58 protein-coding genes (1 of these 58 running past the window's edge) are annotated in these 54,524 nt (G+C 67.7%); 30 read left to right on the top strand and 28 right to left on the bottom strand.

Features of this window, described 5'->3' with window-relative positions; translation table 11 throughout:
* A protein-coding gene (locus ACZ5TV_RS15530; RefSeq protein ID WP_379780264.1) for a PAS domain S-box protein crosses the window boundary here: on the top strand, window positions 1-1,885 show its 3' portion. The gene continues 608 nt to the left of window position 1, outside the view; 1,885 of the gene's 2,493 nt are visible here — the last part of the coding sequence; its start codon lies off the left edge, out of view; its stop codon occupies window positions 1,883-1,885.
* Between the two features lie 41 nt (window positions 1,886-1,926).
* Here ACZ5TV_RS15530 and ACZ5TV_RS15525 read toward each other — a convergent pair whose 3' ends face one another.
* Both ACZ5TV_RS15525 and ACZ5TV_RS15520 read right to left on the bottom strand, forming a co-directional pair.
* Window positions 1,927-2,325, bottom strand: a complete 399-nt coding sequence (locus ACZ5TV_RS15525) for an OsmC family protein (RefSeq protein ID WP_379780266.1) — start codon at window positions 2,323-2,325, stop codon at window positions 1,927-1,929.
* A 114-nt stretch (window positions 2,326-2,439) separates the two neighbouring features.
* Window positions 2,440-3,165 carry a metal-dependent hydrolase gene (locus tag ACZ5TV_RS15520; RefSeq protein ID WP_379780268.1) on the bottom strand — a complete coding sequence of 242 codons (726 nt, stop codon included), beginning with the start codon at window positions 3,163-3,165 and terminating at the stop codon, window positions 2,440-2,442.
* 198 nt (window positions 3,166-3,363) lie between these two features.
* On the opposite strand from ACZ5TV_RS15520, the gene ACZ5TV_RS15515 reads away from it, so the two are divergent.
* The 6 genes from ACZ5TV_RS15515 (at window position 3,364) to ACZ5TV_RS15490 (ending at window position 9,608) form a co-directional block, all read left to right on the top strand.
* Window positions 3,364-4,500 (top strand): PAS domain-containing sensor histidine kinase, encoded by a 1,137-nt coding sequence (locus ACZ5TV_RS15515; RefSeq protein WP_379780270.1) that lies wholly within the window; start codon window positions 3,364-3,366, stop codon window positions 4,498-4,500.
* Between the two features lie 140 nt (window positions 4,501-4,640).
* On the top strand, window positions 4,641-5,384 hold the full coding sequence (locus tag ACZ5TV_RS15510) for a fumarylacetoacetate hydrolase family protein (RefSeq protein WP_379780272.1): 744 nt from the start codon (window positions 4,641-4,643) through the stop codon (window positions 5,382-5,384).
* 343 nt (window positions 5,385-5,727) lie between these two features.
* Entirely contained in the window at window positions 5,728-7,257 is a 1,530-nt protein-coding gene (locus tag ACZ5TV_RS15505) for an HflX-like GTP-binding protein (RefSeq protein ID WP_464383968.1), read from the top strand.
* Between the two features lie 68 nt (window positions 7,258-7,325).
* A complete protein-coding gene (hisC, locus tag ACZ5TV_RS15500; protein WP_379783182.1) occupies window positions 7,326-8,426 on the top strand; it encodes a histidinol-phosphate transaminase in 1,101 nt (366 codons plus the stop codon).
* Window positions 8,423-8,947 carry an adenylate kinase family protein gene (locus ACZ5TV_RS15495; RefSeq protein WP_379783180.1) on the top strand — a complete coding sequence of 175 codons (525 nt, stop codon included), beginning with the start codon at window positions 8,423-8,425 and terminating at the stop codon, window positions 8,945-8,947. The genes hisC and ACZ5TV_RS15495 overlap by 4 nt, the downstream gene beginning before the upstream one ends.
* 58 nt (window positions 8,948-9,005) lie before the next feature.
* Entirely contained in the window at window positions 9,006-9,608 is a 603-nt protein-coding gene (locus ACZ5TV_RS15490) for a CDP-alcohol phosphatidyltransferase family protein (RefSeq protein ID WP_464383967.1), read from the top strand.
* A 60-nt stretch (window positions 9,609-9,668) separates the two neighbouring features.
* On the opposite strand, the gene ACZ5TV_RS15485 is transcribed toward ACZ5TV_RS15490, so the two are convergent.
* The 5 genes from ACZ5TV_RS15485 to ACZ5TV_RS15465 form a co-directional block, all read right to left on the bottom strand.
* The gene (locus ACZ5TV_RS15485) at window positions 9,669-10,721 is read right to left on the bottom strand and encodes an ABC transporter permease (RefSeq protein WP_379781607.1); all 1,053 of its coding nucleotides are present in this window, start codon (window positions 10,719-10,721) and stop codon (window positions 9,669-9,671) included.
* A complete protein-coding gene (locus ACZ5TV_RS15480) occupies window positions 10,714-12,156 on the bottom strand; it encodes an ABC transporter permease (RefSeq protein WP_464383966.1) in 1,443 nt (480 codons plus the stop codon). Before ACZ5TV_RS15480 ends, ACZ5TV_RS15485 begins: the two co-directional genes overlap by 8 nt.
* Entirely contained in the window at window positions 12,153-13,715 is a 1,563-nt protein-coding gene (locus ACZ5TV_RS15475) for an ABC transporter ATP-binding protein (protein WP_379781603.1), read from the bottom strand. Before ACZ5TV_RS15475 ends, ACZ5TV_RS15480 begins: the two co-directional genes overlap by 4 nt.
* A gap of 136 nt (window positions 13,716-13,851) precedes the next feature.
* Complete coding sequence (locus ACZ5TV_RS15470; protein WP_379781601.1) at window positions 13,852-14,985, bottom strand: BMP family lipoprotein; 1,134 nt, start codon at window positions 14,983-14,985, stop codon at window positions 13,852-13,854.
* Window positions 14,986-15,056: 71 nt separating this feature from the next.
* On the bottom strand, window positions 15,057-16,580 hold the full coding sequence (locus ACZ5TV_RS15465) for a phosphohexomutase domain-containing protein (RefSeq protein WP_464383965.1): 1,524 nt from the start codon (window positions 16,578-16,580) through the stop codon (window positions 15,057-15,059).
* Between the two features lie 88 nt (window positions 16,581-16,668).
* Between ACZ5TV_RS15465 and ACZ5TV_RS15460 the strand changes: the two genes are divergently transcribed.
* The gene (locus tag ACZ5TV_RS15460) at window positions 16,669-16,947 is read left to right on the top strand and encodes an acylphosphatase (protein ID WP_379780565.1); all 279 of its coding nucleotides are present in this window, start codon (window positions 16,669-16,671) and stop codon (window positions 16,945-16,947) included.
* 21 nt (window positions 16,948-16,968) lie between these two features.
* Here ACZ5TV_RS15460 and ACZ5TV_RS15455 read toward each other — a convergent pair whose 3' ends face one another.
* Window positions 16,969-17,430, bottom strand: coding sequence for a hypothetical protein (locus ACZ5TV_RS15455; protein ID WP_379780563.1), 462 nt, complete (start codon window positions 17,428-17,430; stop codon window positions 16,969-16,971).
* Window positions 17,431-17,470: 40 nt separating this feature from the next.
* Window positions 17,471-17,869 (bottom strand): winged helix-turn-helix transcriptional regulator, encoded by a 399-nt coding sequence (locus ACZ5TV_RS15450; RefSeq protein WP_379780561.1) that lies wholly within the window; start codon window positions 17,867-17,869, stop codon window positions 17,471-17,473.
* Window positions 17,870-17,938: 69 nt separating this feature from the next.
* On the opposite strand from ACZ5TV_RS15450, the gene ACZ5TV_RS15445 reads away from it, so the two are divergent.
* Window positions 17,939-18,388, top strand: coding sequence for a DoxX family protein (locus ACZ5TV_RS15445; RefSeq protein WP_379780559.1), 450 nt, complete (start codon window positions 17,939-17,941; stop codon window positions 18,386-18,388).
* 50 nt (window positions 18,389-18,438) lie between these two features.
* On the opposite strand, the gene ACZ5TV_RS15440 is transcribed toward ACZ5TV_RS15445, so the two are convergent.
* Genes ACZ5TV_RS15440 through ACZ5TV_RS15425 form a run of 4 tightly spaced genes read right to left on the bottom strand, consistent with a single transcriptional unit; the run spans window position 18,439 to window position 20,339 of the window.
* A complete protein-coding gene (locus ACZ5TV_RS15440) occupies window positions 18,439-18,600 on the bottom strand; it encodes a 30S ribosomal protein S14 (protein WP_379780557.1) in 162 nt (53 codons plus the stop codon).
* Window positions 18,597-18,851, bottom strand: coding sequence for a hypothetical protein (locus ACZ5TV_RS15435; protein ID WP_379780555.1), 255 nt, complete (start codon window positions 18,849-18,851; stop codon window positions 18,597-18,599). Before ACZ5TV_RS15435 ends, ACZ5TV_RS15440 begins: the two co-directional genes overlap by 4 nt.
* Window positions 18,848-19,042 carry a DUF7511 domain-containing protein gene (locus tag ACZ5TV_RS15430; RefSeq protein WP_379780553.1) on the bottom strand — a complete coding sequence of 65 codons (195 nt, stop codon included), beginning with the start codon at window positions 19,040-19,042 and terminating at the stop codon, window positions 18,848-18,850. The genes ACZ5TV_RS15435 and ACZ5TV_RS15430 overlap by 4 nt, the downstream gene beginning before the upstream one ends.
* Before the next feature lie 10 nt (window positions 19,043-19,052).
* The gene (locus tag ACZ5TV_RS15425; protein ID WP_379780551.1) at window positions 19,053-20,339 is read right to left on the bottom strand and encodes a CobW family GTP-binding protein; all 1,287 of its coding nucleotides are present in this window, start codon (window positions 20,337-20,339) and stop codon (window positions 19,053-19,055) included.
* 84 nt (window positions 20,340-20,423) lie between these two features.
* On the opposite strand from ACZ5TV_RS15425, the gene ACZ5TV_RS15420 reads away from it, so the two are divergent.
* Together ACZ5TV_RS15420 and ACZ5TV_RS15415 are read left to right on the top strand one after the other, a co-directional pair.
* The gene (locus tag ACZ5TV_RS15420; protein WP_379780549.1) at window positions 20,424-21,695 is read left to right on the top strand and encodes an FAD/NAD(P)-binding protein; all 1,272 of its coding nucleotides are present in this window, start codon (window positions 20,424-20,426) and stop codon (window positions 21,693-21,695) included.
* Between the two features lie 85 nt (window positions 21,696-21,780).
* Window positions 21,781-22,263: a VOC family protein gene (locus ACZ5TV_RS15415; RefSeq protein ID WP_379780547.1), complete on the top strand. Its 483-nt coding sequence runs from the start codon at window positions 21,781-21,783 to the stop codon at window positions 22,261-22,263.
* A 53-nt stretch (window positions 22,264-22,316) separates the two neighbouring features.
* On the opposite strand, the gene ACZ5TV_RS15410 is transcribed toward ACZ5TV_RS15415, so the two are convergent.
* Window positions 22,317-22,748 (bottom strand): SRPBCC family protein, encoded by a 432-nt coding sequence (locus tag ACZ5TV_RS15410; protein ID WP_379780545.1) that lies wholly within the window; start codon window positions 22,746-22,748, stop codon window positions 22,317-22,319.
* 121 nt (window positions 22,749-22,869) lie between these two features.
* Here ACZ5TV_RS15410 and ACZ5TV_RS15405 point away from each other — a divergent pair, with 121 nt between their 5' ends.
* The 9 genes from ACZ5TV_RS15405 to ACZ5TV_RS15365 all read left to right on the top strand — a co-directional run bounded on the left by ACZ5TV_RS15405 (window position 22,870) and on the right by ACZ5TV_RS15365 (window position 31,083).
* Window positions 22,870-22,992 (top strand): hypothetical protein, encoded by a 123-nt coding sequence (locus tag ACZ5TV_RS15405; RefSeq protein ID WP_379780543.1) that lies wholly within the window; start codon window positions 22,870-22,872, stop codon window positions 22,990-22,992.
* Window positions 22,993-23,273: 281 nt separating this feature from the next.
* Entirely contained in the window at window positions 23,274-23,789 is a 516-nt protein-coding gene (locus ACZ5TV_RS15400; RefSeq protein ID WP_379780541.1) for a CNNM domain-containing protein, read from the top strand.
* A 188-nt stretch (window positions 23,790-23,977) separates the two neighbouring features.
* Window positions 23,978-24,415, top strand: coding sequence for a hypothetical protein (locus ACZ5TV_RS15395; protein ID WP_379780539.1), 438 nt, complete (start codon window positions 23,978-23,980; stop codon window positions 24,413-24,415).
* Between the two features lie 317 nt (window positions 24,416-24,732).
* A complete protein-coding gene (locus ACZ5TV_RS15390; protein ID WP_379780537.1) occupies window positions 24,733-25,815 on the top strand; it encodes a succinylglutamate desuccinylase/aspartoacylase family protein in 1,083 nt (360 codons plus the stop codon).
* A gap of 102 nt (window positions 25,816-25,917) precedes the next feature.
* On the top strand, window positions 25,918-26,988 hold the full coding sequence (locus tag ACZ5TV_RS15385; RefSeq protein ID WP_379780535.1) for an ABC transporter ATP-binding protein: 1,071 nt from the start codon (window positions 25,918-25,920) through the stop codon (window positions 26,986-26,988).
* A complete protein-coding gene (locus ACZ5TV_RS15380; protein WP_464383964.1) occupies window positions 26,985-28,934 on the top strand; it encodes an ABC transporter permease family protein in 1,950 nt (649 codons plus the stop codon). The genes ACZ5TV_RS15385 and ACZ5TV_RS15380 overlap by 4 nt, the downstream gene beginning before the upstream one ends.
* Window positions 28,927-29,973 (top strand): ABC transporter permease, encoded by a 1,047-nt coding sequence (locus ACZ5TV_RS15375; RefSeq protein ID WP_464383963.1) that lies wholly within the window; start codon window positions 28,927-28,929, stop codon window positions 29,971-29,973. The genes ACZ5TV_RS15380 and ACZ5TV_RS15375 overlap by 8 nt, the downstream gene beginning before the upstream one ends.
* Window positions 29,974-30,057: 84 nt before the next feature.
* Window positions 30,058-30,465, top strand: coding sequence for a hypothetical protein (locus tag ACZ5TV_RS15370; protein WP_379783172.1), 408 nt, complete (start codon window positions 30,058-30,060; stop codon window positions 30,463-30,465).
* Window positions 30,466-30,960: 495 nt separating this feature from the next.
* Window positions 30,961-31,083: a hypothetical protein gene (locus ACZ5TV_RS15365; protein ID WP_379783174.1), complete on the top strand. Its 123-nt coding sequence runs from the start codon at window positions 30,961-30,963 to the stop codon at window positions 31,081-31,083.
* Between the two features lie 33 nt (window positions 31,084-31,116).
* Here ACZ5TV_RS15365 and ACZ5TV_RS15360 read toward each other — a convergent pair whose 3' ends face one another.
* Window positions 31,117-31,905 (bottom strand): DUF2797 domain-containing protein, encoded by a 789-nt coding sequence (locus ACZ5TV_RS15360; protein WP_379783176.1) that lies wholly within the window; start codon window positions 31,903-31,905, stop codon window positions 31,117-31,119.
* A gap of 117 nt (window positions 31,906-32,022) precedes the next feature.
* Here ACZ5TV_RS15360 and ACZ5TV_RS15355 point away from each other — a divergent pair, with 117 nt between their 5' ends.
* Complete coding sequence (locus tag ACZ5TV_RS15355; protein ID WP_379783178.1) at window positions 32,023-32,388, top strand: BsuPI-related putative proteinase inhibitor; 366 nt, start codon at window positions 32,023-32,025, stop codon at window positions 32,386-32,388.
* 6 nt (window positions 32,389-32,394) lie between these two features.
* On the opposite strand, the gene ACZ5TV_RS15350 is transcribed toward ACZ5TV_RS15355, so the two are convergent.
* Window positions 32,395-32,805, bottom strand: a complete 411-nt coding sequence (locus ACZ5TV_RS15350) for a hypothetical protein (RefSeq protein ID WP_464383962.1) — start codon at window positions 32,803-32,805, stop codon at window positions 32,395-32,397.
* Window positions 32,802-34,769: a 2-succinyl-5-enolpyruvyl-6-hydroxy-3-cyclohexene-1-carboxylic-acid synthase gene (gene menD, locus ACZ5TV_RS15345; protein WP_464383961.1), complete on the bottom strand. Its 1,968-nt coding sequence runs from the start codon at window positions 34,767-34,769 to the stop codon at window positions 32,802-32,804. Before menD ends, ACZ5TV_RS15350 begins: the two co-directional genes overlap by 4 nt.
* A gap of 106 nt (window positions 34,770-34,875) precedes the next feature.
* Here menD and ACZ5TV_RS15340 point away from each other — a divergent pair, with 106 nt between their 5' ends.
* A complete protein-coding gene (locus ACZ5TV_RS15340) occupies window positions 34,876-35,526 on the top strand; it encodes a nucleotide exchange factor GrpE (protein WP_379782827.1) in 651 nt (216 codons plus the stop codon).
* A 47-nt stretch (window positions 35,527-35,573) separates the two neighbouring features.
* Here the strand turns inward: ACZ5TV_RS15340 and surE are convergent, their stop codons facing one another.
* Window positions 35,574-36,410: a 5'/3'-nucleotidase SurE gene (gene surE / locus ACZ5TV_RS15335; protein WP_379782825.1), complete on the bottom strand. Its 837-nt coding sequence runs from the start codon at window positions 36,408-36,410 to the stop codon at window positions 35,574-35,576.
* A gap of 87 nt (window positions 36,411-36,497) precedes the next feature.
* Here surE and ACZ5TV_RS15330 point away from each other — a divergent pair, with 87 nt between their 5' ends.
* Window positions 36,498-36,848: a DUF5798 family protein gene (locus ACZ5TV_RS15330; protein WP_379782823.1), complete on the top strand. Its 351-nt coding sequence runs from the start codon at window positions 36,498-36,500 to the stop codon at window positions 36,846-36,848.
* A gap of 9 nt (window positions 36,849-36,857) precedes the next feature.
* Here ACZ5TV_RS15330 and ACZ5TV_RS15325 read toward each other — a convergent pair whose 3' ends face one another.
* Window positions 36,858-37,385, bottom strand: coding sequence for an acyltransferase (locus tag ACZ5TV_RS15325; protein WP_379782831.1), 528 nt, complete (start codon window positions 37,383-37,385; stop codon window positions 36,858-36,860).
* A 384-nt stretch (window positions 37,386-37,769) separates the two neighbouring features.
* On the bottom strand, window positions 37,770-39,053 hold the full coding sequence (gene purD, locus ACZ5TV_RS15320) for a phosphoribosylamine--glycine ligase (RefSeq protein WP_464383960.1): 1,284 nt from the start codon (window positions 39,051-39,053) through the stop codon (window positions 37,770-37,772).
* Between the two features lie 132 nt (window positions 39,054-39,185).
* Here purD and ACZ5TV_RS15315 point away from each other — a divergent pair, with 132 nt between their 5' ends.
* A complete protein-coding gene (locus ACZ5TV_RS15315; protein WP_464383959.1) occupies window positions 39,186-41,372 on the top strand; it encodes a thioredoxin domain-containing protein in 2,187 nt (728 codons plus the stop codon).
* 84 nt (window positions 41,373-41,456) lie between these two features.
* Complete coding sequence (locus ACZ5TV_RS15310) at window positions 41,457-42,539, top strand: geranylgeranyl reductase family protein (RefSeq protein ID WP_379781212.1); 1,083 nt, start codon at window positions 41,457-41,459, stop codon at window positions 42,537-42,539.
* 45 nt (window positions 42,540-42,584) lie between these two features.
* On the opposite strand, the gene ACZ5TV_RS15305 is transcribed toward ACZ5TV_RS15310, so the two are convergent.
* The gene (locus tag ACZ5TV_RS15305) at window positions 42,585-43,037 is read right to left on the bottom strand and encodes a TRAM domain-containing protein (protein ID WP_379781210.1); all 453 of its coding nucleotides are present in this window, start codon (window positions 43,035-43,037) and stop codon (window positions 42,585-42,587) included.
* A 178-nt stretch (window positions 43,038-43,215) separates the two neighbouring features.
* Here ACZ5TV_RS15305 and ACZ5TV_RS15300 point away from each other — a divergent pair, with 178 nt between their 5' ends.
* Both ACZ5TV_RS15300 and ACZ5TV_RS15295 read left to right on the top strand, forming a co-directional pair.
* Complete coding sequence (locus tag ACZ5TV_RS15300) at window positions 43,216-44,448, top strand: mandelate racemase/muconate lactonizing enzyme family protein (protein WP_379781208.1); 1,233 nt, start codon at window positions 43,216-43,218, stop codon at window positions 44,446-44,448.
* Between the two features lie 164 nt (window positions 44,449-44,612).
* Window positions 44,613-46,715, top strand: coding sequence for a peroxidase family protein (locus ACZ5TV_RS15295; RefSeq protein ID WP_379781206.1), 2,103 nt, complete (start codon window positions 44,613-44,615; stop codon window positions 46,713-46,715).
* Window positions 46,716-46,717: 2 nt separating this feature from the next.
* On the opposite strand, the gene ACZ5TV_RS15290 is transcribed toward ACZ5TV_RS15295, so the two are convergent.
* Complete coding sequence (locus ACZ5TV_RS15290) at window positions 46,718-47,503, bottom strand: PHP domain-containing protein (RefSeq protein WP_379781204.1); 786 nt, start codon at window positions 47,501-47,503, stop codon at window positions 46,718-46,720.
* Window positions 47,504-47,602: 99 nt separating this feature from the next.
* Here ACZ5TV_RS15290 and ACZ5TV_RS15285 point away from each other — a divergent pair, with 99 nt between their 5' ends.
* Entirely contained in the window at window positions 47,603-48,598 is a 996-nt protein-coding gene (locus ACZ5TV_RS15285; RefSeq protein ID WP_379781202.1) for an acetamidase/formamidase family protein, read from the top strand.
* A gap of 39 nt (window positions 48,599-48,637) precedes the next feature.
* On the opposite strand, the gene ACZ5TV_RS15280 is transcribed toward ACZ5TV_RS15285, so the two are convergent.
* From ACZ5TV_RS15280 to ACZ5TV_RS15270, 3 genes are read right to left on the bottom strand one after another with little or no spacing between them, the layout of a single operon-like run.
* On the bottom strand, window positions 48,638-49,213 hold the full coding sequence (locus tag ACZ5TV_RS15280) for an MOSC domain-containing protein (protein ID WP_464383958.1): 576 nt from the start codon (window positions 49,211-49,213) through the stop codon (window positions 48,638-48,640).
* A gap of 38 nt (window positions 49,214-49,251) precedes the next feature.
* Window positions 49,252-49,635, bottom strand: coding sequence for a hypothetical protein (locus tag ACZ5TV_RS15275; protein WP_379778390.1), 384 nt, complete (start codon window positions 49,633-49,635; stop codon window positions 49,252-49,254).
* 58 nt (window positions 49,636-49,693) lie between these two features.
* A complete protein-coding gene (locus tag ACZ5TV_RS15270) occupies window positions 49,694-50,617 on the bottom strand; it encodes a PLP-dependent cysteine synthase family protein (RefSeq protein WP_379778391.1) in 924 nt (307 codons plus the stop codon).
* Between the two features lie 195 nt (window positions 50,618-50,812).
* On the opposite strand from ACZ5TV_RS15270, the gene ACZ5TV_RS15265 reads away from it, so the two are divergent.
* Entirely contained in the window at window positions 50,813-51,196 is a 384-nt protein-coding gene (locus ACZ5TV_RS15265) for a thioredoxin (protein WP_379778392.1), read from the top strand.
* 322 nt (window positions 51,197-51,518) lie between these two features.
* Here the strand turns inward: ACZ5TV_RS15265 and fer are convergent, their stop codons facing one another.
* Window positions 51,519-52,319 (bottom strand): ferredoxin Fer, encoded by an 801-nt coding sequence (fer, locus tag ACZ5TV_RS15260; protein ID WP_379778393.1) that lies wholly within the window; start codon window positions 52,317-52,319, stop codon window positions 51,519-51,521.
* A gap of 139 nt (window positions 52,320-52,458) precedes the next feature.
* Between fer and ACZ5TV_RS15255 the strand changes: the two genes are divergently transcribed.
* Window positions 52,459-53,829 (top strand): geranylgeranyl reductase family protein, encoded by a 1,371-nt coding sequence (locus ACZ5TV_RS15255; RefSeq protein WP_379778394.1) that lies wholly within the window; start codon window positions 52,459-52,461, stop codon window positions 53,827-53,829.
* Between the two features lie 22 nt (window positions 53,830-53,851).
* On the opposite strand, the gene ACZ5TV_RS15250 is transcribed toward ACZ5TV_RS15255, so the two are convergent.
* Window positions 53,852-54,160: a DUF8036 family membrane protein gene (locus ACZ5TV_RS15250; protein WP_379778396.1), complete on the bottom strand. Its 309-nt coding sequence runs from the start codon at window positions 54,158-54,160 to the stop codon at window positions 53,852-53,854.
* Between the two features lie 31 nt (window positions 54,161-54,191).
* Complete coding sequence (locus ACZ5TV_RS15245; RefSeq protein ID WP_379778397.1) at window positions 54,192-54,470, bottom strand: winged helix-turn-helix domain-containing protein; 279 nt, start codon at window positions 54,468-54,470, stop codon at window positions 54,192-54,194.
* Window positions 54,471-54,524: the final 54 nt, after the last annotated feature.

Here is a 54,524-nt window from a genome sequence, read left to right as displayed (position 1 = left end):
ACCGCGGGAGTTCGAGTTCCGGTACGCCCCGTTGGAGACGGATTTCGAGGTCCACGCGTACCCCTCCGAGACGGATCTCTCCGTCTACTTCAGGGACGTAACCGAACGCAAGGAGCGCGAACGCGAGCTCGAGGAGGCCTCGGAGCGGCTCGCGCTCGCGCTCGACGGCGCGGACGTCGGCGTGTGGGACTGGGACCTCCGCACCGACGAAGTGACGTTCGACGAGGGGTGGACCGCGATGCTCGGCTACGAGCTCGCGGAGATCGACGCCGACCTCGACGCGTGGGAGGAACGCGTCCACCCCGACGACATCGATGCGGTCTGGGACGTCCTGGAGCCACACCTCGCCGGCGAGACCGACGCCTACGAGTGTGACCACCGGATGCGGACGAAATCCGGCGACTGGAAGTGGATACGCGACCGCGGGCGCGTGGTCGAGCGCGACGAGAACGGTGCCCCACGTCGGGCCGTCGGGATCCACATCGACGTGACCGACCGAACGGAACGGGAGCGCGACCTCGAACGGTACCGTCGGATGGTGGACGCGATGCCGGAGTCGGTTTGTCTGTACGACGCCGAGGGACGGTTCGTGTTCGTCAACGACTACCTCACCGAGGGGTACGGCAGCTCGGGAGACGAACTCGTGGGATCCGAGAGCGTCCTCGTGGACCGGATCCGCGAGGAGAGCGAGGGGGACCCGTTCGCGGCGCTCGTTTCCGGCGACCGCGACGTGCTCGCGGACACGATACGGATGGACCTCCCGAACCGAACGGACGCGATCGTCGATTACCGCCTGACTCCCCTGTTCGTCGACGGAGAGTTCGACGCGGTCCTCTGTATCGCCCGGGACGTAACCGAGGCGCGGCGACGCGAACGGCGGCTCGAACGCACGTCCGCCAGGCTGGAGGCGCTGTTCGAGCGGTCGCCGGACATGATGGAGATCCACGACCTCGACGGGACCATCGTCGAGGCGAACCGCTCGATGTGCAACGAGCTCGGCTACGAGCCGGAGGCACTGGTCGGCACGTCGGTGTCGGCGATCGACGTCGAGATGGACGCCGCGGACGCCTCGAAACGCTGGGAGGGCTTGGGGGTCGACGAGACCGCCCGGATCGAGACGAGCTATCGGCGCGCGGACGGTTCGACGCTCCCTGTCGAGGTCCACGTTCGTCGGATCGACGTCCATGGCGAGGACCGGTTCCTCGCAAGCAGCCGTGATATCACCGAGCGTCGAGCGTACCAGCGTCGGATCGAACGCGAGAACGAGCGGCTCGACGAGTTCGCGAAAGTCGTGAGCCACGACCTCAGAAACCCGCTCAACGTCCTGTCCGGGTTCACCCGGCTCGCCCGCGATACCGGGGACCTCTCGCACCTCGATCGGTGTGAACGCGCGCTCGACGACATGGAACACTTGATAGACGACGTCCTCACCCTTGCGAGACAGGGCCGCACCGTCGGGGAGTCGAAACAGGTCGGATTGGCTGACGTCGCATGCGAGGCCCGCGAAAACGTCGACGCGCCGGAGCTGTCGCTGGACGTCGAGACGTCGGCCGCGATCCGGGCCGACCCCGGGCGACTCAAGCAGCTGTTCGAGAACCTGTTTCGGAACGCGTTCGAGCACGGCGACCCGCCGGTGATCGTGACGGTCGACGATCTCGATGGCGGGTTCTACGTCGTCGACGACGGTCCGGGGATCCCGCCCGACGAGCGCGAGCGCGTCTTCGAGAGCGGGTACACCACGTCGGGATCGGGGACCGGGTTCGGCCTCGCCATCGTCGAGGGCGTCGCGGAGGCACACGGTTGGGACGTCGCCGTGGACGCCGGCGAGGAGGGTGGTGCTCGCTTCACCTTTACCGGCGTGGAGTCCCGCGTCGACGACCGGTAGCCGGCTCGCACTCGGCGACCGGAGGGTGAGGTCGGCCGGGCTCAGAACGCGCCGGGGTGGACGTTCACGTCGGCCTGCAACTCGTCTTTCAGTGCGGCGTGGACGTGACAGATACCTTCCGCGCGCTCGACGATCTCCGCGACTTGGTCGTCGTCGAGTTCGGCCTCTACGTGGAGGTCGAAGCTGATCGCGGCGAGGTCGTCGTCGTCGTCGAGCTCGGCGCTCGCGTCGATCTGGAGTTTGCCGAGCTCCTCCTCGCCGCGCTGGCTGCCGCCGACGCGGAACGCGGGGATGAAACAGGAGGCGTACGTCGCGACGAGCGCGGCGTTCGGGTTCGGTCCCGTCTCGTCGGTCGCGTCGATCTGGAGGTCGAACTCGCCGACCTGACTCGTACACGCGTACCCGTCCTCGGAAACCGTTGTGGTCTCGATGTCGGACATGACGTCCTGAGGATCGTCGCCTGCGGGCCTAAAGGTTGCTATACCCTGACGTATCGGGGGTATCGGCCGTCTCTAAAAAATCGAGTTCCGAGATACGTCTCGATTCCGGCCCGTTCAGGGCTCGACGACGTACGTCTCGTCGCCGTCGAGCACGACCGGCTCCGCGTTTGCCCCGGCGGCTTTTACCTCGTTGACGAACTCCCGCGTGTCGATCTCGATCGGCGGGAACGTGTCGTAGTGCATCGGGAACACGACGTCGGCACCGACCCAGTCGGCGGCGATGCCCGCGCCGGCGGGTCCCATCGTGAAGTGGTCGCCGGTGGGGAGCGCGGCCGCGTCCGGTTCGAGGTACGGTGCGATCACGTCGACCATCTCGGACATCAGTCCGGTGTCGCCGGCGTGATAGAACGTCGTACAGTCCGGGTCGGACTCCTGGGTCGGTTTCTTATCGCCGATCACGAACCCGGCGGGCATCCCGGCGGAGGTCCCATAGCCCGTGTCGATCCCGTTGGAGTGGTCCGCACGGACCATCGTCACCCACGCGTCGCCGCACTCGACGGTGCCACCGATGTTCATCCCCATCCCGCCGACGGCGTCCTCGTGGCCGAACGTGTCCTGGACGTACCCCACGAGCTCCGGCGTCGCGACGACCGTCGCGCCCTCGTAGCGGTCTGCGTCGGAGATGTGGTCCGTATGACCGTGCGTCAACAGGAGATAGTCCGGATCGAGCTCCTCGGGGTCGACGTCGGTCTTCGGGTTGTCGAAGTGCGGATCGATCAACAGCTCGGTGTCATCGACGACGACGTGCCACGTCGAGTGGCCGTGCCAAGTGAGCTCCATAGTGCGTCCGACGGTTCACAACCCGAGGTAATAAATGTCAACGGCGGTTCGTGCGCCGCCGACCGGCGCGCCGGACCTCCCGCTTCCACTGCGGTTCCCGTCCGATCAGTTTTACGGGTTTGTTCCGCAATATCTTCCCGCGAATACACGCTTATGATAGGTATCCTCCTATGAGAGTCGTGACAATGCCAGTTCGACATGACGCGTGACGACGATCCGGGTTCGGTCGACGATCCGGACCCCGGTCACGACGAGCTCGGAAGCGACCGATATCGACATCTTATCGAACACGTACAGGACGCGGTCGTCGAGTTCGAACTGGTCGATGGAACGCCGATAGTGATGGGGACTAACCGGGCGTTTGTCGACGTGTTCGGCTACGACGACGATGCGATCCGTGACGAACCGCTCAACGAGTGGGTCGTTCCCGAGTGGAAGCGTGCGGAGGCTGCGGCGCTCGACGAGAGCACTGCGAAGGGGGAGATCAATTACCGGAAAGTCACACGGAAGACCGAATACGGGCTTCGGGAGTTCCTGTATCGCGGGATCCCGTACGAGGGAAGCGGCGGGACCGACGATGAGGATGTCGGCGAGTCGGTCGGCGGCTTCGCCGTCTACACCGATCTCACGGAGATATCCCGCAACGAACGCCGCCTGAAGGTACTCAACCGGATCCTTCGTCACAACCTTCGAAACAACGCGAACCTCGTTGCGGGGCACACGACCCGGCTGTTGGCCGCGATCCCGGAGGCAGACGGCGAGGCGGTCGAGGGCGCGGCGACCATCGAACGGGCGGCACACGAGCTCGAACGATTGGCCGACGAGGCGGGGCACATCCGAACGGTGCTCCAACAGCGGACCGACGAGGACGCACACATCGATCCGGAACCGCTCATCCGGTCCGTCATCGACGAACGCCGACAGCGGTCCCCGAACGCGACGATCGACGTCGACTTCGCCGGCTCGAAGCGGGTTTTGGCCGACAGCCGTCTCCGATACGCGATCGAGAGCCTCGTCGACAACGCGATCGAACACAACCCGAGTCCCACACCCCGGGTTCGCGTGCGGATCGATCGTGCGATCGATACCGGCGACCACGACCCCGACGACTGGGTGATCATCCACGTCGAGGACGACGGCCCACGGATCCCGCCGCATGAACGGGACGTCATTCGCGACGGGGCCGAGATAACGCCGACACACCACGGGAGCGGGCTCGGGCTCTGGTTGACCGAGCTGACCGTCGAAATGTTCGGCGGTGAGCTCGCGTTCGACAGGAGCGATCTGGGCGGAAACGATGTCTCGATCCGGCTCCGTCGGCGGACGTCGCGGTGACACCGGCGATCACGCCGCGGAACCCGAATATCGCCGACCCGTGAGCCGTGGGGTCACGCTCCGTGAGGCGGCTGACACGGGCGCATCTCGGGATCGCCGACTCCAGCAGTCCTTTTAGCAACCGGGCCCTCGGAACGAGCATGTATCACGCCCGCTTCCGCGATCCGGCAGGCTCCGTCCGTGAGGGACGATACGACCCCGATAGCGACACCGTCGCCTTCGGCGACGACGAGTACGCCCTCGACCACCCGGAGATCGACGTGCTCCCGCCCGTGGAGCCGACGAAGATCGTCTGTGTCGGACGAAACTACGCCGAGCACGCCGCCGAGTTCGACAACGAGATCCCCGACCGCCCGCTGCTGTTCTTGAAAGCCCCGAACGCCCTCGCGAGCCACGGGTCGACGGTTACGCTTCCCGGGGGAAAGGACCGACTCGACTGGGAGGCGGAGCTCGCGGTCGTCATCGGCGAGGCGTGTACGGACGTCGACGCCGCCGACGCGATGGACGTCGTCGCCGGCTTCACCTGCATGAACGACCTCTCGAACCGTGACGACCAGAACCGCGAGCAGAACTGGGTCCGCGGGAAGGCGTTCGATAACGCCGCGCCGCTCGGCCCCGTCCTCGCGACGCCCGACGAGGTCCCCGCGGACGCCAGTGTCGAACTCCACGTGAACGGCGACCGGAAACAGGCCGGGGATCGCTCCCAGCTCGCGTTCGACGTGCCGACACTGATCGAGGAGATAACGACGTACATGACGCTCGAGGCGGGGGACGTGATCGCGACCGGCACCCCCGACGGCGTCGGCCCGCTCGCCGACGGCGATACAGTCGAGGTGACCGTCGAGGGAGTCGGAACGCTCCGACACGACGTGCGTATTCCCTGACTCCGGAAACTACCCGAATCCCGACGTTTTCGCCGGGAGCACTCGGAGAACGGTCTCGGGATCGTGCCGGAACGACCCCGGATGCGGAACGGTCCCACACCACGTTTCCGGTGAACGCTTATATATCCTGATCGGATACTGATCCGTATGGAGACCCGCTTCGTCTCGTTCTGATCCCGTCGCCGCCGTCGGACGCGTACTGGGCGGCCCACGCGGGATCACGCCCCGTCCGGATCGCCACGAGACCGATCTCGGAGTAGTGTCACCGCCGAGTCGCGATCAGTTCGTGCGGCTCGTCGACACACCCGCTCCCCTCCCCGGGCCGATGTGAGCGCCCGACCGTATGTCACGAGACGACACGAACTCGACGAACACCGGCGAACCGAACTCGACGAACACCGGCGAACCGAACTCGACGAACACCGGCGAACCGAACTCGACGAACACCGGCGAACCGAACTCGACGAACGCAGCGACGAGGACCGACACGGATCCGGCCCCGAGGGACGCTCACGGCCGTCGTGCCGTCATCGCGGCGCGTGACCGGGACGCGACCCCGGACACGACGGAGATCCGGGGGCTCGCGGTCGCGACCGGGTACACGGTCGTCGGCGAGATCACACAGCGTCGCCGGGAAGACCCCACGTACGGACTCGGCCGCGGCGCGGCGGAGGACCTGATGCGACTGGTGGCCGAGCGCGACGCCGACGCCGTGATCTACGACGGCGAGCTCTCGCCCGGCCAGACGTACTCGCTGGGCGAACTGCTGCCCGCGGGCGTCGCGGTCATCGACCGGCCGCGGCTCGTCATGGAGCGGTTCGCCGACGCCGCCGACTCGCGGGCGGCCGACCGCCAGCTCGAGCTCGCCCGCTTGCGGTACGAGCTCCCCCGGCTACGGGAAGCGATCGCCCGGGACCACACCGAGGAGGTGAGACTCCGGCCGGAGGGCGACAGCCGCGTCCTCGACGCCGAGCGACGGATCGAGTCGGCCGAGCGCGCCCTCGACGACATCACCGACGACCGCGCGGCGCGTCGCACACGCCGCCGCGAGGCCGGGTTCGACCTCGTCGCGGTCGCGGGCTACACCAACGCCGGCAAGTCCCGGCTCTGCCGTCGACTCGCCGACGACGTAGACGGCGAGATCGGGAGCAGAGCTACCGGACCGGAGGTATCGTCCGGGAGGGACGCGCCGTCGGAAGCGACACACGACGACCTCGATTCGACGCTCGCGACCGGAGACCGGCTGTTCGAGACGCTCTCGGCGACGACCCACGAGGCGACGATGGACGGTCGACGGACGCTCGTAACGGACACGGTGGGGTTCGTCGATGACCTTCCGCACGACGCGATCCGGTCGTTCCGCGCGACGATCGACGCCGTTCGCGAGGCCGACTGCGTTCTGCTCGTGGTCGATGCGAGCGACGAGCCGTCCGCGATCCGCCGGGCGCTCCACACGTCGCTGTCGGCGATCGAGGGGACGAACGGGCCGGTGGTCCCGGTGTTGAACAAGGTCGACAGGGTCGGCGTGGCGGCCCTCGAAACGGTCGTCGAGACGTTCGAGACAGTCGTCGACGAGCTCCGGAGCGACGACCTCCCGGTCGCGGACTCGCTTCGACCCCCGATCCCGACGAGCGCTCGGGATGGAACCGGGGTGGGTGACCTGACCGCGGCCGTGGCGGACGCCCTGCCGACGGCGACCGCGACGGTCGAGGCCCCGAACAGTGGTGAGACGGAGTCGACGCTCTCGTGGGCGTACGATCGCGGGGTGATCGCGGACGTGACGTATGCGGTCGACGGCGACGGCGTTACGGTCGAGCTCGCCGGCCGACCGTCCGTCGTCGAGGAGGCGACGCGCCGGTTCGGCTCGTCTTGACACACCGGGCCCGCCGGACCCGGGTCGGTTCGGTCAGTCTTAAGGCCGGCGCGCGCCCAGCGTATGGCATGCAACCACGGGATCTCTCGGACCACTCGCCATACGTCCCGGGCCGGGGCGTCGAGGAGGTCGCCCGCGAGCTCGGGATCGACCGCTCGGCGCTCATCAAGCTCTCGTCGAACGAGAACCCGCACGGCCCGAGTCCGGCGGCCGTCGAGGCGATCCGGGAGCACGCCGACCGCGTCCACCAGTACCCGAAATCCGCCCACACCGACCTCACTGAACGGATCGCCGAGGAATGGAACGTCGACACGGAACAGGTATGGGTCTCGCCCGGTGCCGACGGCTCGATCGACTACCTGTCACGGGCGGCGTTGGAGCCCGACGATGCGGTGCTCGTCCCGTCGCCGGGGTTCGCGTACTACGCCATGTCCGCACGGTACCACCACGCAACCGTCTCCGAGTACACGCTGTCCGCCGCGGACGGATTCACCCAAGACGCCGAGACCGTATTGAGCGCGTACGGGGGCGAGCGGATCGTCTACTTGACCTCGCCGCACAACCCGTCGGGATCGACGATCCCGCTGGAGGCGGTCCGGACGATCGCGGACGCGACCGCCGAGGAGACGCTCGTGGTCGTCGACGAGGCGTACGGGGAGTTCGCCGCGGTCGACAGCGCGATCCCCTTGGTACGCGAGCGCGACGACGTCGCCGTCCTCCGCACGTTCTCGAAGGCGTACGGCCTCGCCGGTCTGCGGATCGGCTACAGCGTCGTTCCAGAGGCCTGGGGTAGCGCGTACGCTCGGGTGAACACCCCCTTCGCCGCCAACGAGCTGGCGTGCCGGGCGGCGCTGGCCGCGCTCGACGACACGGACCACGTCGAGAAGTCCGTCGAGACCGCCCGGTGGGCCCGCGAGTACATGACCGACGAGCTCGACGCCGAGACGTACCCCTCCGCCGGCAACTTCGTCCTTGCGCGTGTGGGGGACGGGAGCGCGGTCGCCGAGGCGGCGAAACACGGGGGCGTGATCATCCGGGACTGCACGTCGTTCGGGCTGCCCGGCTGCGTCCGGATCTCGACCGGCACTCGCGAGGACACCCGCGAAGCGGTGACGCGACTCAACCGCGTCCTCGCCGAGCACGAACCAGAGGCAGAGGCCGACGCGTGAGCGAGAGAACCGCCCCCCGTGTAGCCGTTACCGGTACGCCGGGAACGGGAAAGTCGACCGCGACGGCGCTGATCGCGGACGAGTACGACGTGATCCACCTCAACGAGCGGATCCGGTCGGACGACGATCTGTGGACCGAGCGTGACGCGGAGCGTGACACGCTCGTCGCCGACCTCGACGCCGTGGCGGATGCGCTCGGCGACTGGACGGGCGTGCTCGACTCGCACCTCGCTCACCACTTCGATGCCGATCGGGTGGTCGTGTTGCGGTGTCACCCGGCGACGGTCGAGGAGCGGTTACTCGACCGCGGGGAGTCCCCGTCTACGGCGACGGAAAACGCGGAGAGCGAGGCGCTCGACGTGATCCTCTCCGAAGCCGTATCGACTCACGGGATCGAGCGGGTGTACGAGATCGACACTACCGATCGCGACCCGGGGACGGTCGCCGACGCGATCCGGGCGGCCATCGACGGCGAGCGGGAACCGAGCGCGGGGACCGTCGACTTCACGGACTATTTATGAACGGGAGAGTCGATCCGGACGGATGTCAGATGAATGCGACCCCTAGGGGTGAGCACGCGTGACGCTGGACCGGTTCCGGCCGGTCGCCGACCGGATGCTCGGCCCGTGGGTGCACACGGCCGACCGACTCGGGCTCTCGCCCGACGGGGTAAGCCTCCTCGCGTTCGCCGCCGCGGTCCTCGCCGCGGTCGCGTTCGCGGTCGCGGAGCCGGTCTTTTACGCCGCCGGCGCGGTGTTGGTCCTGCTCAACGGCTGGCTCGATCTCGTGGACGGCGCGCTCGCCCGCGAACAGGACGTCGCCTCCGCGGGCGGCGACCTCCTCGATCACGTACTCGACCGGTACGCAGACATCGCCATTATCGCGGGGTTCACCGCCGGGATCGACGCGTACGCCCTCGGCTTTCTCGCGGTCACCGGCGTGTTGATGACGTCGTATCTCGGCACCCAGATCCAGGCGGTCGGCATCGGGCGCGAGTACGGCGGGCTTCTCGGGCGGGCCGACCGACTCGCGCTGATGGGGATCGTCGGTCTCGTCGCGGCGGTGTACCCGGCCCCGATCGTCGCCGACTTCGGCGTGGTCGGCCTGCTGTTGGGCCTTCTCGCCATCGTCGGACATCTCACCGCGCTTCAGCGGTTCCTCGGTGCGTGGCGCGACCTCTGAACCCTCCTCGCCGTGAACGGCGAGGGTAGCCGGGGGGTCCGGACGGCTCGTCGATGGACGCTACTCCTCCGTCTCGTAGTGCTCGCCGGCCGCGGCCGGTAGCCGTGTCTTTCCGACCAGCGCGAGGACGAGGATAACGACCACGTACGGGATCGTCTCGACCAGCGTGCTCGGGATCCCGTAGCCGAGCTGTTGGAGGCGGGTCTGGCTCGCTTCCAGCGCCGCGAACAGCGTCCCCGCGCCGAGCGCGCCGAGGGGGTTGTAGTTGCCGAACAGGTAGACGACGATGGCGATGAACCCCTTGCCCTGGACCATCGTCTCGCCCGAGCCACCGAACCGCCCGACGCCGAGCGCCAGCAGGCTCCCGCCCGCGCCGGCGAACACCCCCGACAGCAACACGCCGGCGTGTCGGATCCGCGGGACGGAGACGCCGACCGTGTCGAGCGCGCGCGGGTTCTCCCCCGCCGCTCGCAGGTGACTCCCGAACGCGGTGTGGTTCAACGTCCACCACGAGCCGGCGGTTCCGGCGAGGATCAGCGCCGCCGAGTAGTGCCAGGTCACGCGCGCCCCGATTCCTGGTGTGTTGACGCTCCCGAAGAACACCGTCGAGAGGAACGGCGCGAGTCCAAGCGCGATGAGCCAGATCGCTAACCCGGCGATGATCTGGTCCGCCTTGAACTCGATACAGACGACCCCAAAGACGAACGCGAGCACCGTGCTCGCGACCACGCCCGCGAGGAACCCGACGACGAGTAGGCCGGGACCGCCGAGCACGCCCGCGTCCCCGAGCACGAAGGCGACGTATATCGAGGTGAACGCCGAGATGATCAACAGCCCCTCCAAGCCGATGTTGATCACGCCGGATTTCTCGGCGAAGATGCCGCCGAGCGCCGCGAGCACGATCGGGGCCGCGATCCGGATCGTCGCGGCGGCGGTTCCGGTCGAGAACACGATCCCGGCGAGGTCGCCCGCGACACTGTCCGGGAACGCGACACCGAGGACGCCGAGCAGCGCCAGCAGGCCGACGGTGCCCGCGACGATCGACTTCGTGTAACTCGACGCGGCGAGATCGGTGACCGTCGGGACGTCGAGCGCGGAGAGCGGGTTACGCACTTGACTCACCTCCATGGGTCGGCTCGGAGCCACTACCGGTCGGATCCTCGCTCCCGGCGGTCGGATCGGTCGAACCCGAGCCGTCGGCGTCGGAGCCGGCGTCGGTGGCCTCATCCACAGACTCCCCCGGCCCGTCCCGGTCGCTGCCGGGCCCACCGGGTCCGTCCTCCACGTCGAGTCGGCGACCGATCAGCCGGAAGAACTCCGGCATCGCCACGAACAGGATAATGAGTCCGCGTAACACGCCGATCAACTCCGGCGGCACGTCCGTCTGGAAGCCGACCTGTAGCGCGCCGCCTTTCAAGACCCCGAACAGCGCGGCGGCGGGGAACACCCCGAGCGGGTTGTTGCCCGCGAGGATCGAGACGGCGATCCCGTCGAACCCGAGGTCGGGGACGGACTCCAGCCATCGGCCCTCCGCCATCAACACCCACATGCTCCCCCCGATCCCGCCGAGTGCACCCGATATCGTCATCGCCCGAACCGTCGTGAGCTTCGCGTTTACCCCGCCGTACTCGGCGGCAAGCGGCTGTATCCCGCTGACGCGGAGGTCGTAGCCGAACGGCGTGTGCTCCAAGAGCACGTACAGGCCGACGACGACGACGAGCCCGATCAACAGCGCCGCCTCGGCGAAATCGCCGGTCGTCGGGAAGAACCACGGGTCGATCCGCGCGTAGTCGGGGACGCGTTCCGTCGCGACGACGGACGACCCCTCGGCACGGAACACCTCTAAGACCAGAACGTAGGCGAGGTTAGCGGCGATGAAGTTCAGCATGATCGTCGTGATCACCTCGTTGGCGTCGGCGTACGCCTTCAACGCGCCGGGGATCGCCCCCCAGACCCCGCCCCCGACCGCGCCGGCGACGATCCCGAGCGCGATAAGCGCGAGCCCGCCGACGCGGTTCGCCGGGAACACCGGCGCGGCCGCGACGACCACGAGCGCGGTAAGCAGCCCGCCGACGACGAGCTGTCCCTGCGTTCCGATGTTGAACAGCCCGGCACGGAACGCGACCGCCACGGAAAGCCCGGTGAATATCAGGAGCGTCGTCTCGCTCATCGTGAGCGCGAACGAGTTGTTGAGCGGACTCCAGCCGGGCATGAACCCGAGAAGCGGGATCGTGACGGGGAGCCACTCCGGGTTCAAGAGGGCGGGCTCCCAGAGGTAAAACGGGTTCCCTAAGGCACCGTTGAACAACACGAAGTACACCTGGAACGGGTCATAACAGAACCCGAGCCCAGTGATCGGCATCGTCCACGCCGCGGTCGAACACTCGGCGATCCGGCCGGAGACGAGCACGATCAGGAACCCGACGGCCACGGAGAGGACGAGCGCCGCGAACGCGATGAGCAGCCGTTCGACGCCTGTGAGCCCCACGAACCGCCGGAGGAACTCATACGCTCTCGCACGGAGGGCCGCGCCACGCTCCGTACTCATGCCGACACCTCCTCGTCGAGCGCGACGTGATCGACGGCGTCGTCGTCGAGCGACTCGCCGGCCATCAGCAGCCCGAGCTGTTCCTCGGTGACGGTTGCGGGGTCGACGACGCCGGTGAACTCGCCCTCGTGCATCACGGCTAATCGGTCCGACAGCGCCTGTACCTCGTCGAGCTTCGAGGAGACGAGCAGGACCGCCTTTCCGGCCGACCGCAGCTCGAGGAGACGCTCGTGGATGAACTCGGTCGACCCGATGTCGACTCCCCGTGTCGGGTGGGTCGCTACCACGAGATCGGGGTCACGTTCGAACTCGCGCCCGACGATGAACTTCTGTTGGTTTCCACCGGAGAGCGACTCCGCCGTGGACGCGCGGTTCGGCGGCCGGACGTCGTACTCCTCGATTATCGCGTCCGCGTGCTCGCCCGCCGCTTCCCAGTCTATCCGGCCCCCGCCGGTGAAGCCGTCGTCGTGCTGGCTCCCGAGCACCCCGTTCTGCACCAGGTCGTACGGCATCACGAGTCCGCGCGCGTGTCGGTCTTCGGGAATGTATGCCATCCCCCTATCGATCCGTTCACGACGGCTCACGCCGACCATCGAGTCGCCCTGAAACCGGATGGCACCGGCAGTCGGCCGACGTAACCCGGTGATCGCCTCGACGAGCTGTGACTGTCCGTTGCCGTCGACGCCCGCGATCCCGAACACCTCCCCCTCGCGTACGGTCGCCGACACGCCGGAGACGGCTTCGACGCCGCGATCGTCCTCGACGTGGAGCCCCTCGACGCTGAGCGCCGGATCCCCCGGCGTCGACGTCGACTCCGAGCGTTCGAGCAGCACCTCACGACCGACCATCATCTCGGCCAGCTGCTCGCGGGTCACGGTGTCGGTGTCGACCGTTCCCACGTTGACGCCGTCCCGCAGGACCGTCACCTCGTCGGCGGCGTGCATCGCCTCGCCGAGCTTGTGCGTGATGAAGATGATCGTCTTGTTCTGCGCGGTGAGCTCCTCGAAGACGCCGAACAGCTCCTCGACCTCTTGCGGCGTCAACACGGCCGTCGGCTCGTCGAGGATCAACACGTCCGCGCCGCGATACAGCGCCTTGAGGATCTCGACGCGCTGTTGGACGCCGACGGAGACGTCCGCGACACGGTCGTCCGGGTCGACGCCGAACCCGTACCGCTCGCTCAGCTCGCGAACCGCCTCGTGGGCGCCCTCGTCGTCCACACGGAGACCGAACCACTCCGTCGGTTCGTTCCCGAGGACGATGTTCTCCCAGATCCGCATCGGCTCGACCAGCATGAAGTGCTGATGGATCATCCCGATCCCGGCGTTGATAGCGTCGCGTGGCGAGTCGAACGTTCGCGGCTCGCCGTCGATCACGACACGCCCCTCAGTGGGTCGGTACAGCCCGTACAACACGTTCATCAGCGTCGTTTTCCCCGCCCCGTTCTCGCCCAACAGCGCGTGGACGCTCCCGCGCTCGACGACGAGGTCGACGTCGTCGTTGGCGACGACGCCCGGGAACCGCTTGGTGATTCCATCGAGGGTGACCGCGGGTTCCATTTACGCACCCTCTCGGTCCGGAGGTAAAAAGCGCGTCGGGTCCGTGAGCGGATCCGTCCGTTCGTTGTCGTTTCGAACCCGAAACCGGCGGTTCCCCGATCGTATTCGGGTGAACCGTCCGACTGTGGGACGGCGCTCAGACGTCGTCGGGATCGTCCGGGACGACGATGTCGCCCGCGATGATCCCGTCCCGGATCTCGTCGATCTCGGTTTTGACCTCCTCGGGGATCTCGTCGCCGATCCCATCGCCGTACACACAGGAGACGCCCTCGTCCTCGAGGCCGAGCTCGACCTGTGAGCCCCCCTGGAACTCGTCGTTGACGACGTTCTCGACCGACTCGTACACCGCACTGTCGACCCGCTTGACCATCGACGCGAGGATCACGTCGGCGAAGTCGGGCTCCGTCAGCGACTGGTCGGAGTCGACGCCGATCGCGAACCGCCCCTGGTCCTGTGCCGCCTGGAAGACGCCGACGCCGGAACCGCCCGCCGCGTGATACACGACGTCCGCGCCGCTCTCGTACATCGACAGGGCCGCCTCCTGGCCGCCGGAGGGGTCGGCGAAATCACCGACGTAGCTCGTGATCACGTCGATGTCGTCGCTCACGTAGTCGACGCCGGCCTCGTACCCCGCCTGGAACCGCCGGATGAGCGGCGCGTCGACGCCGCCGACGAACCCGACGTTCGTCGAATCGGACGCCGTTTCGCCCGCGCCGGCACTGAACGACCGGCTACTGAGAAGTGCGGCGAGCGCACCGACGAGGAACGATCCCTCCTCCTCTTTGAACTCGTAGCTTGCAACGTTCGGCTCGTCGAGGTTGTCGTCGACGAGCATGAAGTTCTGCTCGGGGAAGTCCGGAGCGACCTCCGAGAGAGCGTCGAGCTGGGCGAACCCGATACACGAGACGAGGTCGTAGTCGGGGTCGGTCGACTCGGCGTACAGCCGCTGGAGCTGCGAGAACTCGCCGGCGTCGGCCGGCTGCGACTCGTCGTACGAGACGTCGAAATCCTCGGCCGCGTCGATGATGCCGCGCTGTGCCGCGTCGTTGAACGACTCGTCGCCGAGACCACCGAGCGCGTACACCATCCCCACGTTCGTCTCCGCGGTTCCATCATCGCCGTCGTCGCTAGCACTGTCGTCGCCGGACCCGTCGTCTCCGGCACCGTTTCCGCCGTCGTCCTCCGGGCCGCCCGTACAGCCGGCGAGCCCCGCGACTCCCGCGATACCGGCCACCTGTAGGAACCGCCGCCGATCGAAGTCTGATCCCATATCGATCTGAAAAGCGCGGCTAGAACGGTTAAAATCGTCGGTCGGGCCGGTCTCCTGTCCTCTCGTTCACACTACGCGTCGTCGACGGCGGCCGAGACGACGGACGCCACCGCCTCGACCAGCTCGTCGACCGTCTCGCTTTCGGCGTACACCCTGACGTACGGCTCGGTACCGGAGGGCCGGACGAGCGTCCACGCCGCATCCGGGAACTCCAGGCGGACCCCGTGGTCAGTGTTCACGCTCGCGTCCGGAAACGCCTCCGGGAGCCGATCGGTCAGGCCGTCCATCACCGACGGCTTCAGGTCGTCCGGACAGTCGACGCTGACCTTCCGGTACGGGCGTTCCGTCACCGGGTCGCGGAGCGAATCGAGTCCCTTGGTCCCGATGAGGCGAGCGAGGACGGCCGCCGAACACACGCCGTCGATCCACCCGCCGAACGGGACGTGGACGTGTTTCCAGGGTTCCGCCGCGAACGCGACCGCGTCCCCGTCGGCTTCGACGGCCGCGATCCCCTCGTGGAGCGCGCCGAGCCGGACGCGTTCGACCCGACCGCCCGCGGCCCGGACCCGTTCGTCGATCCGGCCCGACGCGTTCGGCGTCGTCACCACGACGGGGTCGTCCGCGTCGGCCCGGCGGACGTATCGTTCCGCGAGGATCGCCAACACGGTGTCCTCGTGGACCACGTCGCCGTCCGCGTCGACGAGCACGAACCGGTCGGCGTCGCCGTCGTGACCGATCCCGAACGCGAACCCCTCCGCGTCGCCGTCGGGTCCTGCCCGACCGGGATCCGTGACCCCCTCGTTCGCGTCGGCGATGAACGCGCGGAGGTCCCGGAGCGTCTCCGGGGTCGGCTTGCTGCCGCGTCCGGGGAAATGCCCGTCGACGTTGCCGTTGAGGGTCACGACGGTCGCGCCGAGCTCGCGAAGGACGGTGGGCGTCGCCGGCCCGGCCATCCCGTTCCCGCAGTCGACGGCGATCCGGAGCCCATCGAGGTCGGTGGTGTCGCCGTCCTCGTCGTCCGTTCGATTCGTCTGGTCGTCCGTTCGATCCGGCTCGCCGTGCGCGGTACCTCCCTCACCGAACGACCGTGCGTACGCCTCGACCGCATCGAGATACGTATCCAGGGTGTCGATCCGTTCGGTCGTCGTCCACGCGTCCCAGTCCGCTGGGGGCTCCTCGTCGGCGACACGGGCCTCGACCGCCCGCTCCAGCCCGCGGTCGAACTCGACGCCGTCCCGGAACAGCTTGATCCCGTTGTCCGTCGGCGGGTTATGCGAGGCGGTGAGCATGACGCCGTACCGGCCCTGTGAGGCGTACGCGAGCCCGGGCGTCGGCAGCTGCCCGGCTCGGAGCACCGTTGCGCCGCCGGAAGCGAGCCCCGCCTCCATCGCCGCCGCGATCGCCGGGCCCGTCACCCGACCGTCGCGTGCGAGAACGAACTCTGGAACCGGCGATCGCCGCCCGTTCCCGGACGCCGTCCGGTCGTCCTGCTCCCGTGCCACCGCCGCCGCCGCGCGGCCGACCGCGAGCGCGAGCGACGGGGTGACCCGATCCTCCACGCTCCCACGGATCCCCGCGGTTCCGAACAGTTCCATGTGGGGGACGTCGGGAGCCGGGAGTTAGTAGGCGTCGGTCCGAGACGGCGGTCAACGTTTTAGGTCCCGTCGGGATCAACGCGGAGCCATGAGCGAGACGGTTCGTGCACACGTGTACGTCTCCGGGCGTGTACAGGGTGTCTTCTACCGGGCCTCGACGCGGGACGCTGCCCGCGAGGCGGGCGTCGACGGCTGGGTCCGAAACCTCGACGACGGCCGGGTGGAAGCCGTCTTCGAGGGTCCCGAGCCCGCGGTCGAGCGACTGATCGACTGGTGTCACACGGGGAGCGATGCGGCCGCCGTCGAAGACGTTGACGTCACTCACGAGGAGCCCGAGGGGATACACGGGTTCGACGTCCGGTGGTGACGAGGCGCTCCAATCGGGGATTCAGGGTCGAACGGGGTCACTCGGCCGGTCACGGACGCCGAGCTCCTCCAGCGCCCGCAGCACGACGATCGCCTCGACCACGTCGCGATCCTCCGTGTACGGGTCGTCGACATCCGCCAGCGTCGACTCGGCGCGTGCGACGAGCTTCGACTCCAGTTCGGTCTGGTCCGTCGCCGCCTTCGTTGCCGAGAGGAGCGCCTCGTGGTCCTCACGCAGGTCCAACGAGACGTGCGCAGCGTTACATTTCGAGAGCGGATGCGTATCCATCTCGACAGCGAGGTCGCTCACGAGCGCCCAGTCGTCCGCGCAGAACCGGAGCGTGACGCTTCCGACGACGTCCCGCCACGAGATGGGGTCGCCGTTCTCCATCAGCTTCAGCGCCCGTGGTGGCACCTCGATCCGGGTGTGCGTCTCCTCGCGTCCACACAGACAACACGGGGTGTTCTTCAGTCCGGCGTACACGGTCGCCGTTGGGGGTGAAGGAACGTGTCGGTTTCGGCGATCACGCGTCGGTGTCCACCGACGCCCCACACTCGGCGAGCCACTCGTGAGCCCAATCGTCGATCTCGCCGAAGACGGGGGCCAACGACTCCCCCTTCTCGGTGAGGCTGTAGTACGTCGCGACGGGAGCGTCCTCCTCCATCCGTCGGTCGACGAAGCCGGTCTCCTGGAGGTCATCGAGGACGCGGGAGAGGGTCCGCGCGTTCGCGTCGGTCTCCCGTTTGAGCTCGTTGAACCGTCGCTCGCCGTTCTGGAGCTCGTAGAGGACGACGAGTCGCCAGCGGGAGCCGATCTGTTCGAGCGAGTCGATCACGGGGCACGGCGTTTCCGAGAGCGATCCGGTGTCCCCTGTCTCGGTGTCGTCCGCCGGTTCGGAGCCGGCGAGTTCCTGCGATGACATCGATGTTACCTACTTACCCTATTGTCCGGGAAGCGATATATAGGTTACGTCCGTATATGTGGTTACACGATGTTAGCAGAAATCGCGACGATACCGCTTCAGATCGATACGCCGTTCGCCGGCGAACTGTTCCTGTTCGGCCGCCTGCTGTTCGGCGGCGTCCTCGCGTTCATGGGGCTCAACCACTTCATGGACCTCGACACCATGGCTGGGTACGCCGAGTTCAAGGGACTGCCAGCGCCGCGGTTCTCAGTGGTCGCCTCCGGTGTCCTCCTCGTCCTCGGTGGGGTGGGGATCGTCGTCGGCGCGTTCCCAGTCGTGGCAGCCGGCGGACTCGCGGTGTTCCTTCTCGTCTCCGCCGTCACGATGCACGACTTCTGGTCGATCGACGACCCGGAGGAGAAACAGTCGGAGATGACCGGGTTCCTGAAGAACGTCTACGGCGCGGGTGCAGCGATCGCCCTACTCGCCGTCGGCGGGACAGCGTGGCCGTACGGCCTCGGCATCGGCCTGTTCTGATCCGGCCGCTGCTCTGATCCGGCCGCTGCTCTGATCCGGCCGGAGCGAACCTAGTCGTACTTCTCGAACCCCATGTCGCGGGCCATCTCGCGGAATGCCTGCCGACTGAGGTAGATGTCGTACTTCCCGACCAGCCCCTGTTCACGGCCGCTGACGCGACAGACCCGTCGCTCAGTACGGTCCCCGCCGCGCTCGTCGGACACGTCCGTCATCGTCGGTCCGCCGTTCGCCGAAGCGCTTCGGGAACTGATCCGTCGGCAGCGATCGCTTCGAGCGCCTCGTCAGCACCACACCTGACGAGCCCGTCGATAGCCCGTCGGCGCAGTCCCCCGGAGAGCCCCCGGGTTCTAACGAGCACCGCGAGATCTCTGACTCGTCCGTCCGCGGCGAGCGTGTCGATGGCCTCCGCTCGACGTTCGTGAGCGAGGTTGCGTTTAACCGCCCGCTGGAACGCGCCCGTCATCGCCACTCCTCCAGCGATCGAAACGACCCGGTTGCTGCGGACAGCCACGTGGCGGTCAGCACGTCGTCCGGGTGCGTCGAATAGATCGTACACAGCTCCGATCCGTCCCGCTGCGGTTCGACGACCGTGCGGCACTGTCCATCCGGAGCGTCAGCGTGGTCCACACCGGAGCGGTCGTGTCGATCCGGCATGCGAGGAGCCTCAGTCGGCAAGGCCGATCTCCTCCTGTTCGTCGGCGTCAGTGGTCGCGTCGGCTGCAGCGTCGTCTGTCGCGGCGTCCTCCGCTGGAGGCTCGAACGTCGGGAACCGGTCTTCGAACGCGGACCAGTCGGCGTCCATCTCCCGGTCAGTGAGTACGCAGTCGTCGAGTCGCTCCCGGACCTCGTCGTGGTCCATCTCCGTGCCGATCACCACGAGCTGCGTCCCGCGGTCACCCCACTCGTCGTCCCACGTCTCGTCGAGTTCGGGGATCGCCTCGCGGCGCTCCCGCTGTTCCTCGGGCGGCAGCGCGGCGATCCACGGCCCGGCCGGCGCGACTCTGACGGATTGGCCCGCCACGTTGAGGGCGATCGCCTCCGTCTCGCGACCCGCCAGCCAGAAGTGCCCTTTCGAACGGACCACCGACTCCGGGAACTCGTCGAGCAGCGTAGCGAACCGCTCCGGGTGGAACGGACGACGCGCCTCGAAGACGAACGAGGTCACGCCGTGTTCCTCCTCCGCCGACGCGTGGGGCTCCTGGAGCTCCTTGATCCACCCGGCGGAGCGCCGGGCCTCCTCGAAATCGAAGCGGCCGGTGTCGACGATGTCGTCGACATCGACCTGGCCGTGAGTCGTTCGGAGGATCGCTGCGCGTGGCTGGAGCGTCTCGACGACTTCCTCGATCGCTTCGAGGGTAGCCTCGTCGACCAGATCACACTTGTTCAACAACAACACGTCACAGAACTCGACCTGCTCGACGAGGAGGTCTGCCAGTGGTTTCTCCGTTCCGTCGTCGCTCACGAGGTCAGTAGAGCTCATCGCCGAATGGAACTGGTGAGCGTCTACGACGGTCACCGCGGTGTCCATGTGACAGTTCTGGAGCGGTTCGATCCCGGTCTCCTCGTAGAACTCCGTGGGGTCGAGATCCGACTGGTCGAACCCGAGCGTGAGTGTCTGTGCCACCGGAAGCGGCTCGGCGACGCCGGTCGACTCGACGACGATCGCGTCGAACTCACGGTCCCTGGTGAGCTCACCGATGGCGTCCAACAGGTCACCACGGAGCTCACAGCAGATACAGCCGTCGTCGAGCTCGATCAACTCCTCGTCCTCGTTCGAGATGTCGGAGGACTCGGCGACGAGCTCGGCGTCGACGTTCACTTCGCCCATGTCGTTGACGAGGACGGCGAGGTCGCGATCGCCGCTCTCGGACAACAGGTGATTGAGGGTCGTCGTCTTCCCGGCCCCGAGCGTCCCCGATAGCACGGTCACGGGTGTGGTCTCCGTCTCCATGTGTTATCAATTTCCACCTCTTAATAAATAATTCTTGCTATAGTAGTAGAAATAGTTATTAACACTTCGGTGATCAGTTCTCGCATGGAGGAGAGACAACCGGATGACGCGGTCGACCCCACCGTTCGCTGTGCCATCGTTGGAGGTGGCGTCCACGGGGTACACCTCGCCGCGCGGCTGCTCGACGAGACATCGCTCAACCGTCGAGAGATGGTAATCCTCGATCCGAACGACCGGCTCTTGGCCTCGTTCCGTCGGAAGGCACGCGCCTGTGGTATGGAGACGCTGCGCTCGACGTACGTCCAGCACGTCGGGACGGAACCGTTCGGGCTCGAGTCGTTCGCAGAAGGGCATGGGCGTGAAGACGAGCTCCGCCCGACCGTCGACTACCCGGAACGACCGACGCTGTCGTTGTTCCTCGACCATGCCGACCACGTGATAGCACGCGAGGGGCTCGACGCGCTTCATCGGCGGGCCACGGTCGAGACCGTCAACCCACGGGCCGGGGGCGGGCTCCGGCTCGTGACCTCGGATGACGTGCTCGACGCCGTAACCGGTGTGCTCGCGATCGGCCACGGCGGACGGTTCAACATCCCAAACTGGGCGTCGGACGTGGACGGTGTCGACCACGTCTGGGGTGACTTCCCCGGCGTGAACGGTCTCGACCACGCCGGGACGTCCCGGCCGACCGTCGTCGTTGGAGGCGGGATCACTGCCGCCCAGCTCGCCTGCACGCTGAGCGAGACCCGGCCGGTGACCCTGGTGAGCCGTCACCCGCTGGAGTGGGAAGTGTCGGAAGCCGATCCGCCGTGGCTGAACTGGAACCACATCGAGCGAAGGCTCCACCGACACCCGCGGGCATCGAGGGAACGCCTCGCGGCCGTCAGTGACGCCAGGCAGGTGGCGACCGTGCCGCCACACCTCTACGACCGGCTTGACCGCCGGATCGACGCCGGGCGGCTCCGGATCGTCGAAGGGGAGGTCGCGGACGCGACGGGCGTCGCGAACGGTGTCAGGGTCGGTCTCGCGGACGGCGAGCTCATCGACGCGGATCGGGTCGTCTGTGCAACCGGCTTCGAACCGGCGGTTCGGCACCCGTTCGTCGACCGAGTGGCCGACGAGTTGGGTCTCGCTCGTGGATACCGCGGACACCCGGTTCTGGACGACGCGACGTTGGCGTGGCAGTCTACTGACGGGAGTCCCTCCCCGGTGTACGTCTCGGGCGCGTTGGCGCTCGGAACCGTCGGCCCGTACGCGCCGAACATCCCGGGTGCCAAACGCGCCGCCGACCGGATCACGAGCGCCATCGGATCGGATGGATCGGAGCCGTTCGGTCGAACCGCACGAGCCGACTGAGACGCGGTCGACCGTCGATGGACGACGGGATGCGGTCGCTCCCGGAGGGACGAACACCTTTGACCGTGGGCGGTGAGGCGCGGGTATGAGCGATACGCCGCCGACCACCGGCTTGCACCACGTGACGAACATCTGTACCGACATCGAGGAGACGACCGCCTTTTACGAGGACGTCCTCGGCTGGCACACGGTCAAACGGACGCAGAACTACGACGACCCGGGGACGCCCCACTACTACTTTTCCTCGACGCCCGCGGGCGAACCCGGGACCACCGTCACCTACTTCGAGTATCCGAACTCACAGGGCGCGCCGGGGCCCGGAGCGAGCCACCACTTCGCGTTCGGCGTCGAAGACGGCGAGACGCTTCGCGAGTGGCGGACACACCTCCGCGAGCACGGGGTCAACGTCTCCGAGGTGAAAGACCGGACGTACTTCGAGAGTATCTACTTCACCGACCCGGACGGACTCGTCTTCGAGCTCGCGACGAACGGGCCGGGGTTCGCCGTCGACGAGGACGACCCCGGAAGCAGCGTCATCGATCCGTTCGAGGAGGGGTACGAGCACTGACGGTTCGGGGATGTGAGAACGGGGAAAACCGTCGGGGGACGGGACCTCTCCCGTCAGTTCCGGTCGACGAGCGCGGCGAACCGGTCGAGCGCCCGTTTACACGTGGGGACGTAGCCGGCCGCGGCGAGGGGGACCTCGACGCCGACTCGACACCGCTCCGAGTCGCCCGCGTACGCTTCCACCCGATGGCCGGTCGCGGGGATGCCCGCGACGCGCCACTCCCATCGACGGCTCGAACAGGCGGTAACTCGGAACGGGACCCGAACACCGGCTACCCGCACGTGTCCACGAGTTCCCTCGCGGATACGGCGATGCTCACTCTCCACGGCCGTAATCGACGGGCTCCACGCGGGCCACGTCCGAGTGTCGCGAAGCGACTCCATCGCCGTCGCCGGCGACGCCTGAACCTCGCGAGCGACGAGGATCGAACATCCAGTACGGGCCAACGTCCACCTCCCGCGTTCGGCCGTCTCCCTGTTGAACACGCCGAGCGCTCCGTTCTGGAGGCGGATAAACCGTGTATTAAAATTCCCTTATATGATACTGAGTATCATTATCTCTTTCCACGAAGCGTTAATAAGTAGATCCGGGCTATCCGGTCGCAAGATGGCAGACTCCGATCGCGACACCATGAAAGACGTCTCGCACACCGCACCGAACGACACCTCCGCTGACGCCGTCTGGGAACGAGGCCGACGACACCCGGACGTCGAAGAGGAAGAGGAGTAACCACACGTACGGTCCCGCCGGGGATCGGTTCCATCGGTATACGACACTTCGGACGTGTTTTCGTCCCAAACACCTGTTCGCTGAGGACTACCTACTGACCACCACCGCTTCTATCGAGCCATCGCCATATGTCGAACGAGTCCGATAAAACGTCGGTATCGAAGCTCCCGAAAGAGGACGACTCGAGATGACGACCGTAAGCGCGAGGAACGTCCCCCACGCCGCGAGCGTCGGGAGTTTGTAGCCGATACGCTCTTGTCCGTAGTATTTAAATAGGGAGCATGGTAGGTATTGTGCTCATCTCGGTCGGAATCGCTACGGTTGTCGTTCTACTGGCGATCAGTGCGTTCTTTTCGAGTTCCGAGACCGCGATATTCTCGTTATCCTCGGAGTGGTTCGAGCAGCAGGCCGCGACGGACGATTCTCGTGCACACGTACTGAAGAAACTCCGTGACGACCCACATCGGCTGTTGGTGACGCTTCTCGTCGGTAATAACGTCGTTAACATCGCCATATCGAGTATCGTGACCGTCCTCATCGCGAGCTATCTCCCGTCAGGGTCCGCGATCGTTGTGACCACGGTCCTCACGAGCTTCCTCATATTGGTCTTCGGCGAGATCGTCCCGAAGGCATTCGGTCTCGGTAACGCAGAGAAGTGGTCGTTGGCGGTCGCGTTACCGATCCGGGCCGTCGAGCGGGTCCTCTCTCCGCTCATTTCGGTTTTTGAGGTGATCACTCGCCGTATGAACGCGCTCATCAGCGGGGACAGCGAGATCGAGAAACCGTACACCGATTGACGCCCCCGCTTTCGTTGTATTCGATCAGTGATCGCGCCGGGGTGTGTCCTCGTCGTTTTTTCCTCTCCCCTTTTTTCGGGTCGGATCGAGCATTCGACGGATGGAAGCGGACCCGTCGCGCCGGGTTCTCCCCTTGGAGATTCGAACCCCTTCGAAGGTCTTTGTTGGGCGTTCGGGGCTGCATCGAGATGGTCCATGTGAACGACGACCCAAGCGAAGACGCCTACTGCCACCGTCAGAGCAGAGAACGTCGCCCACGAGGCCGCGGCTCCGAGATCGGCAGCGGCAACGACACCGCCCGCGAGCACGTAGACGAACGCCACGAACACCGAAATCACCATCACCGTCGCGAGGAGGTCGTTGACGGCGGTGACCCGCGCGTTGTAGTCGATCCACTCGGCGTAGCTGCGGATCAGTCGCTCGTCGAAGTCGCCGCTGTCGTCGTCACCGCCGTCCAGGTCGTCGCCGGCGGACGACCGGGCGGTGATGGCCGCCTCTATCGCCTCGGCGTCGAGGCCCCCGCGGATGTCGGAAGCGGTGTACGTGACTGCCGCGAGGCCGGTCGAGCCGAGGAGCAACAGCCCCCCGGCGACGGTGAAGGGATTGAGGAACGCCGCGATCTCTAGGTCGGTCTGGACGAGGATCGATCCGCCGGTGACGAGGATGCCGATGAGCAGCAGGTTCGCCTTCAGGATCTCGATCGCTTTCGTGTCGATCTCCTGGAGTCGGGCGACCTGATAGTCGAAGGTTGTCCGGAGCTCCTCGCGGGTAACGTCGTAGGGACTCGTCCCGTCGCGCTCGACGCCCTTCGCCTCGCCCCGGTCGCCGTTCATGCCTGTGGGATCCGCGACGACCGGGGTAAGCCTGTCGACGTCATATCGGTATAGGTCGACGCTCACGACTCCGTCGATGCGTTTTTGCGCACTACCCGAGATCGGCTCGCATGGAGAGCGACCCACCCGGCGTGACGGAGCCGGAGCCGGCCGAACCGTTCCGGTACGACGCCGAGGTCGACCCGGGCGAGAAACGCCACATCCGGTACGAGGTCGGCGAGAGCTATCTCGGTGACCCGGTGCAGATCCCGGTGACGGTGATCAACGGGGAACACGGGGGGAAGACGCTGTTCCTGAGCGCCGGGATCCACGGCGACGAACTCAACGGGGTGAAAGTCGTTCAGGAGGTTGCCGAGCGATACGACCCCGAGGGGCTCCACGGGACGATCGTCTGTCTCCACGTGTGTAACGTCCCGGCGTACGAGGCCCAACAGCGGTACACGCCGATCTACGACCAGGACATGAACCGGTCGTTTCCCGGCGGGGAGCGGTCGAACACTACCGGCCGAATGGCGAACGAGATCTACCGCCGGTTCGTCGCGCCGTGTGACATCGGGCTCGACTTCCACACTTCGACGCGGAACCGAACGACGATCTATCACGCCCGTGCGGACTTGGAAAACACGGCCATCGAGCGGCTCGCCCGCGCGTTCGCGACCAACGTCGTGTTGTACGGCACTGGCGACGCGGGCTCGCTCCGTTCCGTCGCGACCGCCGACGGGATCCCCACGGTCACCGTCGAGATGGGTCGGGCCCACCGGTTCCAGCCGGTGTTGGTCGAGAAGGCGTTGGAGGGCGTCGAGAGCGTCCTCGCGGAGTACGGTCTCCTGCCGACCGAGCCGGTCCACTGGCCGGGTTGGTTCGAATCCACCGCCGCCGACACCACGAAGCGGTGGCTCCGCGCCGACGCCGGTGGCCTCGTCGAGATGGAGTGGGGGCCGTACCCGCTCGTCCACGAGGGCGAGACGATCTGTACGGTAACGAACCATTTCAAGACGGAGGAACACGTCGTCGACGCGCCGTTCGACGGGCTGATCCTCGGCGCGTTGGAGAACCCCGTGGCCGCCCCGGGCCATCCGCTGTGTCACCTCATGGAGCTCGACCGAGAGACTCGCGAGGAGATCGAACGCGAGATCGCCCGCGGGGAGTTCGACGGCTATCGCGCTCACGGCGACGTCTGGGCGGACGGATGACGCCGAGCCGACGGCCGACTTACGAGCCGCCGAGCGCCTCTCGTTCTCGCCGCTGATAGCCGCGGGGGTGAGTTTAACCGAGCCGCCGACGGAGCCGCTCGCATGATCGAGGTGTCGGGCCTCCGGAAGACGTACGGCGAGTTTGCGGCCGTCGTCGACAGCGACTTCTCCGTCGCGGAGGGCGAAGTGTTCGGCATCGTCGGCCCGAACGGTGCCGGGAAGACGACGACGCTGAAGATACTCGCCGGACTCGTGGAGCCGACCGCGGGCGAGGCGCGCGTGGCCGGCTACGACTCCACCGAGGCCGCGATGCGACACCATCTCGGGTTCCTTCCGGAAGAATCGCCGCTGTACGAGGAGATGACCGCGACGGCCTACCTTCGGTTCTTCGCCGACCTCTACGGGGTCCCGAGGCCGGTCGCGGACGAGCGTATCGGGACGGCGCTCGACCGGCTGGAGCTCGACCACCGCGACCGCCGGCTGGGGGATGTCTCGAAGGGAATGAAACGAAAGGTGGCGATCGCCCGGTCGCTCGTCAACGACCCCGACGTGCTGATCTACGACGAGCCGGCCTCCGGACTCGACCCGGTGACTACGAACTCCGTGCTCGCGTTCACGCGCGAGCTGCGGGCGGCCGGCAAGACCGTCGTTTTCTCCGCGCACAACCTGTACCACGTCGAGTCGGTCTGTGACCGCGTTATCATCATGAACGAGGGTCGGATCGTCGCCCGCGGTACCGTCGACGAGATCCGGGAGCGACACGGCGAGACGACGTATCGCGTGTACACTGACGTGAACCCGGATCCCGGTATCGACCTCGAAACCGCGACCACTGAGGCGGTGGGCGATCGGTTCCGCACGACGGTGCCGACGATGGATGCCGTCGATCGGGTGCGGGAAGCGGCCGCCGCCACGGGCGGGACGGTCGTCGACATCCGGACGCGCGAACCCAGCCTCGAGGACGTCTTTCTCGACCTCGTGGGGCGTCCGATGCCCGGACGACACGGGGCGGAGGGTGCGGTCGGCGAAACGCCCGCGACGGCGGACGACGCCGAGGACGAGCGCGGATCGGCGGTCGAGAGCACTTCCGAGGCCGAAGCTGGGTCGGAGTTCGAACACGAGCCCGCCCACGAAAGTGAGGCGGGAGGAAGCCGATCGGGGGCGTCGAAGTGAGCACGCGACTCCGCCGCGTCCTTCGAGTCGCCCGCTGGGAGGCCGCCCGCGCGTCGGGCGGGGTCGACCGGCGAACCCTCCTCGCCGCGGTCGCGTTGTTCGCCGTCGCCGGAGGCGTCCTCGGTGCTGGCCTCGCGGCCGGCGTCGTCGGCCTCGACGTCGACCGCGACGTGTATCGTGTCGGTGTGGACGACGGGTCGCCGTACGCCGACGCCGTGGAGGCGGAGCCAGCGCTGACGCTCGTTTCCGCCGATCGGGCGAGTTTGGGGACGACCGCGGACCTGATCGTCCACGACGACGGACGCGGCGGGGGTGTCGTCGCCGTCGCGACGGACACCCGGAAAGGCGAGGCCGCGGCCGCGGAGTTCCGGGAGGCCGTGGAGGCGCACAACGAGCGGCTGATGGCGGCCGAGACGAACGAGACGGCGGCGTTCCCGCTGTCCGTCACGCTCCGATACGTGACCCGCGGCGGGTCGCTCCCGGACACGTCGCTCGGGGGGACCGAGGATGAAGTCGGGACGGACGACGGGAGTGCGGACGGTGACGAGGCGGACGGGGACGCCGGAGGGAGCGGTGACGGGAGCACGAACGGTGGCGACGGTGGCACCGGCGATGTCGACGACGGAGGGGACGGTACTGACGGCAACGGCGAGGACGACGCCCTCGCGGTCCCGTCGATCGGCGGCGGACTGGGCGGCGGGGCGTTCGGCGGCGACTCCGTCGGCGCGCCCGGATCGATCACGCCCCCGTTCCCGTTCGCGTCGTTGGTGTTGGCGTTCGTCTTCCTCGTCCCGATGAACTTCATCGTGCAGGCGTACGGCTCGTCCGTGCTCGACGAGCGGACGAATCGGCGCGGGGAGCCGCTGCTCGTCACGCCACTCGCGCCCGTCGATATCGTCGCCGGCAAGACGCTCCCGTACGTCGCCGTCGCGGTCGGCATCACCGCCCTGATCGCCGGACTCGTAGGCGGCGGCGTGGTCTCCGTGCTGGCGATCCTCCCGATCGCGGCGACGTTCCTCGCGGCGACGTTCGTCGGCGCGGTGTTCGCGCGGTCGTTCAAGGAGCTCACCTTCGTCACGGTCGCGGTGAGCGTGTTGCTCACGTCCTACGCGTTCGTTCCCGCGATCTTCACCAACGTCACGCCGGTGGCGCTCATCTCGCCGCTCACGCTCGTCGTCTTCGATCTCCAGGGAGAGGCGGTCTCGCTCGGCGAGTTCCTGTTCGCGACGACGCCGACCGCGCTCGCGTCGGTTCTCCTGTTCGGACTCGGGCTCGGAGTGTACCGCGAGGAGGACCTGTTTACCCAGAAACCGGTCGGTCGGAAGTTCCTCGACGCGCTCGCGGCCCGGCTGTACGGGGTCGGTGAGGGCGTTCGTCGGCCGCCGGCGACGGGGATCGCGGCGCGGGTCCCGGAGCGGCTCCGCGGCGTGGGTGCAGTGGCGTTTCTCACGGCCTGTACGGTCCCCTTCGTGTTCGTTGCCGAGCTGCTCGCGGTCGCGGTCCTGTTCGCGCTGCCGGTCTCCGTGTCGATCCCCGTGCTGCTCGTCACCATCGCGTTCATCGAGGAGGTCGCCAAGAGCGTTCACCTGTACGCCGGCTTCGAACGTGGCGTGTTCGCCCGAACCGACCGGGTCGCGCTCGCGGTCGGACTCGCCTCCGGGCTGGGCTTTTTCGTCGCGGAGAAGGCCACCGCAGTGGTCCAGGCGATCGGGCTGACGGAGCTGTACGTGGGCCGTGCTGCGTTCGGGTCGGTCGCGGGCGTCGCCGGACTCTCGCCCGCCCTGCTCGTCGCGCTGTTTCTCGCCCCTCTCGTCGTCCACGGGTTCACCACGGCGGTGACCGCCGTCGGGGCGAGTCGGAACCGGACGTACTACGCCGGCACGCTCGTGGTGGCGACGCTGCTCCACGCGGCGTACAACGTGGGGGTGTTGGGGATCCATGGGTAGTCGTCTGACGGTTGCCAGGCGGGAGATACGCGGGCTGCGCGCGGAGAAAACGATCCTGCTTGCGATCGGGATCCAGCTGTTCATCGCCGCCTTCTCCTCGTTTCTCGTCGTCGGACTGGTCTCGATGTACGACCCCGCCGCGCTCGACGGTGCGGAGGTGGAAGTCGCGGGCGCGGGCGACGCCGTCGCCGATCTCGAACGCGCCGCCGCCGACACCGCAGGTGCGTCCGTAACGCCGTACGAGAGCCCCGAGGCCGCTCGCGAGGCGTTCGACCGCAACGCCGCCGACGCGGTCGTGATAGCGAACCCGGACGACCGCGGCGGGATCGCGGTCGACGCGGTCGCGCCGGACGCGACCGTGGAGACGACGGTGATCGTCGTCCAGCTGCGTGACTTGTTACGGACGTACGAGCGGGCCGAACGCGAGTCGCGCGCCGAGGCGCTCTCGGAGACGCCGCTCGCCCTGCCCGAAGGCGGCGGAACGAGCCCGTACCTCACGTTCACGTACACGGTGCTGATCCCGGTGTTGGTGTTCCTCCCGGTGTTCATCTCCGGGTCGCTCGTCGTCGACTCGATCACGGAGGAGATCGACGAGGGAACCATGGAGCTGCTCCGGGTCGCGCCCGTGACGGTCGGCGAGATCCTCGACGGCAAGGCGCTGGCGGCAGTCGCGATCGCGCCCGGCCAGGCGCTGTTGTGGCTGTTGTTGCTCGAAGCGAACGGCACGCCCGTCGCCAACGTGGGGACGATACTCGCGTTGATGACCGCGCTGACGACGCTCGTCGTCGCCGTCGCCGCCGGGATCGCCGCGCTCGCGCCCGACCGGCGGGCCGCGCAGTTCCTCTACTCGGTGGCCGTCCTCGTCCTGTTCGGCGGTGCGACCGCGATGGCGGGCGGGCCCACGAACGCGGTCGCACGGCTCGCTATCGACAGCGCCGACGCCGCAACGACGTTGACAGTCGTCGTGTACGTCGCCCTCGGCGCCGTGGCGTACGCGGGCGTCCGTCGGTTCGTGAGCGAGAACGGGATCGGGGGGTAGCCGGCGGTTCGCGAGCTCTCCCTCGCCGTGGAGCAGTTCGCTCCAGCGGAATATATTTATATCCGCTATCGGACAGAGACCGACATGGTCCTCAAACGAATCGGGTTCGGAGCCGCCGCCCTCGGGAGTGTCCTTGCGCTCCTCCATCTCTCGCCGGGATTCATCACGGAGTGGATGCTCGCAGCCGACGACCCCGTTCCAGTGGGGAACAGCCTCGGCGAATCAGTCGTGATCGTTCGAAGGCTGCTGGATGCCGGAGCGTTCGCCGTCGGGTTCGGCGGCGTGTTCCTACTGGGATACTGGGCCGGCGGCCGGGTGGCGCTTCGGCATCGATATCGTGAACTACTCGTCGCGCTCGGGGTCGGTGGTGCGCTCGGATACGCCCTCGTGCTCGTCCTGTTCCTGTCGTATTCGGCCCTCGTCGGCGGCGATCTACTGTCCGACCCGGCGGGCGGAGTTATACGAACTCAAGGAGAATACCTGCGGCTTTAGCCGCAGGATGAATCCGACAACGTGGAATCAACCCACTTCCGACGCCTCAGTTGGAGTTTCCAATGCGTACTTTGAAGTGTCAAAAACCGCTATACAACGGTAGGGTCAGGTCGGAACGGAGCGGATTCCGAACGGCCTTCGGAGGCGGCCTGCCCGCCCTCGTAACGAGGTAGTATCCGAAACGCCGACGCGGTGAACACGAATCCTCGAAGGGTTCGTCTTGTGCCCGTCGGCTTGAGCAAGCCCAACGATAACTCTGAGTCCGGCGACGTGTCAGCGACTCCCTACTGGCAAAAACAACAGGTGGGAGTCACCGACGCCGAGGATAGGAGTAACGGCGGTTTGGCACCGCCAGACAGCCACCGACCACGACGACTGGGTTAGATGCGGACTCCCGTAAAGTGGCGGCAACCGTGGTTGCAAACCTGAAACTCCCACCGCTCGGGATTCCTCCGCCTTCAGGCGGAGGAGGATGTCAAGAGTTTCCTGCTGTTTGTGGGTCGACTGACCGCGATAACCGTTCAGTTCGCGATCGTCGGGATCGCCGGTGCATCGTTAGCGGAGCTCACCGGCGTCCCCGATCGTACCGGCGACCTGTCGGCCGGTGAGGCGGAGTGATCGGCTCCGCGGCCGGTCGTGTGTGTCACTCCCTCACCCGCCGAACGCTCCGAGGCTCGACTGGAGGTCGCGTTCGGGCACCTCCTCGGTGAGCTCGTAGCCGACCAGCTCCCGCGCGTCGACCGCGTACGTGGAGCCGTCGCGGTCGAGGACCAGCACCCGACCCTTCCACCCGCGGACGGTGCCGGCGGCCATCGTCTCCGTGACGGGCCGGTCTGCGAGGTCGAGCCCGTAGTCGAAGGAGAACCGCTCGATCGGGTCGAACCGGTCGAGGAGCGCGTCCCACGCTTCGGTGTCGACCGAGCGTCCGAACCCCGCGAGCTTCGTCGGAACCCGTACCCGATCGACGAGGTCCTCGCCGCTCGCGAGCTCGGCTTCGACCTCGCGGGCGACCCGGCCGTCGGGGAACGTTCGGACGTGGGCCGCACGATCCGCCCCCTGCTCGCGAAGCCGGGTTTCGAGCCGCCAGCGGCGGGTGACGCCCACCTTGAACACGTCCGGCGCGAACCCGGCGAGGTACATCGCATGCTCCTCGTGACAGTCCATCTCGTCTTTGAGACACGTTCCGGAACACCGCGCGCACACCCAGACGGAAGCGTGCGAGTCACAGTAGGGCGCGTCCGGGTTCTCACAGGCGATGTGACCGCCCTCGTGGACGGTACCCGCACATCGTCGGTCGCCGAGGCCATAGGAGAGTACGGTTCCCGGGCTCGCGTCGAGGTACTCCACGTCGCCGTCGGTGGCGACGTAGAACCCGCCGCCGGTGTCGTCACTCCCGTTCTCACCGTCGCCCCCGCCGGCGTCGTACCCCACGACCTGCACGGTCGTCGTAGGCGGGCCGCCGGTTAATAAGGATCGCACGCCGCCGGCGCACGCGGCAGTCGCGGGAGCGGCCCTACGCCGCCAGCGTTTAAGTCGCTCACGCGCGCATCGCCATCCATGTCCACGCTACACACCAGCCTCACGGCGACGACCGCCGACGGCGACGAAGACGGAGACGACCGTGACATCGCCCTCGCGCTCACCGTTCGGAACGACGGCGACGAGCCGCTGACGCTCAGGTTCCGCACCGGACAGCGGGCGGATTTCGTCGCGCGCGACATCGAGACGGGGGACTCCGTCTGGCGACACGCGGAGGGACGGATGTTCACGCAGGTGCTCGGCAGCGAGACGCTCGATCCGAACGACTCGGCGACCTACGAGGGAGCGTGGAGCGATCCGCCCGCCGGCGAGTACCGTGTCGTCGGCGAGCTCGCGGCCGAGGACCACGACGCGACCGCGGAGACGACGGTCACCGTGGCGTGACCCGAATCAGCCGTCGCCGATGATCGGCTCGTCGCTGAGTTCGATATCGATCGCGTCGCCACCGCGGTAGAGCCCGCCGCCGATGAACGCCAGCGCGAACCCGCCGGCAGCCGCGGCGAGCGCAGCCGTGAGCGCTGCCGTCTCGGACGGGAGCCCGCCGAGCAGCGTCGAAACGCCGTTGAGAATCACTACCCCGCCGAGCGCGACGTTGCCGAGCCCGATCAGCCGGATCGGTTCGAGCCCGTACCGCACCTCGCCGCGGCCACCCCAGACGAACACGATACCGCCGGCGATGAGGAGGACCCCCTGGACCGCCCGCAATGGGCTCGCCCAGAAGCTCGTGCCGAACAGCGCGGTCCCCCCGCCGAACATCACGAGGAGTCCGACGCCGAGCACCGCGAACCACTCCCGTTTCATCGCCCCACCCCCTCGTCTCCCCCCGTAGCGTCTTTCTTCCCGTCCTCCGGCTCCGCGGTGTCCTTCTTCCCGTCCTCCGGCTCCGTGGCGTCCGTTTGATTACCGTCGTGGCCCGTCTCGGACCCGTCCGCGCCGAGCGCCTCACGAACCCGTCGGTCGACCGCCGATGCGAGCCGCTCGCGGGTCCGATGGCTCGACGCGGCGTCGGTCCGGACCTCGATGAGGTGCGAGCCGTCGGCGTCGGCCGCCTCGGCGTACGCCGCCTCGATCGCTTCGAGCCGGTTCGACCGGGAGCCGTCGTCGGATTCACCGGTGCTTCCGCCGACGCTTCTTTCCCCCGTCGCCCGGGTATCGACTCTCGTGTAGGACAACCCGTGGAGCGCCGCCATCGGTTCGAACTCGATGCCGTGTGGCGTCTTGAACGCCTCGGTGAACGGCGGCTCGAACCCCTCGATCGGGAGCGCGTGGAAGATCCCTCCGCCGTCGTTGTTGATGAGGACGACAGTGACGTCGACGTCGCAGCGGTCGATCGCGAGCAGCCCGTTGGTGTCGTGATACAGCGCGAGGTCGCCGACGACGAGTGTGAGGTCATCGGTCGTCGCCGACCCCGCACCCAGTGCCGCGGAGACGATCCCGTCGATCCCCGAGACGCCACGGTTACCGAGAACGGTGAGGTTCGTCGTCGACGGGGGGACGAACCGGTCGAGATCCCTGACCGGCATCGAGTTGGAGACGAACAGCGTGGCGGGATCCGGAACCGCGTCGGCGACGGCTCGGAGGACGTCACCCTCGTGGAACCCGGAGGCCCCGTCGACTTCCCGCTCGGCGATCCGGTCGGCCTCCTCCCACTGCTCGCGCCACGCGGTATCCCCGCCACCCCCCGGAACGAGCCGTGAGAGGCGTGCACAAAGTCGATTCGGCTCGGCGACGACCAGGTCGGTCGCGGCGAACTCCGCCTCGCGCCAGCGCCCCGCGGGATCGACGGCGTACTGGTCGGCGTCGGTCGCGGCGAGGTACTTCCGCAGGGGTTTCGACGTCGGCGACGCGCCGAGCCGGAGGACGACCTCGGGGTCCCTCCACCCTCCTCTCTCCCCGGCGAGGTCGGCCGAGAGGTACGCGTCGTACGACCCGATCACGGGCGCGACACGGGTGTGACCGCCGTATCGGACCCCGGAGAGCGGGTCCGCGAGGACCGGGTAGCCGGTGGCGTGGGCGAGCGCGGTGACGGCCTCCGGGTCGAGTCCGGGCGGGTCCGCGGGCCCGGCAACGATCAGGCCGCGGTCGGCCGAAAGCGCCGCGGCCAACTCGCGGAGCGCGTCCTCGTCCGGCTCGGGACTCCCCGGGGTGACGTCGACGTAGGGGCCGTTCCGGCCGGTCGCCGCGGCCGGATCGAGGTCCGCGGGCACGTCGCCCGGGACGGGCGTCGGCTCCAGTGGCTTCGCGAACGGGACGTTGAGGTGGACGGGGCCGGCGTCGCTCCCCTCCGCGGTTGCGACCGCTCGGGCGACCGTCGTTCGGACCGAGCGCAGCGCGCGGTCGGCGGCGGCGGGCTCGGGGAGGTCCTTATAAAAACGCGTCGCGTCCCCGTACAGTTTCTCCTGGTCGGCGGTCTGGTTCGCGCCCGAATCGCGGAGCTCGGGCGGCCGGTCGGCGGTGAGCGCGAGCAGCGGGACGCGGGCGTTGCTCGCCTCCATCACCGCCGGGTGGTAGTTGGCGGCGGCGGTGCCCGACGTACAGATCAGCGGCGTCACGCGGCCCGTTCGACGCGCGCGCCCCAGCGCGAAGTAGGCGGCCGAGCGCTCGTCGAGCAGCGAGAAGACGTGGAGCTCCTCGTGGCGCGCGGCCGCCACCGTCAGCGGCGTCGAGCGGCTTCCGGGGGAGACGACGACGGCGTCGACACCCGCGTCAACGAGCTCGTCGACGATCGCCCGTGCCCACAGCGTGTTCCGGTTCGGCGCGGTCATTAGCGGCAGTAGATCCGCGCGGGATAAGTATCCCGGCAACTCGCGGTCAGGTGGCGGGCGGTCGCGTTCTACAACCCTTATACGCGCCGACCGACTTCGATCGGGCATGAGCGATGACGACGCCGTCGAGGTCGAGCCGACCGAGTCCGACGACACGGCGGAGGCGACAGACGAGCCGGACCCGACGGACGCGCCGGACGCGACGGAAGAATCGGACGCGGCCAATGGAATCGAGGGGTCCGACGAGCCGAGCCTCGCGGATCGTGTCGCTGAGCACGACGCGGCGCTCGCGGACGAGGTGGCCGAGCTGGAAGCCGAGATCGACGAGCGCCGCGAGGAGGTCGACGAGCTGACGAGCAAACTCGCGCGGGTCCGTGCCGACTTCAGTAACTACAAACAGCGGGCCAAACGCAAGCGCGACGAGATCCGCGAGCGCGCCTCGGAGGCGCTGGTCGAGCGGATCGCCCCCGTCCGCAACGACCTCCTCCGAGCGCTCGATCAGGAGGAGGGGAGCGACATCCGACCGGGCGTGGAGTCGACGCTAGAGAAGTTCGACGAGGTGCTAGCTGACGAAGGCGTCGATCCGATAGACCCCGAGCCGGGAGCGGACGTCGACCCCGAGCGCCACCAGGTGATGCTCCGCGTCGAGAGCGACCAGCCGCCGGGGACGGTCCACGAAGTGTACGAACCTGGCTACGAGATGGGCGACCGTGTCATCGCCGAGGCACAGGTCACCGTCAGCGCGGGCGACGAGTAGGCCGCATCCGGATCGCTCCGTCCCGTCCGAACGCGCGTCTCCTCCCGTTACGACCGATACGACTCGACGAGCCTGTCGAGCGAGTCGTTCCGGTCGGTCGCGTGCGGGATCGTGAGTGGCGACACCGACACCTCGCCGTCGACGACCGCCCGCCGATCGGTACCGGGATCGTCCGGGACCTCGTCGGGAGTCATACGCCCCCAGATCGGGTCCTCGAACGTGATCCGGTCGGTCTCCGGTTCATCCGAATCGGGGTCGTTGTCCTCGCTCTCGCCCCGGTTCGCCGTCATCCCGTACCAGTCCGAGGGCGTGGTTACCCGCATCGGTGCAGGCTGGTTGTCTCCGCCGTCGTTCGTCACGATCGGCGCGTTCACGTTGAGGTAGTCCGCGGTGTCGAACACGTCCGCATCCGGCGCGTTGTCGACGAGGAACCGTGTCGAGTCGACGGCGTGTGCGAACCGCTCGGGAGCCAGTTCGGTTCGCCACCACTCCGGGTCGTCGCCGGGGACGTACATCGACGCCGCGATCGCCGGAACCCCGAAGAAGGCGGCCTCGACGGCGGCCGAGACCGTTCCCGACCGTCCGAGCACGTACGAGCCGAGGTTCGCGCCCTTGTTACACCCGGCGACAACGAGGTCGGCGTCGGGGACGAGCTCGTCGAGTCCGGCGACGACACAGTCGACCGGCGTGCCGTCGACGGCGTACCCCAGCTCGTGGTCTCGAACGTCGACGCCGCCAGAGATGGCGCGGCCGATCGACGAGCGGTCGCCCGCGGGCGCGACCGTTACCACGTCGTACGACTCGGAGAGGGCGTCGTGCACCGCCCGCAACCCGACGGCGTCGATGCCGTCGTCGTTCGTCAACAGGATCCGATCGACGCTCATGCCCGTTCCTTACCGGGTCCGGGCAAAAGTCCATCGTCGGCACCCGGAACGGAAACACACAGGTAGCGTCGGGCCGAGGGGGGTCATATGGGATTCGGCGACACGGCGAAGCGCATCCAGACGCTTGCCGACAAGGCAGAACGGACGTATCAGAAGATCAGCGAGCTCCGCGACGAAGTCGAGGACACCCAAGACACCGTGAACGACACCGCGGAACGGGTCCAGGGGCTCGAAAACGAGATGGCCGAGCAGCGGGCCGTCCTCGATGCGGTCGCAGAGGAGGTCGGCGTGGATCTCGACAGCGTGAGCACGGAGGCACACATCACGGAGGCGGAAGCTGCGGCCGACGAGGGTGGGAACGGTGCGGAGGGCGAAGCGGGAGTCGAGAACGACCGCGGGACGCCCGACGCGGACGACGACGAGCCGTCCGAGAACTGATCGGAGCGGTCAGTCGGGGCCGATGGCGTTCCTGTCCGTCGCGTCGCCCGTGCCCGCGTTGGCGTCTGCCCGCGAGACCACTTCTGCGGGGACACCGGCGACCGTCGTTCGGGGCGGGACGTCTTCGGTCACGAGCGAGTTGGCGGCGACACGCGCCTCCTCGCCGACCGTCACACCGGGAAGCACGATCGCACCCGCGCCGATCATCGCTCGGTCCTCGATAACGACGTCCCCGAGTCGGTACTCGTCCTGAAGGAACTCGTGACACAGCAGCGTGGCGTCGTAGCCGATGATGGCGTCGTTGCCGACGGTGATCCGTTCGGGCCAGAACACGTCCGGCGTCGACTCGAGCCCCCATGACACCCCCGAACCGACGGTCACCCCTATCCGAGAGAGCAGCCAGTTCTTGAGCCGGAGGCTCGGGCTGACCCGGGCGGCCGATATCGCCACGTAGTTTCGGACGACCGCGAGCGGTGACTTCGCGTCTGGCCACGACCACAGCGAGTTCCGCACCCCGCCCGTGTGATGCCGCTCCAATCGGTCACGTCGAGGAGTCGTGCCGTCGTCGGCGGGAGCGCCACCGGACTCGTCGGTCCCGCCACCCGCTCGCTCTCCACTCCGGTCGACAGCGGCCCCTTCGTCGCTCACGCGGAGTCCTTGTAGCGGCGAGGTTATAAGCCCCGCTCACCCGCCCGCGGCTGCTTCCAGGATCGCGTGCGGGGTGTCGCTGTCGCGTGCGGGGTGTCGCTGTCGCGTGCGGGGTGTCGCTGTCGCGTGCGGGATGTTATACGCGATACCAAGCCCAGCTCCCACCCTGCCGAACGCGACGGCTCACGGCCGGTCAAGGCGGGTGTGCGGTCCGCCGCCGTGAGTAGCGGCAGGGGACCGCCTGTTCGCCATCGAACTGTGCGACGAGCGACGCTACGCGCGGAGCTCGTTCATATGCTCGATCCGCCGGTCGAGCAGGTCGGAGGTCCCGATATCGTGGCGGATCCGAACGCGGTCGCCAGCGGCCGACAGCGCCGCCTCCGCCTGTGCCTCCGCGGCGGCGATCGAGTCGCCGCGGCCGACGACCGCGAACGACCGGGACGTCGTCGTGTAGAGGCCGTCCTCCCGCTCGTCGACGCTCGCGTAGTAGAGCAGCGCGTCGCCCGCGCGCTCCTCGTCGACGGCGATCCGCGCTCCCGAGTCGGGGTCAGTGGGGTACCCCACCGGAACGGCGTATTTACAGACGGTTGCCTCGCCAGAGAACGTGAGCTCCGGGAGCGGGTCGCCGTCACGGGCGGCGACCAGCACGTCGATGAACGGCGTTTCGAGGACTGGGAGCGTGTTCATCGCCTCCGGGTCGCCGAAGCGGGCGTTGAACTCGACGACCTTCGGCCCCTCGGCGGTGAGCATGAACTGCCCGTAGAGGACGCCCTTGTACGCGGGCAGGGCGTCGACGACGGCGTCGAGCACGCCGAGCGCAGCCTCGTAGTCACCCGGTTCCATGAACGGGAGCGACGGCCCCGTGTCGGAGTACGATCCCATGCCACCGGTGTTCGGTCCCTCGTCGCCCTCGTAGGCGCGTTTGTGGTCCTGGACCGCGGGGGTCGCCCGGAACTCCCCGTCGGCGACGAACGCTTGTATCGTGAACTCCTCGCCGACGAGTCGCTCCTCGAGGACGACACGATCGTAATCCGCCTCCTGGAGGTAGGCTTTCGCCTCCTCGGCCGTGACCTGATCGCCGATCACCTTCACGCCCTTCCCGCCAGTGAGGCCGGCAGGCTTGACCGCGAGGTCGCCATCGTACTCGTCGATGTACGCGCAGGCGGCCGCCATGTCGTCGAACACCTCGAAGTCGGGGCAGCCGGGGACGTCGGCGTCGGTCATGAACCGGCGCTGATACGCCTTGTCCGTCTCCAAGCGCGCTTCCGCCTCTCGCGGGCCGAACGCGTACACGCCCGCCTCGTCGAGTGCGTCCGCGACCCCCGCTTCGAGCGCCGACTCGGGACCGATGACCGCGAGGTCCGCGTCGACGGCAGTCGCGAACGCGACGATCCCCTCGGGGTCCGTCTCCGAGACCGTCTCGAACCCGTCGGCGAGCCGGCGGATCCCGGGGTTCCGATTGCTTGCACAGGCGTACAGCGCGCAGTCGTCGGCGAGCGCGCGGGCGATAGCGTGTTCGCGGCCGCCGCCGCCAACTAGGAGTACGGTTTCCGTCATGCGCGACGGATTCCCGCATACAAGTGTAAACCTTACCCTCTCGATCGGGTATTCGATCCCTGTTTATGGATCGACCGTCGATCGAGCGGTCTGTGTACCGGGGTTTTTCGGGTCGGGGGGCTAACGGCGTCCATGTCACAGCCCACGGAGCGGAACCGGCTCGACGAGGAGTCCAGCCCGTACCTCCGACAGCACGCCGACAACCCGGTCAACTGGCAGCCGTGGGGCGAGGAGGCGTTCGATCTGGCGCGCGAATACGACGTCCCCGTGTTCGTCTCCATCGGCTACTCGTCGTGCCACTGGTGTCACGTGATGGAAGAGGAGAGCTTCGCCGACGAGGAGACGGCGGCGCTGCTCAACGAGTCGTTCGTCCCGGTCAAGGTCGATCGCGAGGAGCGTCCGGATGTCGATAGCACGTTCATGACCGTCTCACAGCTGGTGACGGGTGGCGGCGGGTGGCCGCTCTCGGCATGGTGCACGCCGGAGGGGGAACCGTTCTACGTCGGGACGTACTTCCCACCCGAGTCGCGCGGGAACCGCCCGTCGTTCCCCGGGCTCTGTCGACGGATCGCGGACTCTTGGACCGACCCGGAACAGCGCGCGGAGATGGAGCGTCGTGCCGAGCAATGGACGACGAGCGCGCGCGACGAGCTGGAGTCCGTCCCCGATTCCCCCGGGGAGCCGCCGGGGGCGGGGCTCCTCGACGAGGCGGCGGCGGCCGCGATGCGGAGCACGGACACGGAACACGGCGGGTTCGGAACCAGCGGGCCGAAGTTCCCGATGCCGGGGCGGGTCGACATCCTGTTGCGAGCGGCGGGGCGGACCGGTCGCGGCGACCTCCTCGAAGCGGCCACGCGCACCCTCGACGGGATGGCCTCCGGCGGGATGTACGACCAGATCGGCGGCGGGTTCCACCGGTACGCCGTCGACCGATCGTGGACGATCCCGCACTTCGAGAAGATGCTGTACGACAACGCCGAGCTCCCCATGGTGTACCTCGACGGACACCGCCTCACGGGCGACCTCCGGTACGCCCGGGTCGCCGCCGAGTCGTTGACGTTCCTCGAACGGGAGCTGCGACACCCCGACGGCGGGTTCTTCAGCACGCTCGACGCCCGGAGCCGAGCCCCCGACGGCCGAGAGGGATCTAGTGCGGACGAGCCGCTGGAGGGCGCGTTCTACGCGTGGACGCCCGCGGAGGTCGACGCGGTTCTGGACGAACCGGTCGCGGACCTCGTGAAGGCCCGGTACGGGATCCGGTCCGGCGGGAACTTCGAGCGCGGCACGACGGTCCCGACGCTCGCCACCTCGGTCGACTCTCTCGCGGCGGAACACGACCGCTCGCCCGAGGCGATCGAGGAGCTCCTCGCGGAGGCGCGGGACGCCCTCTTCGAGGCACGCGAGGAGCGCCCCCGTCCCGCCCGCGACGAGAAGGTCTTGGCGTCCTGGAACGGACGAGCGATCTCCGCGTTCGCCGCCGCCGGGACGGTGCTCGGCGACGCGTACACGGATCTGGCGGTCGACGCACTCGAGTTCTGTCGCGACCGGCTGTACGACGCCGAATCCGACCGGCTCGACAGGCGGTGGATCGACGGTGACGTGGCCGGTCCCGGGTATCTCGACGACTACGCGTTCCTCGCACGCGGCGCGCTCGACACATACGGTGCGACCGGCGATCTCGACGCCCTCGCGTTCGCCGTGGCGCTGGCCGACGGGATCGTCGAGGAGTTCTACGACGCCGACGACGGCACGATCTACTTCACGCGGGACGTGGGTTCTGGCGGTGACGTGGTCGGCTCCCCCGGCAGCAGCGGCGACGCAACGCTGTTCGCTCGTCCACAGGAGTTCGCGGACCGATCGACGCCATCGAGTCTCGGCGTCGCGGCCGACACGCTGGCGGTCCTCGACGGGTTCCGGACCGACGACCGCTTCCGGTCGATCGCCGAGGCAGTGGTACGGACCCACGCCGACCGCATCCGTGCGAGCCCGCTGGAACACGTCTCGCTGGTGCGGGCAGCGGAGCGCGTGGAGTCCGGTGGGATCGAGGTGACGATCGCGGCCGAGGAGGTGCCGCGGGCGTGGCGAGAGGCGCTCGGGGAACGGTACCTGCCGGGTGCGACCGTCGCGCCGCGGCCGCCGACCGCGGCCGGACTCGACGGGTGGCTGGACCGGCTCGGCCTCGACGAGGCACCGCCGATCTGGAAGGGCCGGGACGCGGAGGACGGTGCGCCGACCGTTTACGTCTGTGAAGGATTCACGTGCTCGCCGCCGAGAACCGATGTCGACGCCGCGCTCTCGTGGCTCGACGATCGAGCTTGAGCCGCGCGTTCGGCACGAAGTGAGCGTCGTATCTCCGGGAGTAGGGATACGCTATTTATATATCGGGCCCGAGTAAGGCCGGACATGTACGACTTCGCCGTCGTCGGTGCCGGGCCGGCCGGGTCGCGGTTCGCCCGTCGAGCGGCCGAGGCCGGCCACGATGTCGTCGTTTTCGAGAAGGGCGAGGTCGGTACCCCGCTCGCCTGCTCGGGACACGTCTCTACCGACATCTGGGAGTACGTCCCCGAGAACGCCCGTCCGACGTTGTTACAGAACCGGGTGTTCGGCGCGCGGTTCCACACCGAGGGTCCCGGGTCGTCCCCCTACCACTTTTATAAGCGAGAGCCGGTGTCGAACGTCATCGACCGTGTGGGGCTGGATCGAACGCTGGCGGCGTGTGCCCGCGACGCCGGTGCCGACGTTCGCGAGGGGCACACCGTCACCGGTATCGACGAACGGCACGACCGCGTCGTCGTCGAGGCGAGCGTCGCCGAAGGGACGACGACGACGGTCGAAGCGCGGATGGTCGCGGGGTGTGACGGGCCGACGTCCCGGGTACGTCGTGCCGCCGACCTCGACGAACCCGACGAGCTGCTCCACGGCGTTCTGGCCTTCGATCCGGAGCCCGACGAGGGGAACTACGTCGACGTCCACCTCACCGCCCCGCGCTTCTTCGCGTGGCGGATCCCGCGCGGGGATGCCGGCGTCGAGTACGGACTCGCCGCCCCGCCGGACGACGACGTGAAAGCGCGGTTCGACCGATTGACCGCCGCGTACGGGGCCGAAACCGCGTCGTTCTGTTCCGGGGTTATCCCGGTCGGGCCGCCCGCGTCCGTGACGAGCGAGCGCGTGTTCCTGATCGGTGACGCGGCAGCACAGACGAAGCCGTTTACCGGCGGCGGGATCCTTTACGGGATGCGCGCGGCCGACGTGGCGGCGGCGACGATCGACCCGGGAGATCCAGATAGTCTCGCCGACTACGAGGCGGGGTGGCGCGACGAGCTGGCGACGGAGATACGGCTCGGAGAGGCGATCCGTGCGTGCTACTCGCTCCCCGAGCCGGTACAGCGCGCGGGGTTGTGGGCGCTCTCCGGCGAGATCGGCGTCCACATGGACGAGCCGTCCTCGTTCTTCTCGCGGGACCACCTCCGGCGGCTGTTTTCCTAGCGGCGGACGGTCGTCGACCACCGTCGGCCGTCCATTGATGCCGACTTACTCGTCGATGACGGTCGCGAACGAGACGTTTTCCCGGACGCTCGTGATCTCCACGGTCACCTCGTCGCCGAGCTCGGCGTCGGGAACGATGACGACGTATCCCCGTTCGATCTTGGCGATCCCGTCGCCCTTGTCGCCGAGCGTCTCGATCGTGACGTCACGGACCTCGCCTTCCGACACCGGCGGCCCCGACGGGGTCGTGTCGCTCGCGGACCGATTACCCCTTTCGGACGACGGTCGGCTATCCGTGGGGCCGCGTGAAGCGCCGGTCTCCTTCCCCTCCGCGCTCGACGTACCCTGATCGATCACGGCGACCCGGTACGTCTCGCCGGGCACCACGGCCCCGTGTTCGATCTCGCGTTTCGGAACGGACAGTACGTACCCCCCCTCGCCGTCGGTCTCCAGCTCCGCGGTAAAGAGGCACGAAAGTGAATCAGTTATTTCGACCATAGGGTGCCGTTCGTCGTAGGGTTACGAAAAACTCCCTATCCGATCGCGACGTGAACCGTGTGTCCAGATACCCCGATCGATCGCCGGTATTAGGGGTTTAGCCGGTGATCCGCGGATATCGGAGACGACAACCGAGCGGAACATAAACGCTTACCCTGATTCGAATGAAGTTCTTCGTATGAGCCGGAACTACGACTCACTTCACGACCCGAACGCGGAGTACACGATGCGGGAGCTCTCTTCGGAGACGATGGGGGTAACCGGAGCGCGCGGTGGCGGCCGCGACGTGGAGATCACGGACGTTCAGACCACGATGGTCGACGGTAACTTCCCGTGGACGCTCGTCCGAGTGTACACGGACGCGGGCGTGGTCGGAACGGGCGAGGCGTACTGGGGTGCCGGTGTCCCCGAGCTGATCGAGCGGATGAAACCGTTCGTCATCGGCGAGAACCCGCTCGACATCGACCGACTCTATGAGCACCTCATCCAGAAGATGTCCGGTGAGGGCTCCGTTGAGGGTGTGACCGTTACCGCCATCTCCGGCATCGAAGTCGCGCTGCATGACCTCGCGGGGAAGATCCTCGACGTGCCCGCCTACCAGCTCCTCGGCGGGAAGTACCGCGACGAGATGCGCGTTTATTGTGACTGTCACACGGAGGAAGAGGCGGACCCCGAGGCGTGTGCCGACGAGGCCGAGCGTGTCGTCGACGAGCTTGGCTATGACGCGTTGAAATTCGACCTCGACGTGCCGTCGGGACTGGAAAAGGACCGCGCGAATCGACACCTACGTCCGGGGGAGATCCGGCACAAAGCGGAGATCGTCGAGACAGTGACCGAGCGAGTGAAAGACAAGGCGGACGTCTCTTTCGACTGCCACTGGACGTTCTCCGGTGGTTCCGCGAAGCGACTCGCGGACGCGATCGAAGAGTACGACGTGTGGTGGCTCGAAGATCCCGTTCCTCCGGAGAACCTCGAAGTTCAAGAGGAGGTAACGAAGAACACGACGACCCCGATCGCGGTCGGCGAGAACCGGTACCGGGTTACGGAGCTCCGCCGGCTCATCGAGAACCAGGCGGTCGATATCGTCGCCCCGGACCTGCCGAAGGTGGGCGGTATGCGCGAGACGCGAAAGATCGCAGACGTCGCCAATCAGTACTACGTGCCGGTCGCGATGCACAACGTCGCTTCGCCGGTCGCGACGATGGCTGCGGCACACGTCGGCGCGTCGATTCCGAACTCGCTCGCGGTCGAGTACCACTCGTACGAGCTCGGCTGGTGGTCGGACCTCGTCGAGGAAGACGTCATCGAGGACGGCTACATCGAGGTTCCCGAGGAACCAGGGCTCGGTGTGACCCTCGACATGGACGCCGTCGAGGAGCATATGGTCGACGGCGAAACGCTGTTCGACTGAGCGGCACGAACCGGGACGCGCACGGCTCGTGTCCTGTTATCCGACGGATCGGACTCCGATCGTACCAGCGACCCGCCGGTTCCTACTGTTCGACTAGCTGATTTTTCAATCTGATGTGAATTTATTTAGGAAAAATTAAGCCAACAACCAGCAACTTCTGCCCCATGTCGCCAGAACAAGAGGTCTTCGGGCTCGTCGTGGACGGATCGGGAACCCCGCTTAGCGGGCGAGTCGTGGTGGGTCACACGGGAGGTGGATCGGAGCCGTCGGGACACTGGCTCACCGACGAGAACGGGGAGTTCCCGCTCGTCGCCGACGGCGGCTCGAGACTCGACCCGGGCGACGTCGACTTCACCGTCCGGGATCCGACGCAGGGCGGAACCGAGAACCCGGTCAACGGGCGTCGGATCCGGGAGGACGGCGAGGAGCGAACCGTCGAGCTCACCGTCACCTCGGCGAGCACCCCGATCCACGGGAGCGTCGAACACCGGGGCATGAACGACGCGGCGACGACGCGGATCGGCCGGGTTCGGAGTCACCGGTTCTGTAACCAGTTCCCCGAGCTCCCCGTCTACGACCGGTCGGACGAGTTCCTCCGGTCGTTGGGTGACACCGAGGTAACCGCCGACGGGGACCGTGACGGCCCGATGATGGAGCCTGCCGACGACCCTGTGGGGGACGCCGAAACTCCCGCGGCGTACGGCCTGTTCGGGCAGTTCATCGATCACGACATCACGTTCGATCCGACGTCGGACATCGACCGACGGAACGATCCGGCGGCGCTGCGGAACTTCCGGACGCCCGCGCTCGATCTCGACGCGCTGTACCGAACCGGCCCAGGGGTCACCCCGTTCCTGTTCGACCAGGAGCACCACGCGAGCGCACACCTCCTCACCGGCTCGGCAGTCGCACCCGACACCGACTCAGGGGGGCTGTCCGGGCTCCCCGGGACCGACCTCCAGCGCAACGAGCAGGGGGTCGCGCTCATCGGCGACCCGCGAAACGACGAGAACGTGTTGATCGCCCAGCTCCACCTCGCGTTCGTCAACTTCCACAACCGCGTCGTCGACTACCTCGAGACGCCTGAGGGAAGCGCGCTCCGGGGGGACGACGAACCGCTCCACGAGGCGGCACAGCGGCTCGTCAGGTGGCACTACCAGTGGGTCGTCCGGCACGACTTCCTCGCGCGGGTGTGTGACACGTACATCCTCGAGGACATCGAAGAGAACGGGCGACGGTTCTTCGTCCCGCCGGAAAAGGACGTGGCGATCCCCGTCGAGTTCGCCGGCGCGGGCTTCCGGTTCGGCCACTCGCTCATCCGACACGAGTTCGACATCAACGAGGAGTCCGGGAACGTTCGGTTGTTCCCGGGTCCTACCGGTGACGGGCCAAACCTCCGAGGTGGCCGGCCGGTACCCAGCCACCTCGTCGTCGACTGGACGCGGCTGCTCGACACGGGTGACGGCGACTACCAGCCGGCACGGAAGGTGATGCCGTTCCTCGCGCCGACCCTGTTCCAGCTCCCGATGGACGGGGAGGACTCGCTCGCCATGCGGAACTTCCAGCGCGGGCGGGCGCTCGGACTCCCGTCGGGCCAGGACGTTGCCGAGCGGATGGGGATCGACCCGATCCGCAACGAGGGGTTCGGGGACGACGCACCGATCATGGACGCGCTCCGAAAACACGGCCGCGGCGCGGACGGCCACGCCCCACTGTGGTACTACGTTCTCGACGAGGCGCGATATCAGAACGGCGGCGAACGCCTCGGCGCGGTAGGCACCCGGATCGTCGCGGAGACGCTTATCGGGCTCATCGAGTCCGACGAGGCCGCGTACCCGAACGCCGCGCCCGACGGCTGGGAGCCGAGTCTCCCGCAGCTGACCGAGACGGAGGGGTACACCCTCGCCGACCTCGTCGCCTTCGGCGAGGAGGGGACGCCCGACGGGCTCGTCATCGACGCCATCGATCCGGGGCCGGACGAGGCGGGAGGGGACCCGCTCGACGAGTCGGTGACGCTCCGGAACGCGGCCAGCGAGCCCGTCGACCTCACCGGGTACGTGATCGACCTGAGCGGCGGCCAGCGGGACGAGCTGCCGTCGACCACGCTGGATCCGGACGGAACGCTAACGATCCACGTCGGCTCCGGAACCGACACCGACACGGACTACTACCTCGGTCGGGAGCGTGCCGCGCTCAACGACGCGGGCGACACGGTGGCGCTCCTCGACCCGGACGGGGTGGTCAGCACCCGACGGGTGTACACCTGAGCTTACCCGGCGTCCACGACGGCGGATACGTCGGCGACCTCGATCCCGCGGGCGTCGAACTCGCGAGCGAGCTCGGCCGATCGCGGCTCGATCGCCTCCGGTTCGTGGCTGTCGGTGCCGGCGGTCATCGTAAGCCCGCGGTCGAGTAACACGTCGAGGAACGCCGGCGACGGATGGAACTCCCCGTAGTCGTCGAGGAGTCGCCCCGCGTTCACCTCGGGGATGGTCCGCGACCGGTCGAACGCGTCGGCGACCCGCTCGTAGTGATCGGGGGTCGCGAACCCGCGGAGGTGGGGGTTACGCTCGATCAGGTCCGGATGGGCCGCTATCGCGAACAGCTCGGAGTCGATCAGCGAGACGAGCTTCTCGAAGTACCGGTCGACGAGCGCCGCGCGCTCCGCGTCGTCCTTCTCGGCGAAGTGTGACCGGGTGTGGACGTTGGCGCCGTCGAGGTCATGGACGCTCCCGATCGCGTAATCGAACGGGACCTCATCGAGGAACGAGGCGATCGCCGCCTCGTGGTCGGGGTGGTAATCCATCTCGACGGCGTCGAACACACGGATGTCTCTCTGTTCGCTGATCCGCTCGATCGCCTCCCGGCGGCGTTCGTGCGTCAAATCGAGGTTGAATCCAAGGGCGCGCTTGTATCGTTCGGCACTCGGGTCCGGAGAGACGTTGCAGTGGTCGGCGATCCCGACGCCATCGAGACCGGCGTCAGCAGCGGCGTCGACCATCCACGACAGAAACGCCCCATCGGAGTAGGTCGTGTGGATGTGATAGTCGTACACAACGGAACAACGAGACGGGGGAGGACGTGCTTTCGGGTTCCGCGTCACCCCACCGCAACGCGCGTTTTTAAGTGGTCACCGATCGATCTATGATCACGTATGACACGCGCAGATCAGGAGGGGAACGGCACCCACCGTGACTACACAGTCGATCATCATCTCTCGGACGCCGAGCGCAACATCCACCGAGTGTGGGACAACTCACTCGACCCGGTTTTGACGGTTGAAGACGGTGCAGTCGTGCGGTTCGAGTGTCGTGACGCAGTCGATCGCCAGCTCGACGTCGAGTCGACCGCTGCCGACTTTGCGAACGTCTCCTTCGATCCGGTCCACCCGCTGACGGGCCCCGTTGCCGTCGAGGGAGCGGAACCGGGCGACGTCCTTCAGGTCGACCTGCTCGATTTCCAGCACAAGGGGTGGGGGTACACCGGGTTCATGCCGGGTGAGATGGGGCTCGGACTCCTTCCGGAGGAGTTCCCGGACGCGGGCGTGCACGTCTGGGATCTCCAGGGCGATGTCGGGCAGTTCGTGAACGGGATCGAGGTGCCGCTCGACCCGTTCCCCGGCGTCATCGGCCTCGCGCCCGGTACGGACGGTGAACACGACACCCTGCCGCCGCGTTCGACGGGCGGGAACATGGACGTGAAACACATGACCGCCGGTTCGACGGTGTATCTCCCGGTCGAGGTCGCCGGGGGGCTGTTCTCCACCGCGGACTGTCACGCCGCTCAGGGCGACGGCGAGGTGTGCGTGACGGGGATCGAAGCGCCGATGTTCGTCACCGCTCGCTTCTCGGTCCGGACGGACATGTCGATCGACCAGCCGCAGTTCGAGACGACCGGGCCGTTCACGCCGACCGGCCGGGACGAGCCGATGTACGGGACGACCGGGATCGCGGACGACCTGATGGAGGCGACGAAGCTGGCGACGCGACACATGATCGACCACCTCGCGACTGAGCGCGACCTCACCCGCGGGGAGGCGTACATCCTCTGTTCCGCCGCGATGGATTTGAAGATAAGTGAGGTCGTCGACGCGCCGAACTGGACCGTCTCGGCGTACATCCCGGAGAGCATCTTCCCCGACGGGGGGTAGCCCGAGTCACGACGGGGCAAACGCACACGGCCGTGACACTCAGCGGTGTTCCCCGTCGGTCCCCTGCTTCCCCTCCGAGTTCTCCCGAGTACGCAGCCGATCCGCGATGGCCGCACCGGCCGTCCGCGGGTCCGGATCCGTCACCTGAACCGCGTCGCCGACGGCGACCGGTCCGGGTTCGAGGACGCCACAACACAGCCCGCCACGGTTCCGCAGCGCGGACGCGAGCCCGTCCGCCCCGGCGAGCGCTTCGACGTGTGCACACGGCGGTCGGCGGCGTGTCGGTCGGACCAGCGCGTCGCCGATCCGCACCTCCGCGTCGAGGAGGTCGTCCATCCCCTCACCGAACCCGCGGACGACGATGTTCCGACGGTGTCGCCCGTCGGAGACGTCGATCCCCGTCTCCTCGCGAACCGCGGCTATCGCCTCGGCCGCGACGAGCGTGACCGCGCAGGCGTCGAGCTGGAAGTGGCCGTCACCGCGGCAGTAGCGGTCACCGTCGACCCCGCCGTCGACGATCGCTACCCGCGGTTTCGGCTCCGGATCCGCGCCGCTCTCGGACGCGACGAACAGACTCTCGACGGCTCCGTCGTCCTCTTCGACTTTCCCGCTCATCGTCCCACCGTCATCGTCCCGTGGTCCGCCTCCCACCGTCATCGTCTCGTCGAGTCACCCAACAGGTTCGGGTCCGCGGGTTTCAGCCACTCGCGGTGCGCGTAGTATACCGCGGCGACGGGTGGGGCGAACAGCGCAACGAGTGCGTAAAGCCACTTGAACAGGCCGAAATCGGCGACCCCCCGCTCGCCGAGCGACAGCGCGTCGAGTAGGATCGCCGCGGTCGCCAGCGGTGCGAGGATGTACGCGTGGGTGAACCCAACGACGGCACCGGCGGGAGTGCCGGCCTCCAACAGCAGCCAGTCGAGCGCGTAGAGGACGGTCCAGCCGCCGACGGCGACCGCGAGAACGCGGAGCCAGGGGCCGTCGAACCGACGATCGGGTCCGTCCGCCTCCCGGGTTGCGGTTGCGTGCGTGCTCACGGGTTCTATCGGGGTCGCGTCGTATTGAAAGGCAGGATGCGGGCGACGGAGTGCCCGCTCATTCCGGGAGGTCGAACGTCCCCGCCGAGAGGTACCGCTCGCCGCTGTCCCAGAAGACGGTGACGACGAGCGGCTCCGTCCCCGCGTACTCGCCCGCGTCCCGGAGGTCGGCCGCGACCCGTTTCGCGGCGAGGTTCGATCCCGCGGAGGACTGGCCGACGAGGATCCCTTCCTCGCGGGCGAGCCGGCGGCACTCCGACTCCGCCTCGCCGAGCTCGACGGTGTGGATCGCGTCGAGGAGGTCGGTGTCGAGGTTGTCGGCGACGAACCCCGGCCCCATCCCCTGGAACGCGTCCTCGCCCGGCGGGTCGCCGGAAAGGACTGCGTTGTCGGCGGGCTCGACCGCGTGGATCCGGAGGTCGGGGAACGCCTCGCGAAGGCGTCGGCCGATCCCGGTGATCGTGCCGCCGGTTCCGACGCCGGCGACGAGCGCGTCGACCTGACGGTCGTCGACCTGATCGAGGATCTCCGGGCCGGTCGTCTCGTAGTGTGCGCGGGGGTTCGCGGGGTTCTCGAACTGGTGAAGCTGGACCATCCCGTTCTCGCGTTCGAGCTCGTCCGCTCTGGCTCTCGCCGCGGAGATGTCGCCGTCGACGAGCTCGACGCTCGCGCCATACGCGCGCATCAACCGGCGTCGCTCCCGCGACTTCCCCTCGGGCATCACCAGCGTGACGTCGTACCCCTTGGCCGCGCCGACCATCGCTAACCCGATCCCGGTGTTGCCGGAGGTCGGCTCGACGATCCCGTCGCCCGGTTGGAGCGACCCGTCGCGCTCCGCCGCCTCGACCATGTAGAGCGCCGGTCGGTCCTTCGCGGACCCACCCGGGTTTCGCGACTCGACCTTGGCCGCGACCGTCGTTCCCGGCGGCGAGTCGACTCGCACCAGCGGCGAGCCGAGCCCCTCCAGGATGTCCTCGTCCATCGAGCTTCGAGAGGGGCCGGCGACTCAAATGCCCCGCGGACGGCGGCAAACGCCGCCGGTCGGTTTCGATCCGGATCGGTCGTTCGCTTTGGCTGCCCGGTTGGGTCTCCGGCTCGGACCCGCCGCGGCTCCCGAGGCCCGGCCATCGTCGCCGCCGCCGCGCCGTTAATACCGCTCGCCCACGTAGATGGGCCTATGACGCTACAAACGCTCGATCCCGACCCGTCAGTCGACCCGGACTCCTTCGACCAGTCCGTGCTGGACGCGCTGGCCGGCGACTACCGGTTCAAGGTGTGGGGCGGCGACTGGTGTATCGACTGCAAACAGCAGCTGCCCGCTTTCGGAGCGGCGCTCGCCGCCGCCGGCGTCCCGGACGACCGGATCGAATCGTTCCCCGTGACGAAGGGGCCGTCCGGCAAGGAAGGTCCGGGCGTCGACGCGTACGGGGTCGAACTCATCCCCACCGTCGTCGTCGAGACGCCCGACGGCACGGAGGTGGCCCGGTTCGTCGAGGAGGCCGAGGGAAGCATCGCCGAGGCGCTCGCCGCCGAGCTCGCCGACGCCGAAGCGACTATTTAACTACGCCTCAGGAGGCGTTCGCGACTATTTATATACCGTTCGGCGGAGTTCGCGACTACTTATATACCGTTCAGCGGCGTCCGACACCGACCGAATACCTGATCGAAGGACGGATCGAGTGGTGACGGGGACGTGAGACTCGCTGTGATCGTGTCGCTGGCGGACGAGCACCGATCGTACACCCTCGACAGCCAACTGGCCGTGTATTTATATACTATCTATACCCCTGTTTCAGGGTACTTATATACTATATAAGGTACTGAGTCCGAGCGACCGCCCGCCGCCGACCGCGTTGTCCGCGCGGTCGCCACTATCCCCGCCCCTACGCTGAGGGTTCCGCCCCGTCCATCGGCGAGGGGAGCCGGAGGTCGGCGAACTCCTTGAGGTCCCCCACACCGGTCACGATCTGGACCTCGTCGGTGACCGGGACGCCGACGCAGGCCAACCGGGCGTTCGTCTCGCGGATCTGCTCGTCGGAGAGTATCGACTGCCCCGGCATCGCCACGTCGCCGTCGACGACGAGGACCGCGCAGTTCGAACACGCCCCGCCGCGGCAAGCGTAGGGCCAGGACCGCCCGCCGCGTTCGGCCGCCTCCAGGATCGACTCGTCCTCTTCGACGAGGAACCGACCGTACTCCGGGAGGTCGAGAGCCGACTCGGCCGCCTTCTCGAAGAGGTCGGGGTCGTCGAGCGACCAGCCGCGCTCCGCGAGCGCGTCGTACGAGAGGTGATACACCGTCGACGGTGACCCGGTCGTCAGCGGTTCGACGGAGCCGACCGCGTACCGTCGGATCACGTCGGCGGCCTCGGGAACGGGACGATCGCCGAGCCCGTCGAACCAGTCGACCACGGTCGCCGTCGAGAGGTTCGACTCCGCCGCGACCGCCTCCATGTCGACACCCTCGCGGCGGGCGATCTCGGCGACGAACGACGGCGAGTCGATCGCGTCGACCGTCGCCGTCGCCTCCGCCGTCGACCAGCCGTACCACGCGGCCAGTTCGTCGACATCGATCCCCCTGTCGTGCGCGATCGCCGCCATGAGCGCTTCCGTCGTTCGAGCCTCACGGACCTCCGGGAGCCATTCGCGGAGCGTGTCGACGGCGACGTGGTCGAGCCCGGTCATACACGGACGGTAGCGCGGAACGCGCCTAAGCGACACCACTGACATGTAAAGTGAATCCGTTTTCGCCCGTATTCCGTCGGCCCGCGGAGGTCCGAAACGGGAGTAAAGAGTTTTGCCCCGGGACCGACAGGACACGACAATGAGTATCGACGAGTACGACGTCGTCGTGGCGGGGGCGGGAACCGCCGGGTGTTACGCCGCCGCGACGATGGCGAACGAGGGGCTCGACGTCGTCATCGTCGAGCGAAAGGACGCAGAGGAAGCGGGACACATCGCCTGCGGCGACGCGCTAAAGGGCGCGGATAACTTCCCGGACGCGATCCCAAAAGACCGGTTGGAACCCGCGTTCACGAACACGGGTGTCGACCACGGCCGGTTCGAGATCCCACAGGAAGACACGGTCCTCGAGATCCCGGTCCCGGGCGAGCTCGCGGTCATCGACCGCTGGGAGTACGGCCGTCGGATCATCGAGGGCGCGTCGGACGCCGGCGTCGAGTTCCACTACGACACGGTGATCAACGACGTGATCCAGACCGACGACGGCCGAGTGACCGGGCTGAAGGCCGCCCGGAAGGGCGATCCGGTGACGTACGAGGCAGACCTCGTCATCGACGGCGCGGGGTCGCTGTCGGTGTTACAGGACAAAGCGGAGTTCGAGGGCTCGACGTTCGACACCAACGTCCGCTACTCGCAGTTCTGTTCGGCCTACCGGGAAGTCGTCGAGGTGCCGGAGCCGGTCGAGTGGGACGACGCGCTCGTGTTCAAGGCGACCGACCGCGCCGCGGGGTACCTCTGGTACTTCCCGCGAACGAGCACGGAGATCAACGTCGGCCTCGGCTTCCAGATGAACGAGGAGCCGATGCAGCTCGTCGAGGCGCTGAAACGTGACCTCCGGAACCGGCCCGAGTTCGACGGCGCGGAGGTGAAAGACAAGCTCGGGGCGGCGCTCCCCACGCGCCGACCCTACGACTCGGCGGTCGCACCGGGGTACATGGCGGTCGGCGACGCCGCGGGGCACGTCAACCCGACGACGGGTGGCGGGATCGCCGGGGCCGCGTACGCGGGGAAGTACGCCGGCGAACAGGCGGTGAAGGCGGTCTCCGACGGCGACGTCAGCGAGGAGAACCTCTGGCGGTACAACAAGCGAGTAATGGACCACTTCGGCGGCCGGTACGCCGGCCTCGACGTGTACAACGTCCTCGCGACCGCGGTCGACGTCGACGACCTGATGGGCCTGCTCGCGTCGCTTCCCGGCGAGAAGCTCGCGGAAGCGCTGTACGAGGGGTCGACCTCGATGTCGTTCGGCCTGAAGCTGAAAGCCGCGGTCCAGAGCTTCGGCTACTGGGGGACGATCCGGAACTTCTATCAGACGAAGTCGCTGGCGGACGAGCTGCTCGACCACTACGACTCGTATCCGACGAGCCCCGCCGCGATGGCGAGGTGGACTGACGAGCGCGACGCGGTGATGGATCGGATCTACGAGACGACGGGCGCGGACCCGAAGTACTGACTCCGGACACCCGGTCGGTCCCCTAATCCCACGTCACCCACAACAGGAACGCGAGCGCGACGGTCTGAAAGACGTGGATGACGATGTTCGCTCGCCACGCCAGCGGCGGCATGTCGGTGGCGAACCACACCGCCAACACCGGGTGAAACAGGTAGAAGTACAGCGAGAGCGCGTTCTGTGCGAGCAGAAGGACGCCGAACAGCGCCAGTCCGATCGTGTGTTTCGACCGGAACGAGAGGTAGTTCCGGGCCCACACCCACGTAAGCCCCAGCAGCATCACGACGTTCAGCGACACGCTGACGCGAGCGACGTCTATCCAGTCTACTACCATCCGTTCTCACTCTCCGTGCGTGTCGTCCCGATCATAGTGGTAATCCCTCCGCGATCTCCTCGACGAGATCCCAGTTCCGCTGTACCCCTTCGGTGGGGTAGTACACCGTTCCGTAGCCGTCGCCGGTGCGCGTGACCACGTCGTGTTCCCGGAGCACGTCGAGGTGATGGCGAACCGTCGTGTAGTCTAACTCCAGATGCTCCGCCAGTTGGTTCGCGTTCCGCGGACGTTCGTCGATCGCTCGTAGAATGCGGACGCGATTTGGGCCGCCCCGGGTTCCGGTAAGCACGTACCAGAGTACGGCCTCCATGAGTCACACGAGGTGCCGAATCCGCCTAAACCTACCGTCGGACGGAGCTCTTGC

The organism is Halorubrum tibetense (assembly GCF_055396225.1).
This window is presented reverse-complemented; position numbering and strand designations above follow the sequence as displayed.

What these genes read in the sequence shown, in the direction of transcription:
- ACZ5TV_RS15435 (WP_379780555.1), bottom strand. Translation starts at nt 18,851, where the DNA reads ATGACGGGCGCGTTCCAGCGGGCGGTTAAACGCAACCTCGCTCACGAA.
- ACZ5TV_RS15465 (WP_464383965.1), bottom strand. Translation starts at nt 16,580, where the DNA reads ATGGAACTGTTCGGAACCGCGGGGATCCGTGGGAGCGTGGAGGATCGG.
- surE (WP_379782825.1), bottom strand. Translation starts at nt 36,410, where the DNA reads ATGAGCGTCGATCGGATCCTGTTGACGAACGACGACGGCATCGACGCC.
- ACZ5TV_RS15395 (WP_379780539.1), top strand. Translation starts at nt 23,978, where the DNA reads ATGGTCCATGTGAACGACGACCCAAGCGAAGACGCCTACTGCCACCGT.
- fer (WP_379778393.1), bottom strand. Translation starts at nt 52,319, where the DNA reads ATGACCGGGCTCGACCACGTCGCCGTCGACACGCTCCGCGAATGGCTC.
- ACZ5TV_RS15425 (WP_379780551.1), bottom strand. Translation starts at nt 20,339, where the DNA reads ATGGAGACGGAGACCACACCCGTGACCGTGCTATCGGGGACGCTCGGG.
- ACZ5TV_RS15450 (WP_379780561.1), bottom strand. Translation starts at nt 17,869, where the DNA reads ATGTCATCGCAGGAACTCGCCGGCTCCGAACCGGCGGACGACACCGAG.
- ACZ5TV_RS15445 (WP_379780559.1), top strand. Translation starts at nt 17,939, where the DNA reads ATGTTAGCAGAAATCGCGACGATACCGCTTCAGATCGATACGCCGTTC.
- ACZ5TV_RS15430 (WP_379780553.1), bottom strand. Translation starts at nt 19,042, where the DNA reads ATGCCGGATCGACACGACCGCTCCGGTGTGGACCACGCTGACGCTCCG.
- ACZ5TV_RS15245 (WP_379778397.1), bottom strand. Translation starts at nt 54,470, where the DNA reads ATGGAGGCCGTACTCTGGTACGTGCTTACCGGAACCCGGGGCGGCCCA.
- ACZ5TV_RS15475 (WP_379781603.1), bottom strand. Translation starts at nt 13,715, where the DNA reads ATGGAACCCGCGGTCACCCTCGATGGAATCACCAAGCGGTTCCCGGGC.
- ACZ5TV_RS15415 (WP_379780547.1), top strand. Translation starts at nt 21,781, where the DNA reads ATGAGCGATACGCCGCCGACCACCGGCTTGCACCACGTGACGAACATC.
- ACZ5TV_RS15470 (WP_379781601.1), bottom strand. Translation starts at nt 14,985, where the DNA reads ATGGGATCAGACTTCGATCGGCGGCGGTTCCTACAGGTGGCCGGTATC.
- hisC (WP_379783182.1), top strand. Translation starts at nt 7,326, where the DNA reads ATGCAACCACGGGATCTCTCGGACCACTCGCCATACGTCCCGGGCCGG.
- ACZ5TV_RS15480 (WP_464383966.1), bottom strand. Translation starts at nt 12,156, where the DNA reads ATGAGTACGGAGCGTGGCGCGGCCCTCCGTGCGAGAGCGTATGAGTTC.
- ACZ5TV_RS15525 (WP_379780266.1), bottom strand. Translation starts at nt 2,325, where the DNA reads ATGTCCGACATCGAGACCACAACGGTTTCCGAGGACGGGTACGCGTGT.
- ACZ5TV_RS15310 (WP_379781212.1), top strand. Translation starts at nt 41,457, where the DNA reads ATGTACGACTTCGCCGTCGTCGGTGCCGGGCCGGCCGGGTCGCGGTTC.
- ACZ5TV_RS15255 (WP_379778394.1), top strand. Translation starts at nt 52,459, where the DNA reads ATGAGTATCGACGAGTACGACGTCGTCGTGGCGGGGGCGGGAACCGCC.
- ACZ5TV_RS15505 (WP_464383968.1), top strand. Translation starts at nt 5,728, where the DNA reads ATGTCACGAGACGACACGAACTCGACGAACACCGGCGAACCGAACTCG.
- ACZ5TV_RS15285 (WP_379781202.1), top strand. Translation starts at nt 47,603, where the DNA reads ATGACACGCGCAGATCAGGAGGGGAACGGCACCCACCGTGACTACACA.
- ACZ5TV_RS15305 (WP_379781210.1), bottom strand. Translation starts at nt 43,037, where the DNA reads ATGGTCGAAATAACTGATTCACTTTCGTGCCTCTTTACCGCGGAGCTG.
- ACZ5TV_RS15420 (WP_379780549.1), top strand. Translation starts at nt 20,424, where the DNA reads ATGGAGGAGAGACAACCGGATGACGCGGTCGACCCCACCGTTCGCTGT.
- ACZ5TV_RS15440 (WP_379780557.1), bottom strand. Translation starts at nt 18,600, where the DNA reads ATGACGGACGTGTCCGACGAGCGCGGCGGGGACCGTACTGAGCGACGG.
- ACZ5TV_RS15370 (WP_379783172.1), top strand. Translation starts at nt 30,058, where the DNA reads ATGGTCCTCAAACGAATCGGGTTCGGAGCCGCCGCCCTCGGGAGTGTC.
- menD (WP_464383961.1), bottom strand. Translation starts at nt 34,769, where the DNA reads ATGACCGCGCCGAACCGGAACACGCTGTGGGCACGGGCGATCGTCGAC.
- ACZ5TV_RS15460 (WP_379780565.1), top strand. Translation starts at nt 16,669, where the DNA reads ATGAGCGAGACGGTTCGTGCACACGTGTACGTCTCCGGGCGTGTACAG.
- ACZ5TV_RS15295 (WP_379781206.1), top strand. Translation starts at nt 44,613, where the DNA reads ATGTCGCCAGAACAAGAGGTCTTCGGGCTCGTCGTGGACGGATCGGGA.
- ACZ5TV_RS15390 (WP_379780537.1), top strand. Translation starts at nt 24,733, where the DNA reads ATGGAGAGCGACCCACCCGGCGTGACGGAGCCGGAGCCGGCCGAACCG.
- ACZ5TV_RS15405 (WP_379780543.1), top strand. Translation starts at nt 22,870, where the DNA reads ATGGCAGACTCCGATCGCGACACCATGAAAGACGTCTCGCACACCGCA.
- ACZ5TV_RS15400 (WP_379780541.1), top strand. Translation starts at nt 23,274, where the DNA reads ATGGTAGGTATTGTGCTCATCTCGGTCGGAATCGCTACGGTTGTCGTT.
- ACZ5TV_RS15515 (WP_379780270.1), top strand. Translation starts at nt 3,364, where the DNA reads ATGACGCGTGACGACGATCCGGGTTCGGTCGACGATCCGGACCCCGGT.
- ACZ5TV_RS15385 (WP_379780535.1), top strand. Translation starts at nt 25,918, where the DNA reads ATGATCGAGGTGTCGGGCCTCCGGAAGACGTACGGCGAGTTTGCGGCC.
- ACZ5TV_RS15315 (WP_464383959.1), top strand. Translation starts at nt 39,186, where the DNA reads ATGTCACAGCCCACGGAGCGGAACCGGCTCGACGAGGAGTCCAGCCCG.
- ACZ5TV_RS15355 (WP_379783178.1), top strand. Translation starts at nt 32,023, where the DNA reads ATGTCCACGCTACACACCAGCCTCACGGCGACGACCGCCGACGGCGAC.
- ACZ5TV_RS15375 (WP_464383963.1), top strand. Translation starts at nt 28,927, where the DNA reads ATGGGTAGTCGTCTGACGGTTGCCAGGCGGGAGATACGCGGGCTGCGC.
- ACZ5TV_RS15265 (WP_379778392.1), top strand. Translation starts at nt 50,813, where the DNA reads ATGACGCTACAAACGCTCGATCCCGACCCGTCAGTCGACCCGGACTCC.
- ACZ5TV_RS15300 (WP_379781208.1), top strand. Translation starts at nt 43,216, where the DNA reads ATGAGCCGGAACTACGACTCACTTCACGACCCGAACGCGGAGTACACG.
- ACZ5TV_RS15270 (WP_379778391.1), bottom strand. Translation starts at nt 50,617, where the DNA reads ATGGACGAGGACATCCTGGAGGGGCTCGGCTCGCCGCTGGTGCGAGTC.
- ACZ5TV_RS15330 (WP_379782823.1), top strand. Translation starts at nt 36,498, where the DNA reads ATGGGATTCGGCGACACGGCGAAGCGCATCCAGACGCTTGCCGACAAG.
- ACZ5TV_RS15340 (WP_379782827.1), top strand. Translation starts at nt 34,876, where the DNA reads ATGAGCGATGACGACGCCGTCGAGGTCGAGCCGACCGAGTCCGACGAC.
- ACZ5TV_RS15510 (WP_379780272.1), top strand. Translation starts at nt 4,641, where the DNA reads ATGTATCACGCCCGCTTCCGCGATCCGGCAGGCTCCGTCCGTGAGGGA.
- ACZ5TV_RS15250 (WP_379778396.1), bottom strand. Translation starts at nt 54,160, where the DNA reads ATGGTAGTAGACTGGATAGACGTCGCTCGCGTCAGCGTGTCGCTGAAC.
- ACZ5TV_RS15350 (WP_464383962.1), bottom strand. Translation starts at nt 32,805, where the DNA reads ATGAAACGGGAGTGGTTCGCGGTGCTCGGCGTCGGACTCCTCGTGATG.
- ACZ5TV_RS15520 (WP_379780268.1), bottom strand. Translation starts at nt 3,165, where the DNA reads ATGGAGCTCACTTGGCACGGCCACTCGACGTGGCACGTCGTCGTCGAT.
- purD (WP_464383960.1), bottom strand. Translation starts at nt 39,053, where the DNA reads ATGACGGAAACCGTACTCCTAGTTGGCGGCGGCGGCCGCGAACACGCT.
- ACZ5TV_RS15280 (WP_464383958.1), bottom strand. Translation starts at nt 49,213, where the DNA reads ATGAGCGGGAAAGTCGAAGAGGACGACGGAGCCGTCGAGAGTCTGTTC.